This window comes from Angustibacter speluncae (assembly GCF_054777815.1).
On the sequence record NZ_BAAHAF010000027.1, the window covers coordinates 1 to 41,309 of the forward strand.

General features: G+C 74.9%; 41 protein-coding genes and 1 tRNA gene. 29 read left to right on the top strand and 13 right to left on the bottom strand.

The features are described from left to right. Window positions 1-201 precede the first annotated feature (201 nt). The 7 genes from galU to ACYVKY_RS02950 all read left to right on the top strand — a co-directional run bounded on the left by galU (window position 202) and on the right by ACYVKY_RS02950 (window position 5,120). The gene (gene galU, locus ACYVKY_RS02920; RefSeq protein ID WP_460433493.1) at window positions 202-1,128 is read left to right on the top strand and encodes a UTP--glucose-1-phosphate uridylyltransferase; all 927 of its coding nucleotides are present in this window, start codon (window positions 202-204) and stop codon (window positions 1,126-1,128) included. 10 nt (window positions 1,129-1,138) lie between these two features. Further along, complete coding sequence (gene glp / locus ACYVKY_RS02925; RefSeq protein ID WP_460433494.1) at window positions 1,139-2,383, top strand: molybdopterin molybdotransferase MoeA; 1,245 nt, start codon at window positions 1,139-1,141, stop codon at window positions 2,381-2,383. A 41-nt stretch (window positions 2,384-2,424) separates the two neighbouring features. After that, complete coding sequence (moaC, locus tag ACYVKY_RS02930; RefSeq protein ID WP_460433533.1) at window positions 2,425-2,853, top strand: cyclic pyranopterin monophosphate synthase MoaC; 429 nt, start codon at window positions 2,425-2,427, stop codon at window positions 2,851-2,853. Window position 2,854: 1 nt separating this feature from the next. Beyond that, window positions 2,855-3,343 (top strand): MogA/MoaB family molybdenum cofactor biosynthesis protein, encoded by a 489-nt coding sequence (locus ACYVKY_RS02935; RefSeq protein WP_460433495.1) that lies wholly within the window; start codon window positions 2,855-2,857, stop codon window positions 3,341-3,343. Window positions 3,344-3,357: 14 nt separating this feature from the next. Then, entirely contained in the window at window positions 3,358-3,948 is a 591-nt protein-coding gene (locus ACYVKY_RS02940; protein WP_460433496.1) for a GNAT family N-acetyltransferase, read from the top strand. A gap of 179 nt (window positions 3,949-4,127) precedes the next feature. Beyond that, window positions 4,128-4,979 (top strand): hypothetical protein, encoded by an 852-nt coding sequence (locus ACYVKY_RS02945; protein WP_460433497.1) that lies wholly within the window; start codon window positions 4,128-4,130, stop codon window positions 4,977-4,979. A gap of 68 nt (window positions 4,980-5,047) precedes the next feature. Then, a tRNA-Ala gene (locus tag ACYVKY_RS02950) sits at window positions 5,048-5,120 on the top strand. A 172-nt stretch (window positions 5,121-5,292) separates the two neighbouring features. Here ACYVKY_RS02950 and ACYVKY_RS02955 read toward each other — a convergent pair. Then, window positions 5,293-6,147, bottom strand: a complete 855-nt coding sequence (locus ACYVKY_RS02955; protein WP_460433498.1) for a Rossmann-fold NAD(P)-binding domain-containing protein — start codon at window positions 6,145-6,147, stop codon at window positions 5,293-5,295. 93 nt (window positions 6,148-6,240) lie between these two features. Here ACYVKY_RS02955 and ACYVKY_RS02960 point away from each other — a divergent pair, with 93 nt between their 5' ends. Then, window positions 6,241-6,951: a TetR/AcrR family transcriptional regulator gene (locus ACYVKY_RS02960; RefSeq protein WP_460433499.1), complete on the top strand. Its 711-nt coding sequence runs from the start codon at window positions 6,241-6,243 to the stop codon at window positions 6,949-6,951. 76 nt (window positions 6,952-7,027) lie between these two features. After that, window positions 7,028-8,092 (top strand): hypothetical protein, encoded by a 1,065-nt coding sequence (locus tag ACYVKY_RS02965; RefSeq protein WP_460433500.1) that lies wholly within the window; start codon window positions 7,028-7,030, stop codon window positions 8,090-8,092. A 26-nt stretch (window positions 8,093-8,118) separates the two neighbouring features. Here the strand turns inward: ACYVKY_RS02965 and ACYVKY_RS02970 are convergent, their stop codons facing one another. Genes ACYVKY_RS02970 through ACYVKY_RS02980 form a run of 3 tightly spaced genes read right to left on the bottom strand, consistent with a single transcriptional unit; the run spans window position 8,119 to window position 11,361 of the window. Next, window positions 8,119-8,835 carry a ZIP family metal transporter gene (locus tag ACYVKY_RS02970; protein ID WP_460433501.1) on the bottom strand — a complete coding sequence of 239 codons (717 nt, stop codon included), beginning with the start codon at window positions 8,833-8,835 and terminating at the stop codon, window positions 8,119-8,121. Then, complete coding sequence (locus ACYVKY_RS02975) at window positions 8,832-9,701, bottom strand: DUF72 domain-containing protein (RefSeq protein ID WP_460433502.1); 870 nt, start codon at window positions 9,699-9,701, stop codon at window positions 8,832-8,834. Before ACYVKY_RS02975 ends, ACYVKY_RS02970 begins: the two co-directional genes overlap by 4 nt. A gap of 37 nt (window positions 9,702-9,738) precedes the next feature. Continuing rightward, window positions 9,739-11,361, bottom strand: a complete 1,623-nt coding sequence (locus ACYVKY_RS02980) for a dolichyl-phosphate-mannose--protein mannosyltransferase (RefSeq protein ID WP_460433503.1) — start codon at window positions 11,359-11,361, stop codon at window positions 9,739-9,741. Between the two features lie 54 nt (window positions 11,362-11,415). Between ACYVKY_RS02980 and rsmI the strand changes: the two genes are divergently transcribed. From rsmI to ACYVKY_RS03005, 5 genes are all read left to right on the top strand, one after another. Then, window positions 11,416-12,270 (top strand): 16S rRNA (cytidine(1402)-2'-O)-methyltransferase, encoded by an 855-nt coding sequence (gene rsmI / locus ACYVKY_RS02985; RefSeq protein ID WP_460433504.1) that lies wholly within the window; start codon window positions 11,416-11,418, stop codon window positions 12,268-12,270. Window positions 12,271-12,274: 4 nt separating this feature from the next. Beyond that, window positions 12,275-13,468 (top strand): aminotransferase class I/II-fold pyridoxal phosphate-dependent enzyme, encoded by a 1,194-nt coding sequence (locus ACYVKY_RS02990; protein ID WP_460433505.1) that lies wholly within the window; start codon window positions 12,275-12,277, stop codon window positions 13,466-13,468. Between the two features lie 66 nt (window positions 13,469-13,534). Then, window positions 13,535-14,224, top strand: a complete 690-nt coding sequence (locus ACYVKY_RS02995; protein WP_460433506.1) for a hypothetical protein — start codon at window positions 13,535-13,537, stop codon at window positions 14,222-14,224. Next, the gene (locus ACYVKY_RS03000; RefSeq protein ID WP_460433507.1) at window positions 14,221-14,460 is read left to right on the top strand and encodes a helix-turn-helix domain-containing protein; all 240 of its coding nucleotides are present in this window, start codon (window positions 14,221-14,223) and stop codon (window positions 14,458-14,460) included. Before ACYVKY_RS02995 ends, ACYVKY_RS03000 begins: the two co-directional genes overlap by 4 nt. A 122-nt stretch (window positions 14,461-14,582) precedes the next feature. Further along, complete coding sequence (locus tag ACYVKY_RS03005) at window positions 14,583-15,704, top strand: GGDEF domain-containing protein (RefSeq protein ID WP_460433508.1); 1,122 nt, start codon at window positions 14,583-14,585, stop codon at window positions 15,702-15,704. A 28-nt stretch (window positions 15,705-15,732) separates the two neighbouring features. Here ACYVKY_RS03005 and ACYVKY_RS03010 read toward each other — a convergent pair whose 3' ends face one another. Beyond that, window positions 15,733-17,919: an alpha-galactosidase gene (locus ACYVKY_RS03010; RefSeq protein WP_460433509.1), complete on the bottom strand. Its 2,187-nt coding sequence runs from the start codon at window positions 17,917-17,919 to the stop codon at window positions 15,733-15,735. A gap of 24 nt (window positions 17,920-17,943) precedes the next feature. On the opposite strand from ACYVKY_RS03010, the gene metG reads away from it, so the two are divergent. Together metG and ACYVKY_RS03020 are read left to right on the top strand one after the other, a co-directional pair. Beyond that, entirely contained in the window at window positions 17,944-19,740 is a 1,797-nt protein-coding gene (metG, locus tag ACYVKY_RS03015; protein WP_460433510.1) for a methionine--tRNA ligase, read from the top strand. A 7-nt stretch (window positions 19,741-19,747) separates the two neighbouring features. Then, the gene (locus ACYVKY_RS03020; RefSeq protein WP_460433511.1) at window positions 19,748-20,614 is read left to right on the top strand and encodes a TatD family hydrolase; all 867 of its coding nucleotides are present in this window, start codon (window positions 19,748-19,750) and stop codon (window positions 20,612-20,614) included. A gap of 4 nt (window positions 20,615-20,618) precedes the next feature. Here the strand turns inward: ACYVKY_RS03020 and ACYVKY_RS03025 are convergent, their stop codons facing one another. Further along, window positions 20,619-21,821 carry a spore photoproduct lyase family protein gene (locus ACYVKY_RS03025; protein WP_460433512.1) on the bottom strand — a complete coding sequence of 401 codons (1,203 nt, stop codon included), beginning with the start codon at window positions 21,819-21,821 and terminating at the stop codon, window positions 20,619-20,621. Between the two features lie 265 nt (window positions 21,822-22,086). Here ACYVKY_RS03025 and ACYVKY_RS03030 point away from each other — a divergent pair, with 265 nt between their 5' ends. From ACYVKY_RS03030 to ACYVKY_RS03055, 6 genes are all read left to right on the top strand, one after another. Next, window positions 22,087-23,211: a transglycosylase family protein gene (locus tag ACYVKY_RS03030; RefSeq protein WP_460433513.1), complete on the top strand. Its 1,125-nt coding sequence runs from the start codon at window positions 22,087-22,089 to the stop codon at window positions 23,209-23,211. Further along, complete coding sequence (rsmA, locus tag ACYVKY_RS03035) at window positions 23,175-24,098, top strand: ribosomal RNA small subunit methyltransferase A (protein WP_460433514.1); 924 nt, start codon at window positions 23,175-23,177, stop codon at window positions 24,096-24,098. The genes ACYVKY_RS03030 and rsmA overlap by 37 nt, the downstream gene beginning before the upstream one ends. A 35-nt stretch (window positions 24,099-24,133) precedes the next feature. Then, window positions 24,134-25,060 (top strand): 4-(cytidine 5'-diphospho)-2-C-methyl-D-erythritol kinase, encoded by a 927-nt coding sequence (locus ACYVKY_RS03040; RefSeq protein WP_460433515.1) that lies wholly within the window; start codon window positions 24,134-24,136, stop codon window positions 25,058-25,060. 48 nt (window positions 25,061-25,108) lie between these two features. Further along, window positions 25,109-26,824 (top strand): RecQ family ATP-dependent DNA helicase, encoded by a 1,716-nt coding sequence (locus ACYVKY_RS03045; protein WP_460433516.1) that lies wholly within the window; start codon window positions 25,109-25,111, stop codon window positions 26,822-26,824. A gap of 64 nt (window positions 26,825-26,888) precedes the next feature. Beyond that, window positions 26,889-28,715 carry an ABC-F family ATP-binding cassette domain-containing protein gene (locus tag ACYVKY_RS03050; protein WP_460433517.1) on the top strand — a complete coding sequence of 609 codons (1,827 nt, stop codon included), beginning with the start codon at window positions 26,889-26,891 and terminating at the stop codon, window positions 28,713-28,715. A gap of 59 nt (window positions 28,716-28,774) precedes the next feature. Further along, a complete protein-coding gene (locus tag ACYVKY_RS03055) occupies window positions 28,775-29,212 on the top strand; it encodes a DUF6069 family protein (RefSeq protein ID WP_460433518.1) in 438 nt (145 codons plus the stop codon). Here ACYVKY_RS03055 and ACYVKY_RS03060 read toward each other — a convergent pair. From ACYVKY_RS03060 to ACYVKY_RS03090, 7 genes are all read right to left on the bottom strand, one after another. Beyond that, complete coding sequence (locus ACYVKY_RS03060) at window positions 29,204-30,979, bottom strand: GAF domain-containing SpoIIE family protein phosphatase (protein WP_460433519.1); 1,776 nt, start codon at window positions 30,977-30,979, stop codon at window positions 29,204-29,206. The two genes, ACYVKY_RS03055 and ACYVKY_RS03060, sit on opposite strands and share 9 nt — an antisense overlap. A gap of 103 nt (window positions 30,980-31,082) precedes the next feature. After that, window positions 31,083-31,574 carry a MarR family winged helix-turn-helix transcriptional regulator gene (locus ACYVKY_RS03065; RefSeq protein WP_460433520.1) on the bottom strand — a complete coding sequence of 164 codons (492 nt, stop codon included), beginning with the start codon at window positions 31,572-31,574 and terminating at the stop codon, window positions 31,083-31,085. Between the two features lie 57 nt (window positions 31,575-31,631). Beyond that, the gene (locus ACYVKY_RS03070; protein ID WP_460433521.1) at window positions 31,632-32,168 is read right to left on the bottom strand and encodes a hypothetical protein; all 537 of its coding nucleotides are present in this window, start codon (window positions 32,166-32,168) and stop codon (window positions 31,632-31,634) included. Window positions 32,169-32,288: 120 nt separating this feature from the next. Further along, complete coding sequence (locus ACYVKY_RS03075) at window positions 32,289-33,383, bottom strand: 2-oxoacid:ferredoxin oxidoreductase subunit beta (RefSeq protein ID WP_460433522.1); 1,095 nt, start codon at window positions 33,381-33,383, stop codon at window positions 32,289-32,291. Next, window positions 33,380-35,281, bottom strand: a complete 1,902-nt coding sequence (locus tag ACYVKY_RS03080; protein ID WP_460433523.1) for a 2-oxoacid:acceptor oxidoreductase subunit alpha — start codon at window positions 35,279-35,281, stop codon at window positions 33,380-33,382. Before ACYVKY_RS03080 ends, ACYVKY_RS03075 begins: the two co-directional genes overlap by 4 nt. 200 nt (window positions 35,282-35,481) lie before the next feature. After that, window positions 35,482-36,291, bottom strand: coding sequence for a polyphosphate kinase 2 family protein (ppk2, locus tag ACYVKY_RS03085; protein WP_460433524.1), 810 nt, complete (start codon window positions 36,289-36,291; stop codon window positions 35,482-35,484). A gap of 147 nt (window positions 36,292-36,438) precedes the next feature. Further along, window positions 36,439-37,275, bottom strand: coding sequence for an arylamine N-acetyltransferase family protein (locus ACYVKY_RS03090; protein WP_460433525.1), 837 nt, complete (start codon window positions 37,273-37,275; stop codon window positions 36,439-36,441). A 28-nt stretch (window positions 37,276-37,303) separates the two neighbouring features. On the opposite strand from ACYVKY_RS03090, the gene ACYVKY_RS03095 reads away from it, so the two are divergent. From ACYVKY_RS03095 to nuoK, 7 genes are read left to right on the top strand one after another with little or no spacing between them, the layout of a single operon-like run. After that, entirely contained in the window at window positions 37,304-37,708 is a 405-nt protein-coding gene (locus ACYVKY_RS03095; protein WP_460433526.1) for an NADH-quinone oxidoreductase subunit A, read from the top strand. Beyond that, the gene (locus ACYVKY_RS03100) at window positions 37,699-38,226 is read left to right on the top strand and encodes an NADH-quinone oxidoreductase subunit B (protein WP_460433527.1); all 528 of its coding nucleotides are present in this window, start codon (window positions 37,699-37,701) and stop codon (window positions 38,224-38,226) included. Before ACYVKY_RS03095 ends, ACYVKY_RS03100 begins: the two co-directional genes overlap by 10 nt. Further along, window positions 38,223-38,846, top strand: coding sequence for an NADH-quinone oxidoreductase subunit C (locus tag ACYVKY_RS03105; protein ID WP_460433528.1), 624 nt, complete (start codon window positions 38,223-38,225; stop codon window positions 38,844-38,846). Before ACYVKY_RS03100 ends, ACYVKY_RS03105 begins: the two co-directional genes overlap by 4 nt. Then, window positions 38,830-39,807 carry an NADH-quinone oxidoreductase subunit NuoH gene (gene nuoH, locus ACYVKY_RS03110; RefSeq protein WP_460433529.1) on the top strand — a complete coding sequence of 326 codons (978 nt, stop codon included), beginning with the start codon at window positions 38,830-38,832 and terminating at the stop codon, window positions 39,805-39,807. The genes ACYVKY_RS03105 and nuoH overlap by 17 nt, the downstream gene beginning before the upstream one ends. Beyond that, entirely contained in the window at window positions 39,804-40,370 is a 567-nt protein-coding gene (locus ACYVKY_RS03115) for a NuoI/complex I 23 kDa subunit family protein (RefSeq protein WP_460433530.1), read from the top strand. Before nuoH ends, ACYVKY_RS03115 begins: the two co-directional genes overlap by 4 nt. Continuing rightward, window positions 40,367-40,906, top strand: coding sequence for an NADH-quinone oxidoreductase subunit J family protein (locus ACYVKY_RS03120; protein ID WP_460433531.1), 540 nt, complete (start codon window positions 40,367-40,369; stop codon window positions 40,904-40,906). The genes ACYVKY_RS03115 and ACYVKY_RS03120 overlap by 4 nt, the downstream gene beginning before the upstream one ends. Next, window positions 40,903-41,253, top strand: a complete 351-nt coding sequence (gene nuoK / locus ACYVKY_RS03125) for an NADH-quinone oxidoreductase subunit NuoK (RefSeq protein ID WP_460433532.1) — start codon at window positions 40,903-40,905, stop codon at window positions 41,251-41,253. Before ACYVKY_RS03120 ends, nuoK begins: the two co-directional genes overlap by 4 nt. Window positions 41,254-41,309 lie beyond the last annotated feature (56 nt).

Genomic DNA, 41,309 nt, shown 5'->3' on the forward strand with positions numbered 1-41,309 from the left:
GGCCGTCCCGGGCGGCCGCGACCAGGGGTGGCGCCGCGAGCCCGGACCGCCGCAGGGCCTGCGCCGCGTCCGTCGCTCCCGCCGGGTCCCCCAGCCGGGCGGCGCGACGCGCGCGCACCTGCTGCCGCAGCCCGCGCTTCGCGTCGTCCTCGCCCACCCGGCCAGTCTGCCGTCGCGTGGACGGACGGCTAGCCTGCGGCCATGACCGACACCCCCTCGTCCTCGCCGGTCCGCGTGCGCAAGGCGGTGATCCCGGTGGCCGGGATGGGCACCCGCTTCCTGCCCGCGACGAAGGCGACCCCCAAGGAGATGCTGCCGGTCGTCGACAAGCCCGCGATCCAGTACGTGGTCGAGGAGGCCGTGGCGGCCGGCCTCGACGACGTCCTGATGATCACCGGCCGCAGCAAGCGCTCGCTCGAGGACCACTTCGACCACGCCGTCGAGCTCGAGCAGGCGCTCGAGGCCAAGGGCGACGACGACCGGCTGGCCCGGGTGCAGGCGTCCACGGCGCTCGGCGACATCCACTACGTGCGCCAGGGCAACCCGCGCGGCCTGGGCCACGCCGTGCTGTGCGCCCGGCGGCACGTCGGCAACGAGCCGTTCGCGGTGCTGCTCGGCGACGACCTGATCGACGAGCGCGACCCCCTGCTGCGGACCATGCTCGAGGTGCAGGCCGAGCGCGGTGGCTCGGTCGTCGCGCTGCTCGAGGTGCCGCACGAGCAGATCGGCATGTACGGCTGCGCCGCGGTCGACGAGGCCGCCTCCGACGGCGACGTCGTGCGCATCACCGACCTGGTCGAGAAGCCCGACCCGTCCGAGGCGCCGTCCGACCTGGCCGTCATCGGCCGGTACGTGCTGCACCCGGCGGTGTTCGACGTCCTCGAGCGCACCGAGCCCGGGCGAGGTGGCGAGATCCAGCTCACCGACGCCCTGCAGGTGCTGGCCGGTGCCGACCCGGCCGACGGCGGCGGCGTGCACGGCGTGGTGTTCCGCGGGCGCCGCTACGACACCGGCGACCGGCTCGACTACCTCAAGGCCGTCATCCGCATCGCGAGCGACCGCGACGACCTCGGCCCCGACCTGCGCGAGTGGCTGGAGGGCTACGTGGCACGGGGTTTCACCGGATGAGGCCGGTCGCATGAGGTCGGTCGACGACCACCTGTCCGACATCCTCGCGGCGGTGCACCCGCTGCCCGCGATCGACGTGGCGCTGCCCGAGGCGCTCGACTGCGTGCTGGCCGCGCCGGTCGACTCCGCCGTCGACCTGCCGCGGTTCGACAACTCCTCGATGGACGGCTACGCCGTGGTGGCGGCCGACGTCGCGTCCGCGTCGGAGTCGTCGCCGGTGGTGCTGCCCGTCGTCGGCGACCTCCCCGCCGGCGTGCGGCAGGTGCCCGCGATGGCTCAGGGCAGCGCGGTGCGCATCATGACCGGCGCCCCCGTCCCGCCGGGCGCCGACGCGGTCGTCCAGGTCGAGTGGACCGACGCGGGCACCGTGCGGGTCGCGATCACGCGCCCGGTCGAGTCCGGCCGCAACGTCCGCCGTGTCGGCGAGGACGTCGTGCAGGGCGAGCGCCTGGTCGAGCCCGGCACCCGGCTGACGCCTCGCCACCTCGGTCTGCTCGCGGCCACCGGCCACGACCGGGTGCGGGTGCACCCGCGCCCGCGCGTGGTGGTGATGTCGACCGGGTCCGAGCTGGTCGAGCCCGGACGACGCCTGCGCGACGGGCAGATCCACGAGTCGAACTCGTACGCGCTCGCCGCGGCGGTCGCCGACACCGGGGCGATCGCCTACCGGGCGCCGATGGTCACCGACGACGCCCGCTCGTTCGTCGACGCGCTCGAGGACCAGCTCGTCCGCGCCGACGCCGTGGTGACCACGGGCGGGGTCAGCGCCGGCGCGTACGACACCGTCAAGGAGGTGCTGTCGCGGCTCGGCACGGTGCGCTTCGACAAGGTGGCGATGCAGCCCGGCATGCCGCAGGGGTTCGGCACCGTCGGCGACCGCGCCCGGGACGACGGTGGCACCGGCACGCCGATCTTCACCCTGCCCGGCAACCCGGTGAGCTCCTACGTCTCGTTCGAGGTCTTCGTGCGCCCCGCGCTGCGGAAGATGCTGGGGGAGAGCGCGTTGCACCGCCCGCTCGTCGAGGCGACCGCGGCGCGGGGCTGGTCGTCGCCGGCGGGCAAGCGGCAGTTCGCGCGGGTGCGGGTGCAGCACACCGCGGACGGGCTGGTCGTCGAGCCGGTCGGCGGGCAGGGCTCGCACCTGGTGGCCGACCTGTCGGTGGCCGACGCCCTGGCGGTCGTGCCCGAGCACGTCACGCAGGTCGAGGCCGGCGACACCGTCAGCTGCCTGCTGCTGGAGCGGGGGCGACGGTGAGCGAGCGGCTGCCGCACGTCGACGCGCGCGGGCACGCGCGGATGGTCGACGTCAGCGGCAAGGAGGTGACCGCGCGCGAGGCGACGGCGCGCGGGCGGGTGCTGTGCAACGCCGCCGTCGTGGCCGCCCTGCGCGGCGACGGCGTGCCGAAGGGCGACGCGCTGGCCGTGGCGCGGCTGGCCGGCATCCAGGCCGCCAAGCGCACCCCCGAGCTCGTGCCGCTCGCGCACCCGGTGGCGGTGCACGCCGTCGAGGTCGAGGTCGAGGTCGTCGACGACGGCGTCGAGATCGAGGCCGTCGTGCGCACCGCCGACCGCACCGGCATCGAGATGGAGGCGCTCACCGCCGTCGCCGTGGCCGGGCTCGCCGTGGTCGACATGGTCAAGGCGCTCGACCGGCAGGCCCGCATCACCGACGTCCGCGTCGTGGCCAAGAGCGGAGGGCGGTCCGGTGACTGGCGCGCCGAGTGAGGTGGGACGGGCCCTGGTGCTCGTGGCGTCGACCCGCGCGGCCGGCGGGGTGTACGAGGACCGCTCGGGCCCCGTCCTGGTCGAGGGCCTGCGCGCGCTCGGCTTCGCGGTCGACGGCCCGGTCGTGGTCGTCGACGGCGACCCCGTGGGCGACGCCCTGCGCGAGGCCGTCGACGACGGCTACGACGTCGTGCTCACCAGCGGGGGCACCGGCCTGACGCCGACGGACCGCACCCCCGAGGTGACCCGCCCGGTGCTCGACCGCGAGGTCCCCGGCATCGCCGAGGCGCTGCGCGCGGCCGGCACCGCCAAGGGCGTCCCGACGGCGATGCTGTCGCGCGGGCTGGCCGGGATCGCCGCGTCGACGCTGGTGGTGAACCTGCCCGGCTCGTCCGGCGGCTGCCGCGACGCGCTCGAGGTGCTCGGCCCGGTGCTCGCGCACGCCGTCGCGCAGGTGCGGGGGTCCGACCACCCGCGGTCGCCCTCGTGAGGGGTGAGCACTAGGTGCCCGGACGGCACGAGTGGCCGCTGCGGCTCGAGGACGACGACGTCGTGCTGCGCCCGCTGCGCCACCGCGACGCCCGCGCCTGGCGGCGGCTGCGCTCGGACAACGCCGCCTGGCTCGGCCCGTGGGAGGCGACCAGCCCCGACCCCGACACCCCGCTGCGCGGCTACGGCTCGATGGTGCGCCAGGCCCACCGCGCCGCCCGCGAGGGCTCGGGCCTGCTGCTCGGCATCGAGGTCGACGGCCGGCTGGTCGGGATGGTCAGCCTCGGGCCCGTGACGTGGGGCTCGCTGCGCAGCGGCGCGATCGGCTACTGGGTCGACCGCGGCCACGCCGGTCGCGGCATCGTCCCGACGGCGGTGGCCCTGCTGGTCGACCACTGCCTGCTCGAGATGGGCCTGCACCGCATCGAGGTGAACATCCGCCCGGAGAACACGGCCAGCCTGCGGGTGGTGCACAAGCTCGGCTTCCGCGACGAGGGCCTGCGCGAGCGGTTCCTGCACATCGACGGCGACTGGCGCGACCACCGCACCTTCGCCCTCACCCGCGAGGACGTCCCGTCCGGCCTGCTGGCCCGGTGGAACCGCTGACCCCCCTGTTCGTCCACCACGTCCAGTTGGCGACCACCACCTGAACGTGGCGTGCGGGCCTCGCCAAGCAGCTGCTCGCCTCGCGGAGTTCGCTGCGGTTGCAGACAATCCGGTCGGGGGCCGCGACACACCGCGCGCGGTCCGGGGGCGGGCCGTCGAGGGCACCTAGCGTTCGGGACGTGGACAGCAGCGTCATCTTCCTGGTCGTCATCGGGTTGTGGGCTGCGATCCTCGTCCCGTACTGGCTGCGCCGGCGCGAGGACCTGTCGACCTCCCGCACGGCAGACCGGTTCTCGGCCGCGATGCGGGTGCTGACCCACCGCGCCGAGCGCGACGACGCCCCCCGTGAGCGCGCCGTCGTGCCGGTGCTGCGCTCGCCGCGGCTCGAGCAGCTGACCGCCGCCGAGGACGACGACGTCGAGCCGGTGCCCGTGCCGCTGGCGCCGTCGTCGCCGCGCCCGCGCCGGGTGCGCGCCGCCGCCGGGCTGCTCCTGCTCGCCGCCCTGGTCGCCGTGCCGGTGCTGACCGCGCTGTCCTTCGCCGGGGTGCTCGTCGTCTGGGCGCCGATGCCGGCCGCCGCGGTCGTCGTCGCCGTCGTGCTCGGACTGCGCGCCACCGCGCACCGGACCTCCCGGGTGCCGGAGCCGGTCGTCGAGGGCGTCGTGCACGAGCCCGCCGTCGCCGACGTCGTGGTCGACGACGTCGAGGACGACGCACCCGTCGACGTCCGCGACGAGCTCTTCGACGAGGACGCGCACCGCCGCCGCGAGGACGACGCCCGCATCCGCCGGCTCGCCGAGGAGGCCGCCCGCGCCGCGGACGTGCCCTACCGCGAGCCCGAGCCGGGCGAGTGGACGCCGGTGCAGGTGCCGCTGCCGTCGTACCTGCTGAAGCCGCACGCGCGACCCGCCTGGCAGGGACGGGCGCAGCCCGCGCTGCCCGTCGCCGCGTCCGCCCCCGTGCGGGCCGCCGACGTCGACGAGGACGACATCCCCACCTACGCCCCGCCCCGCCGCGCCGTCGGCGGCTGAGCGCCCAACCGATTTCGGACGGCCCGCGGCCCGGTGCTAGCCTGATCCAGCCCTCCGAGCGGGGGCATGGGGCTGTGGCGCAGCTGGTAGCGCACCTCGTTCGCATCGAGGGGGTCAGGGGTTCGAGTCCCCTCAGCTCCACGCACGTGAAGGGCCCGGCGGCAGCCGGGCCCTTTCGCGTGCGTGGCGCTCTCGGACTCGAACCCTCGGGTTCCGGGACCCACCGGTGAGCGCCAGCGAGCCGGAGGGCGTCCCCTCAGCTCCACCCACGTGAAGGGCCCGGCGGCAGCCGGGCCCTTTCGCGTGCCCGGCCTCACCCCGGTGTCGCGGCGAGCGCGTCGCGCGCGGTGCGTGGCGCTCGACCGAGCAGCTCGCCGAGACGTGGGTCGGTGCCCGCGAAGCCGCCGTCCCGGGCGGCCTCGTAGAAGCCGAGCACGAACCGGGCGCGCGGCTCGGGGTCACCGGCGGCGACCCGCGTCCGCAACCACTCCTGCGGGTCGACCGTCTCGACGACGACCTCCCGGCCGGTCAGGTCGGAGGCCTCGGCGGCGACGCCGGCGAAGGTCGGTGCCGCGGCGGCGGTCAGGGTGACGGGGCCGTCGGGGGCGCGCCCCGAGGCGAGCAGGGTGGCCGCCGCCTGCGCGAGGTCCTCGCGCGCGGTCCACGACACCGGTCCGTCGTGCGGCACGGTGATCCGCCCGGTCGTGCGCCACGGTCCGGCCAGCCAGTCCAGGCTGTGGGCGTAGAAGCCGTTCCGCAGCGAGGTCCAGGGCAGGCCGGACGCGGCGAGCAGGGTCTCGGTGGCGTGGTGGTCGCGGCACGGGCGGAAGGGCGAGTCCGCCGCCGCGCCCTGGTGGCTGGTGTAGAGCACGCGCCCGACGCCGGCCTCCGCGGCGGCCGCGACGGCCGCACCGTGGAGGGCCACGACGTCGGCGCCGGGGTCGCCGCTGGACACCAGCAGCAGCTGCTCGGCGTCCGCGAAGGCGCCGGGCAGTCCGGCCGGGTCGGCGTAGTCGCCGCGGCGGACCGTGACGCCGCGGTCGGCCAGGTGGCGCGCCCGGGCGGGGTCGCGGACGACGACCGCCACCCGGTCGGGCGCCACGCGCTGCAGGAGGTGGTCGACGGTGGCGCCGTTCAGGGCGCCGGTGGCTCCGGTGATGACGAGCACTGGATGATCCGCTCTCGAGGTGGTTATCAAGGGAAACAAGTAGAGCGTAACAGCGGAATCACAGCGATACCAGAGAAGCGGTATCGTCGTTCTGTGGAGGACGCAGGAACGCGACGGGACGAGACCCGCACCCGCATCGTCGAGGTCGCCGCGCGGTTGCTGCGCGAGCAGGGGGCGGCCGCCGTCACCACCCGCGGCGTCGCCGAGGCCGCCGGCGTGCAGGCGCCGGCGATCTACCGCCTGCTCGGTGACAAGGACGGTCTGCTCGAGGCGGTTGCCGAGCACGTCCTGGCCGCGCACGTCGTCGCCAAGGCGGACACCGTGGCCGCGGCGGCGGTCGAGGGTGTCGACCCGCTCGAGGACCTGCGCGCGGGGTGGGCCTCGCACATCGCGTTCGGTCTGGCGAACCCGGACCTGTTCCACCTGCTGCAGGACCCGGGCCGGGCGCCGCGGTCCCACGCGGCCGCTGCCGGCCGCGAGGTGCTGCGGACGCGGGTGCACCGGCTGGCGGTGGCCGGACGGCTGCGCGTCGGCGAGCGGCGTGCGGTCGACCTCGTGCACGCCGCCGGTGTCGGCACCGTGGCCACCCTGCTCGCGACCTCGCCGGAGGACCGCGATCCCGAGCTGGCCGACCAGATGCTCGAGGCGGTGCTGCGCCAGGTCCTGACCGACGTCGACGCGCCCACCGGCGACGCCTCGCTCGCGGTGGCGATGCGCGCCGCGGTGCCGGGTCTGGACGCGCTCAGCGCCGCCGAGCGCGCGTTGCTGGCCGAGTGGCTCGACCGGGTGGTCGCCTCGACGTGAGCCGTCGGTGGCGGTGGCCGCGTGCGTCCGCGAGGTCCCGCCCCGTCCGGTCGTACGACGTCGCTACCCTCCCGCCATGGCGCTGACCACCGTGGAGCTGCAGCTCGACTTCAACGAGGCCTCCGACCTCCTGCCCCTCACCGACCCGCGGCTGCTCGAGCGGGAGGGCGCCGACGCGGCGTACCTGATCTCGCTCGACGAGGGGCACGTCGAGCACAACCTGCGGCTGCTGACCCACGCGGCGGGCGCCGCGCTCGAGGACGGTTGGGCGGTGCGCCCGATCCCGACCGACGTCGGCGCGGAGGCCGGGAAGACCGACGACCCGGAGGCGTCCGCGGTCTGGGGGCCGCACGCCTACGTCATCGGGTCGCACTACGGCAAGAAGCGCGGTCCGCTGCACCCGAGCCGCTGCTGGATGGCGCGGTTCGCGGTCGACGACCTGCACGGCGACGACCCGGTCCCGCTGCACGTGGTGCGCGACAAGTTCCGCGTCAACCGGATCGTGAACGACGCCCTGGCCGCGTCGCCGATCGAGGTGATCGAGCCGGTGCACGCGTACGGCCACGCGTTCGTCGCCACCGGTCGCGCCAAGGGCGAGAAGAAGGGCAAGAAGTGGGCTGCCCGTCTCGTCGACGGCGACCACCCGATCAACATCGAGGCCGCGGCGTTCCGCGAGAACGGCAACCTGCTGCTCGGGCTGCGGTTCCCGACCACCGCCTCGGGGTCGCCGCTGCTGGTCGAGCTGGCCGGCGTCCCGCAGATGTTCGAGGACGGCACCTGGCCGACCGCCGTCGCCGCCTGGTCGCTCGAGGGCGCCGGCACGCTCGAGCGGATGGTCGGCTTCCGGGCGCTCACCGCGATGGGCGGCGACCGCTTCGACGCCGTGCTGGGCAACCTCGACGCCGTCGACAAGGACTCCGCGCTGCTCGACCACTACCCGGGTGGTCGCGACGCCACCAGCGAGCACTGGGCGTTCACCCTCCCCGCGGGGACGGGTGGCGGCGCCGTCGAGGCGACGATGCTGGAGCGGTTCGAGACCGAGACCCGGATCGAGGGCCTCGCGCCGGGCCCGGACGGCCACATGACCTACGTCGTCGACGAGGACCACCGCGTCGCGATGCACTTCCTGCGCGTCGACTGACCGCACTCGTCCGGGACGGGACCCGCTCAGGCCAGCAGCGACAGCCCCGCGGCCAGGGCGAACCCGACGACCGTGGCGAGGCCCGCGACGTCACGGGCCTTTCTCACCGCCTCGGGCACCATCGAGTCGACCAGCATCACCAGCAGCGCACCGGCGGCGAACCCGTCGACGGCCGCCCGTCCGCTGCCGCCCACGGCGTCGGCGGTGAGGTAGCCGGCGACGGTGGCGAGCGTGCACAGCGCGGCGACCCCGGTCCACAGCAGCAGCACCTGGCGCCGCGACCGGCCGGACGCCAGCAGGTCGGCCGACGAGCCCACCGCCTCGGGCAGGTTCGACACGAACACCGCGACCAGCAGCGCGATGCCGAGCCCCTCACCGGACGCGAGGCTGATGCCGACCACCGCCTGCTCCGGGATGCCGTCGAGCAGCGCTCCCACCGCCAGCGCCGCCCCGGCACCGCCCCCGGCCGACCGGCCTCCCATCCGCTCGACGGCGCGGTCGGCCGCCCAGTAGGTCAGCGCGCCGACCGCGAGCCCCGCGGCGACCGGCAGGGCCCCGCCGACGCGCAACCCCTCCTCGGCCAGCTCGAACGACACCGAGGACACCAACGCGCCCGCCCCGAAGCCCAGCACGATGCCGACGACCCGATCGGACCAGGTGCGCACCACCCCGAGCACCGCGCCGACGACCAGCGACGACGCCGCCACGGCACCCCAGACCAGCGCCGCCACCGTCCCGCTCACGCGAGCACCCCCCGTCCCGCCGTCAGCCCGAGCCGCCCCGACAGCTCCTCGGCGTCGCCCGGCGCGTGCACCTTGGCGTCGTTGTCGAAGTGGACGGTGACGAGCCGGACGCCGGGCGCCGCGGCCCACCCCCGCACCCGCTCGGCCCAGGTGTCGAGCTCCTGCGGCGAGTAGCCGCTCGCGTACAGCTCGGTCGACCCGTGCAGCCGCACGTAGACGTGGTCGGCCGTCACGACGTCGAGCTCGGGCCAGCGCCCCGCCCCGTCGGAGACGACCACGGCGACGTCGAGCTCGCGGCACAGGTCGGCGAACCCGTCGTCGCGGAACGACTCGTGCCGCACCTCGAGCGCGTGCCGCAGCGGGCGGTCGGCCCGCCCCGGCGCCGCCCGCCGCCACGGCGGCTCGTCGAACCGGTCGCGGACGAGCTCGTCGGCCTCGCGCGCCAGCCGGGCGGCCTCGCCCTCGGTGCGCGGCAGCCCCCGCAGGAACGGCTCGAGCAGGTCGCGGTCGTACCCGGTGCGGGCGGGCAGCTGCCACAGGAACGGGCCGAGGTGCTCGCCGAGCAGCAGCGGTCCGGACGACAGGAACCGGGCCGTCGCCGCACCGACGTCGCGCAGCCGCTTCATGTGCGTGACGAGCCGCGGCCCCTTCACCGGCAGCAGCACGCCGTCCGGCACCCGCGAGGCCCACGACCGGTACGAGCTCGGACGCTGCAGCGAGTAGAAGGTGCCGTTCAGCTCGATCGACCCGACCCGGGCGGCGGCGTGCTCGAGCTCGAGGCGCTGCGGCAGGCCGCGGGGGTAGTACGTCCCGCGCCAGCCGCGGTACGCCCAGCCCGACAGGCCGACGTGGACGGAGACAGCCACCTGCGCATCCTGCCCACGCTCCGCCGGGGTACGCGCGTCAGACCCAGCTCGGGAACCACATCCGCAGCTGCCACTGCTGGTACGGGATCGTCTCGGCCGTCCAGACCGGCCAGAAGAACGCGGAGACCAGGACGGCCACCGCGACGAACGCGCCGACGGCGATCGCACCGGTGCGCCGCCGCGACGGCGGTGCGTCCGGTGGGCCGAGGACGAGCCCCAGCACGTGGGTGAGGGCGAGCACCAGGAAGGACACGAACGCCACCGAGTAGAAGGCGTAGATCGTGCGCTCCGGGTAGAGGAACCACGGCAGCCAACCCGCCGCGAACGCGCCGAGGATCGCGCCGGCGCGCCAGTCGCGGCGCAGCACCCAGCAGGCGAGCAGCACCAGCAGCGACGCCGCCGCGGCCCACCAGATCAGCGGGTTGCCGATCGAGGTGATCGCCTCGGAGCACGAGTCGACCGGGCAGCCGTGCTCGCCGCGCTTCGGGGACTCGTAGAAGAACGACGTCGGGCGGCTCTGCAGCAGCCACGCCCACGGCTTGGACTCGTAGGGGTGGTCGGACGCCAGTCCGGTGTGGAACGCCAGCATGTCGGCGTGGTAGTGCCACAACGACCGCAGGACGTCGGGAACCCAGCTGTCCGAAGGGTTCTCGGCGCCCCAGTTGCGGAAGTACCCGTTGTCGGAACGCATCCACCCCGTCCACGACGCGAGGTAGGTCAGGCCCATGATCGGGAGCATGAGCAGCGCCGCCGGCACGCCGTCGCGGGCGACCATGCCCCACCAGGGCGAGCGGACGCCGGCCGCCCGGCGGGCACCCATGTCCCACAGCACGGTCATCAGGCAGAACGCCGCGGCGAAGTACAGGCCCGACCACTTCACGCCGATCGCGAGGCCCAGGCACACGGCCGCGAGCAGCCGCACCGGCCGCACCCCGATCCACGGCCCGAGCTCGCCGACGCCGCGCCCGGCCGCCCCGGCGCGCGCGACCGCGGCGGCCAGCCGCCGGCGTCCGACGTCGCGGTCGAGGACGAGCAGCGAGAACGCGCACAGCACCCAGAACGCGAGGAACACGTCGAGCAGGCCGGTGCGGCTCAGCACCAGGTGGTGGCCGTCGACCGCGAGCAGCAGCCCGGCCGTGCAGCCGAGCAGCGTCGAGCGGAACAGCCGCCGCGCCGTCCGCGCGAGCACCAGCACCATGAGCGTCCCGACGACGGCGGCGCTGATGCGCCAGCCGAACGAGGAGTCGATGCCGAACGCCATCTCGCCGAGCGCGATCATCCACTTCCCGACGGGCGGGTGGACGGCGCGGTCGCCGACCTCGAGGTAGATGTCCGGCGCCCCGGTGGTGAACCGCGAGTCCGACCCCTCGGGCCACTGGTTCTCGAACCCGTTCTGCCACAGCGTGTACGCCTGCTTGACGTAGTACGTCTCGTCGAAGACCAGCTTGTGCGGGTGCTGCAGGTGCCAGACCCGCATGACGAACGCCAGGGCCGTCACGAGCAGCGGCCCGACCCACCCCCAGAGCCCGTCGGACGGGACGCGGCCGAGCAGGTGCCGGCGCAGCCGCCCCTCGCCGGTGCCGAGCCGGGACGGGCCCGGCCCCTCGGTGGGGTCGTCGTCGCCGCGGCGCGCCTCGTCGAGCACCCCGGTCGCCGCCACCTGCGCATCGTAGGTGCAGCCCGGTCCGCGACGCGGCAGTGGCACCATCGGCCGGTGACCTCCCCGTCCGGACGCCTCGTGCTGGCCGCCACCCCCATCGGCGACCCCGACGACGCGCCGCCCCGGCTCGTGCGGCTGCTGGCCGAGGCCGACGTCGTCGCGGCGGAGGACACCCGCCGGCTGCGGCGGCTCACCTCGGCGCTCGGCGTCCGGGTCGGCGGGAAGGTGGTGAGCCACCACGAGCACAACGAGGCGTCGTCCACCCCCGAGCTGGTCGCCCTGGCGCTGGGCGGCGCGACGGTCGCCCTGGTGACCGACGCGGGGATGCCCGCCGTGAGCGACCCCGGGTACCGGCTGACCCGCGCGATGGTCGACGCCGGCGTCCCCGTCACCACCGTGCCGGGCCCGTCGGCCGCGCTGGCCGCGCTCGCGGTCAGCGGCCTGCCGACCGACCGGTTCGCGTTCGAGGGGTTCCTGCCGCGCAAGGCGGGTCCGCGCGCCCGGGCGCTCGCCGCGCTCGTCGACGACCCGCGGACGCTGCTGTTCTTCGAGGCCCCCCACCGCACCGCCGCCACCCTGCGCGCGCTGGCCGAGGCGTTCGGCGCGGACCGCCCGGCCGCGTTGTGCCGCGAGCTCACCAAGACCTACGAGGAGGTCCGGCGCGGCGGGCTCGGCGAGCTGGCCGACCACGCCGAGGCGCACGAGGTGCTCGGCGAGGTGACGCTCGTGGTCGCCGGCGCCGCCCCGGGCGACGTCGACCCCGAGGACCTGGTGGCCGAGGTGCTCGAGCGGGCCGCCGGCGGCGAGCGGCTCAAGGACGCGGCCAAGGCGGTGGCGGCCGCGCGCGGCGTCCCGGTGCGCGGTCTCTACGACGCCGCGCTCGCCGCCCGGCGCCGACGACTAGCCTGAGGCGATGGAGTTCCGTCGCATCCCGGGCCTGCCGCCGTACGTCTTCACGATCATCGACGGGCTGAAGACCGAGGCGCGGCGGGCCGGGCGCGACGTCATCGACCTCGGGTTCGGCAACCCCGACATCCCCTCTCCCGCACTGACGGTCGAGAAGCTGGCCGAGGCCGCGCACAACACCCGCAACCACCGCTACTCGTCCTCGCGCGGGCTGCCGAAGCTGCGCAAGGCGGTCGCGGGCCTCTACGAGCGGCGGTTCGGCGTCGAGCTCGACCCCGACACCGAGATCATCTCGACGATCGGCGCCAAGGAGGGCTTCAGCCACCTGATGTGGGTGCTGCTGCAGCCGGGCGACGCCGCCCTCGTCCCGTCGCCGTCGTACCCCATCCACATCTGGGGGCCGTACTTCGCGGGCGCCGACGCCCGCCAGGTCGCGATCGGCCCGAAGCCCGACGGCAGCGGCGACGAGGACTACGTCAGCAACGTGATGGAGGCCTGGGAGTACGGCTGGCCGAAGCCGCGGGTGGTCGTGCTGTCGTTCCCGCACAACCCGACGACGGCGACGGTCGAGCTCGCCGACCTGCAGCGGCTGGTCGACTGGGCGCGCGAGCGCGACGTGGTGCTGGTGCACGACTTCGCCTACGCCGAGACGGCGTTCGACGGCTGGATGCCCCCGTCGATCCTGCAGTGCGAGGGTGCCAAGGAGGTCGCCGTCGAGCTGTACTCGATGACGAAGTCGTTCTCGATGGCCGGCTGGCGGGTCGCGTTCCTCGTCGGCAACAGCGAGGTCGTGCAGGCCCTCGCGAAGCTGAAGAGCTACCTCGACTACGGCACGTTCCAGCCGATCCAGATCGCCGCGACGGTCACCCTCGACGAGGCGGTCGACTACCCGCTCGAGGTGAACGAGATCTACCAGCGCCGCCGCGATGCCCTCTGGGACGGGTTGCAGCGCATCGGCTGGAGCATCCCGAAGCCCCGCGGGACGATGTTCGCCTGGGCGCCGATCCCCGAGCCGTACCGGCACCTCGGGTCGATCGAGTTCGCCACCCAGCTCGTCCGCGACTGCGACGTCGCGGTCTCGCCCGGCGTCGGGTTCGGTCCGCAGGGCGACGGCTTCGTGCGGTTCGCGCTGATCGAGAACGAGCACCGCATCGCCCAGGCGGCGCGCCAGCTCCGGCGCGGGCTGCCCGAGCTGCACTGACACCGTCGTTGACACATCGATGATCGATGCGTCACCCTCCCGTCAGGCATATCGACAAGCGATGGGGTGGGTGCCGTGCAGCAGGTGGGTGCCGGGAACCGGCGGACGTACGTCAGCGGGCGCGGGCTCGGGGGGCTGGCCACGGTGCTGGCGGTGGTCGGCATCGCCGCCGCCGTGCTGGGTCCGGCCTACGCGGTGAACGCGGCCACCCGCGCCCCGGCGGCCGTGGTGGTTCCGCTGCAGCTGCTGCCCTACGGCCCCGAGGCCAACTCCGAGCGGGTGCTCTACCCGGCGCCGCCCGTGCCGGTGGTCGACACCGACGGCTGGCCCGAGGGCGTGCTGGTGCGGGTGGTCGACGACCGGCTGGTCCTCAGTGCAACGGGGTCGACCGTGGCCGAGCAGCTGCTCTCCCGGGGCGACGTCGCGCTGCTGGGCCTCACCGTCGGCGCGTGCGCGCTCCTGCTGCTGCCCGTCCTGCGAGCGCTCGCCGACGGCGCGCCGTTCCGCGACCGCGGCTCGCGCCGGCTGGCCCTCGCCGCCGCGGTCGTGTGGGCCTACGCGGCGCTCGCACCGCTGCTGCCGGCCTGGGCGGCCGCCGCCGTCGTCGCCCGCACCGGCATCGCCCACCCGGCCGCGTGGCAGGTGGTCGTCGACTGGTCCTTCGCCCCGTTCGTCGTCGGCGCGGCCCTGCTCGTGCTGGCCGAGACCTTCCGGCGGGGGGAGCGGCTCGCGCACGACGTCGAGGGCCTGGTGTGAGCCCGGACGACGTCGACGACCTGCACCGGGTGCGCTCGCACCTGGACCGCTTGCTCGAGGAGCGCGGCATGACCCTGGTCGAGCTGGCAGCGCGCGCGGGCGTCACGGTCGCCAACCTGTCGGTGCTGAAGAACAACCGTGCGCGGGCGGTGCGCTTCTCCACCCTGACCGCCGTGTGCGACGTGCTGGGCTGCCAACCGGGTGACGTCCTGAGCGTCGACCCGCCGCGCGGCTGACCGGCAGGGGGCGAAGTCGCACGAACGTGCGGACACTTCCCGGTCCGCCGGGTTAGCGTGGGCGCGGACCTCGGCAGCGAGGTGGCGTCGCCGGACGGGGCCGGCCGAGCGGCAGGAGCGGCATGGGCGGGGTGGTGGACGAACCGGGACGCTCCGCCGCGCCCCCGGGTCCCAGCCCGCTGTCCGGCGAGGTGCTCCTCCCGCACCGCGGGTTCACCAAGGCCCCCCAGATGATCGGGTGGTTCGCGCTGCTCGGCGGGCTGCTCGGCTCGGTCAACCTGTTCGTCGCCGGCGTGCTGCGCCCCGGCGTCTGGACCCTGCTCTACGGCGCCGTCATGGTCGGCCTGTTCGTGCTCGGCGCCTTCCTGATCACCTCGCGCCGGATGGCGTCGCGGCTGCTGCCGCTCGTGGTGCTGAACGGGCACGTCATCTACGTGGTCGTGGTGTGGTGCGTGACCGACGCCGGCAGGTACGCGACCCCGGTGATGCTGCTGTTCTCGGTCGTCACCGGTGCGCTGGTGCTGCAGCGCGCGGCGTTCGTCGTCAGCTGCCTCGTGCTGGTGCCGGTCCTCGCGTTCGCCCTCTACCCCCGGTACCCGGACGACCGCGCCGGCCTGGTCGTGCAGGTCGTGGTGCACAGTGCGGTCCTGGTCATCACCGCCGTCAGCCTCTACCTGCTGCGCCGCCGCGCCGAGCAGCTGCTCGAGCGCACCTGGCGGTTGTCGCGCACCGACGAGCTCACCGGCCTGCCGAACCGTCGCCAGGTCACCGAGCGCGCCCCCGACCTGGTCGCCCGGGTGCAGCGCGAGCACGCGATGCTCTCGGTGCTGGTGCTCGACGTCGACCGGTTCAAGCAGGTCAACGACGAGCACGGCCACGCCGTCGGCGACGCCGTGCTCGCCGCGGTGGGGGCCGCCCTGGCCCAGCAGGTGCGCGCCGACGAGCTCGCCGCGCGCACCGGCGGCGAGGAGATGGTGGTGCTGGCCTGCGTCCCGGACGCCGGCGAGGCGACCCGGCTCGCGCAGCGGCTGCAGGCCGCCGTCCGGTCGGCCGACAGCCCGGTGCCCGTCACCTGCTCGCTCGGCCTGGCGGTCGAGCGCCCGCCGGCGGGCGCCGACCCGGCAGCCTGGGTGTGGCACCAGGTGAGCGTGGCCGACGGCGCGATGTACCGCGCCAAGCGCGAGGGGCGCGACCGGCTCGTCGTCGAGGACCGGCTGCCGGTCCGCACCGACCCCCAGCGCTGACACCGGCGCCGCCACCGGCGCCGGGAGGTCAGTCCGCCTCGACCGCCTCGAGGTGCAGCACCACCGACTGCTCGGGGTGCACGGCCGGCACCTGCAGGCCCACCCGCTCCAGCACCGCACCGGGGACGACGGCGCCCTCGGCCGACCACCACGGCGGTGTGCGCAGCCCGGACGGCGCGGCGCCGGGCTGCACCGGTGTCACCCGGTAGCGGCGCTGCGGGTCGAGCCCGCGCAGCCGGGCGCGCGGCGGCCGCTCCGGCAGGCTCCAGGCCAGCGAGGCGATCTCGACCAGGGCCTGCGAGCCGTCCGGCGCCACGACCCCGTGCACCCAGGTGGTGCCGGACGGGTCGGGCCCGCGGACGAGCCGCCCGGTGGCCAGCAGGTCGCGGTGCCGCTTCCACTCCGCGATCCAGGCCGCCAGCTCGGCCCGCTCGTCGTCGGAGGCCGTGGTGACGTCCCACTCGACGCCGTAGTGGCCGAACAGCGCGGTCGCGGCGCGGAACGACAGGTCGTGCCGGCGGCCGGTGGTGTGGCTGCGCGGTGAGCCGACGTGCGAGCCCATCAGCTCCGGCGGGAGCAGCTGGGAGGTCCAGCGCAGCAGCCGCTGCCGCTCGAGCGGGTCGATGCAGTCCGACACCCACACCCGGTCGGTGAGCTCGAGCACGCCGAGGTCGATCCGGCCGCCGCCGGCCGAGCACGACTCGATCTCGAGGTCGGGGTGGGCCGCCTTGACGGCAGCCAGCATCCGGTAGAGCGCGAGGGTCTGCTCGTGCTCGACGGGGCGGCCCCCGCGTCCCCGGTGGCCCGCCTCGACGTGGTCGCGGTTGTGGTCCCACTTCACGTACTGCACGTCGTACTCGTCCAGCACCGCCAGCAGCCGGCCGAGCACGGCGTCGTAGCAGGCCGGGTCGGCGAGGTTGAGCACGTGCTGGTGCCGCTGCTCGACGGGCAGGTCCGACCGCGCGGCCATCACCCACTCCGGGTGCGCCCGGGCCAGGTCGGAGTCGAGGTTGACCATCTCCGGCTCGAACCACAGGCCGAACTGCATGCCGTGGGCGTGCACGGCGTCGACCAGCGGGTGCAGGCCGTCGGGCCAGGCGTCCGGCGACACCGTCCAGTCGCCGAGGCCGGCGCGGTCGTGCCGCCGGGCGCCGAACCAGCCGTCGTCCAGCACGAACCGCTCGATCCCGATCTCGGACGCGACCCTCGCGAGCTCGAGCAGCCGGTCGGCGTCGTGGTCGAAGTAGACCGCCTCCCAGACGTTCAGCGTGACCGGGCGGTGTGCGTCGACGTGCTGCGGACGCGAGCGCAGGTGGTCGTGGAACCGGTGGGCCACGGCGTCGAGCCCGTCGCCGAACGCGCCGTGCAGCCAGGGGGTCCGGTACTCCTCACCGGTCGCGAGCTGCACCTCGTCGGGCAGCAGCAGCTCGCCGCCGCCGAGCAGCCGGTCGCCGGACGCGTGGTGCTCGGCGACGTACCGGGTGTTGCCGCTCCACCCGACGTGCACGGCCCAGGTGCGGCCGCGCTCGAACCCGGCGCCGGCCTCGCTCGCGTGCAGCACGTACGGCGAGTCGAGCCCGGTGCGCCCGCGCCGGCCCTCGCGGACGTGGCTGCCGACGACGAACGGGTGGCGCTGGGCCGACCGCTCCATGCCCCAGCGCCCGGTGAGGTCGAGCAGCTCCTCGGCGGCGTCGGCGACCGGCAGGTAGAGCGACAGCTCGTGCACGGCCAGCGGGTCGCCGTCGTTGCGCAGCGTGGCGCGGGCGCGCAGCAGACCGCCGGTCAGCAGCTCGAGCTCGAGCCGCAGCCGCAGCGCGTGCTCGTCGTCGACGGCGTCGACGACGAGCAGCCCGGTCCCCTGCTCGTGGTGCGCGCGGACGTCGGCGCCGTCGACGGTCACGGCGTCGGTGCGGAACCGGGTCGACCACGCCTGGCCGCCGCGCGAGGCGACCAGGCCGGGACGCCCGAACCACCCCGTCCACGGCTCCGGGACGAGGGCGGGCGGACCCGCGTCGATCCCGTTCTCGTACGCGTCCTCGGCGCGGACGACGAGCGCCGCCGCCGCGGCCCCGGCGGCGTCGAGCGGGCCGAGGTCCTCGCCCCAGTGCAGGACGGCCGGGAGGCGGTCGGGGGCGCAGCGGACGAGCACGGAGACGCCGGCCTCGCGCAGGTGCACGAGCCGGTCGGGGGCCTCGATCCGGGAGGAGGTCGTCACCCCGCCAACACTAGGCTGGGAGGCATGACCCACGTCCTGTCCGCCGTCGCCTGGCCGTACGCCAACGGCCCGCGCCACATCGGCCACGTCGCCGGTTTCGGCGTGCCGTCCGACGTGTTCAGCCGGTACATGCGGATGGCGGGTCACGAGGTGCTGATGGTCTCGGGCACCGACGAGCACGGCACGCCGATCCTGGTGCAGGCCGACAAGGAGGGCGTCACCGCGCGCGAGCTCGCCGACGCGAACAACGCGGTCATCGTCGGCGACCTCGTCGGCCTCGGGCTGTCGTACGACCTGTTCACCCGCACCACGACCGGCAACCACTACGAGGTCGTGCAGGAGATGTTCCGCACGGTGCGCGACAACGGGTACATGGTCGAGCAGACCACCCAGGGCGCGATCAGCCCGTCGACCGGCCGCACCCTGCCCGACCGCTACATCGAGGGCACCTGCCCGATCTGCGGCTACACCGAGGCCCGTGGCGACCAGTGCGACAACTGCGGCAACCAGCTCGACCCCACCGACCTGATCGACCCGCGCAGCAAGATCAACGGCGAGACGCCGGAGTTCATCGAGACCCAGCACTACCTGCTCGACCTGCCCGCGCTCGCCGACGCGCTGCACGAGTGGCTCGACGGTCGCGAGGCCGCCGGCACCTGGCGACCCAACGTGATCCGGTTCTCGAAGAACATCCTCGAGGAGATCCGGCCGCGCGCGATGACGCGCGACATCGACTGGGGCATCCCGGTGCCGGGCTGGGAGGACCAGCCGACGAAGAAGCTGTACGTCTGGTTCGACGCCGTCGTCGGGTACCTGTCGGCGACGGTCGAGTGGGCCCGTCGGCAGGGGACGCCGGAGCGCTGGCGCGAGTGGTGGAACGACCCGCAGTCCCTGGCCTACTACTTCATGGGCAAGGACAACATCGTCTTCCACTCCCAGATCTGGCCGGCCGAGCTGCTCGCGTACAACGGGCAGGGGTCCCGCGGCGGCGAGCCGGGGACGTTCGGCGTCCTCAACCTCCCCACCGAGGTCGTGTCCTCGGAGTTCCTCACGATGGGCGACCAGCAGTTCTCCTCGAGCCGCGGCCACGTGCTCTACGTGGGCGACTTCCTCGACAAGTACGGCCCCGACGCGCTGCGGTACTACATCTGCGCCGCCGGGCCCGAGACCTCCGACGCCGCCTTCACCTGGGCCGAGTTCGTCACCCGCAACAACTCCGAGCTGGTGGCGGGCTGGGGCAACCTGGTCAACCGGACGGCGACGATGGTCGCGAAGAGCTTCGGCGAGATCCCGGCCGCCGGCGCCCTGGAGCAGGTCGACGAGGACGTGCTCGCCTCCGTCCGAGGCGGTTTCACCACCGTCGGCGAGCTGATCGGGCGGCACCGGCTGCGCGCGGGCGTCGCCGAGGCGATGCGCGTCGTGGGCGAGGTGAACAAGTACCTCACCGCCACCGAGCCCTACAAGATGAAGGACGAGAGCCAGCGCGAGCGGCTCGCGACCGTCCTGCACGTGGCCGTGCAGTGCGTCAGCGACTGCAACCTGCTGCTCGCGCCGTTCCTGCCGCACGCGGCCAACGCCGTGCACCGCACCCTCGGAGGCGAGGGCGACCTGGTGCCGATGCCGGTCGTCGAGCAGGTCGACGAGCTCGACACCGGGTCGGGTGCCGGCCTCACCCGCTACCCCGTCATCACCGGCGAGTACTCCTCGACGCCCCGGTGGGAGCCGCGGGCCGTCGTCGTCGGCACGCCGGTCGCCAAGCCGGTGCCGGTGTTCCGCAAGCTCGACCCCGCGGTCACCGACGACCGCGGCTGGCCGGGCTGACACCGGGGTGGCCGAGCGCCAGCGCCGGGCCGACGCGCAGGTCCGCCCGCCGCTGCCCGAGGCGCTGCCCGTCGTGGGCGGCGGGGTGGTCGACGACCACACCCACCTCGACCACGAGGCGTCCGACGAGGTCGTGGCGTCGCTGCTGCTCGCGGCGGAGCGGGCCGGGGTGCCGCGCTCGGTGCAGATCGGCTGCGAGCTCGAGTCGGCCCGGTGGACCGTCGGCGCGGTCGAGCGCTTCCCGCAGCTGCTCGGCGGCGTCGCGATCCACCCGAACGAGGCGCCGCGACTGGCCGCGGCCGGCACCCTCGACGACGCGCTGACCGAGATCGAGCGGCTGGCGCGGCACCCGCGGGTGCGGGTGGTGGGGGAGACCGGGCTCGACGCCTTCCGCACCGACCACGACGACGCCGTCGCGGCCCGGGCGCAGGAGGAGTCGTTCCGGGCGCACGTCGAGATGGCGAAGCGGCTCGGGAAGGTGCTGCAGATCCACGACCGCGACACCCACGACGACGTGCTGCGCGTGCTCGCCGACGGGGGGGCGCCCGACCGCACCGTCTTCCACTGCTTCTCCGGCGACGCCGCGATGGCCCGGTTCTGCGCCGAGCAGGGCTGGTACCTCTCGTTCGCCGGCGTCCTCACCTTCAAGAACGCGCACGAGCTGCGGGAGGCGCTGCGGGCGGTCCCGCTGGAGCAGGTGCAGGTCGAGACCGACGCCCCGTACCTGACCCCGGCGCCCTACCGCGGCCGGCCCAACGCCGGGTACCTCGTCCCCCTCACCGTCCGGGCGGTGGCCGAGGTGCTCGACCGGCCGGTCGAGCAGGTCTGCGAGGTGCTGGCCGCCACGAGCGAGCAGCTGTACGGCCCGTGGTGAGCCGCTAGGTCCAGTAGAGGACGCGGCACCCTGGTAGCCGCTCGGCCAGCCGGCCGGAGAACCACGTGCGCAGCTCGCGCATCACGTCGGCGGGGTAGACGTACTTCACCGCGCCGTACCTGCCGTGCTTGCGCGAACGGCTCGCCTCGTCCATCTCGAGGCGGGTCCGCGGGTACCAGCCGGTCAGGACGTCCTTGCTGCCCGGCGTGAACCGGTGCGTGATGAGCTCGGCGGTGAGGTCGAGGTCGGCGACGCCGTCCACGGCGGCCGCGACCAGGTCGAGCAGGTGGTCGTACGCGTCCTGCCAGCCGGGCACGGGCATGATCGGCGCCACCGTGAGCCCCACCGGGTAGCCGTCGAGCGCGAGGCGCCGCAGGGCGGCGACACGGTGCTCGAGCGGGCTGGTGCCGCCCTCGAACCGCGTGGTGACCGGTAGCGCGTTCACCGACAGGCGCACCCGGGTGCGCCCGGCGTGCGGCAGGCCGACGAACCGGTCGACGTCGTCGTACTTGGTGGTCCAGCGCAGCTGCACGTCGTCGTCCCAGGCCCCGAAGTGCCGCACCGCCCGCTCCCAGGAGCCCGTGAGGTGGTCCAGGGCCAGCGGGTCGGTGTAGCAGGAGGCCTCGAAGGTCGTCCCCTCGTGCGCGCGGTCGGCCCTGCGGCTGGTCACCGTGCCGCGGTGCGCGTAGTCGGCGAGCCCGTCCAGGATCAGGTCCAGGTCGGCGTACACGCGGGTGACCGGTGGGCCGCTCAGCGACCCGGCGAGGTAGCAGTACTGGCAGTGCGCGGGGCAGCCCTCGGCGAGGTCGACCCGCCAGTCGGCGCTCGGGGCGATGGGCTGCAGCCGCCGGCGCGACGGCGGGCTCACCACGACGGCGAGCGTCGACTTGGCGCGGGCGTAGGTCTCGCGGTCGGTGGCGCCCCGGACGCCGGTCAGGCGGTTGGCGCGGAGCCGCTCCACCTCGATCCCGAGCCGCTCGACCCGCTCGACGACCTGCCGGCCGTGCTCGTGCTCGAGCGCCGCGGGGGTCACCACCACCCGGCGGGGCAGCCACCGCCGGGCCGCCCGTGCCGGCGGCGCCGTGCCCGCGAGGTCGTGCAGGTCGGCCTGCTCGCCGCTGGCGTCGTGGGGCGCGTCGAGGTCCGGTGCGAGCGGGACCGAGAGGTCGATCGCGTCGTCGGTCCTCCGGTGCGCCCCGGTGCCCATGCTCGACCGTCGCACGGGTGCCGGGATCGCGCGATCTGTCCGGATCGATTTCGCGCAAGGTCTCGAACAGGTTACGGTGGATCGTCAGCCGGGGTCGGGGAAGGCCTCGGGCGACGGCATCGGCGTGACGTCGGAGCGGCCCCCACGGGGACCGTGACGGGGTCACGTCCTTCGCGCGCGAGCACACCGGGGACCGCTCGGGCGCGTCGCCCCGTGCCGTGCCCGAACGCCTCCGATGCCCGGGCAGATCGACGTCAGGATCCCTGTGTTCTCGTTCCCCTCCGGACGCGCGACCCGCATCGCGGGCCAGGCCGCCGTCCTCGCCGTCCTCGTGGGTGGCACCGCCGCGTACGCCGCCAACGACACGACCGTCGAGCTCACCGTCGACGGCAAGACCTCCGAGGTCAGCGCCTTCGGCCGCACCTCGGTCGAGGACGTGCTCGAGAAGGCCGGCGTCGAGGTCGGCCAGCGCGACCTGGTCGCCCCCTCGCTCGACACCCGCGTCTCCGACGGCGACGAGGTGCTCGTGCAGTTCGCCCGGCAGCTGACCGTCACGGTCGACGGCCAGGAGCAGACCTACTGGACGACGGCGCTGACCGTCGACCAGGCCCTGGAGGACCTCGACATCCGCGCCGAGGGCGCGTGGCTCTCGTCCTCCCGCTCGTCCCGGCTGGCCCGCTCGGGCGCCGAGCTCGAGCTGTTCACCCCCAAGGACGTGCAGGTGCTCGTCGACGGCCGCACCGTCGACGCCACCTCGACCTCGCGCGACGTCGCCGCCCTGCTCGAGGAGCTCGGCGTCGTCCTCGACGCCGACGACACCACCAAGGTGCCGCTCGAGACGCCGCTGTCGGACGGGCTCGTGGTCGACGTCGACCGCATCGTGACCCAGGAGCACACCTACGTCGCCGCCGAGGCCGCCCCGGTCGAGGAGCGCGAGAGCGCCGACCTGTTCCAGGGCCAGACCAAGGTCCTCGAGGCCGGTCGCGACGGGCAGCGCACGATCGTGCTGTCGATCACCACCTCGGACGGCTCGGAGGTCTCGCGCACCGAGGTGTCGAGCACGCTGACCCAGGCGCCCGCCGCCAAGGTCGTCCTGAAGGGCACCAAGCCGAAGCCGACCGTGCCGAGCGCCCCGCCGAACTACGCCCCCGGCAGCTCGGTCTGGGACCGTCTGGCGCAGTGCGAGTCCGGCGGCAACTGGTCGATCAACACCGGCAACGGCTACTACGGCGGCCTGCAGTTCAACCTGAGCACCTGGCAGTCGAACGGCGGCAGCGGCTACCCGCACCAGAACACGCGGGAGCAGCAGATCGCGGTCGCCGAGCGGCTGCACGCCGCCCGCGGGTTCAACCCGTGGCCGGCCTGCGCCGACAAGCTCGGTCTGCGCTGAGCGAGCACACCACCCCTGACGGCCTGCTCGGTCCCGGCGACATCCGGGACCTGGCAGGCCGTCTCGGCGTCCGGCCGACGAAGACCCTCGGCCAGAACTTCGTGGTGGACGCCAACACCGTCCGCTCGATCGTGCGCCGCTCCGGCGTCGGCGGCGACGACGTGGTCGTCGAGGTGGGGCCGGGTCTCGGCTCGTTGACGCTGGGTCTGCTCGACGTCGTCGCCGCCGTCGTGGCCGTCGAGGTCGACCCGGTGCTCGCCGGACAGCTGACCGCCACGGTCGCCGACCGCCGGCCCGACCGCGCGACCGCGCTCACCGTGGTCGCGGCCGACGCCCTCGAGGTCACCGCGCTGCCGGGCCCGCCGCCCACGGCGCTCGTGGCCAACCTGCCGTACAACGTGGCGGTGCCGGTCCTGCTCTCCTTCCTCGAACGGTTCCCGTCGCTGCGCACCGCGCTGGTGATGGTGCAGTCGGAGGTGGCCGACCGGCTCGCCGCCGGGCCGGGCAGCCGCACCTACGGCGTCCCGTCGGTGAAGGCGGCCTGGTGGGCCGAGACCACCCGCGCGGGGTCGGTCGGGCGCTCGGTGTTCTGGCCGGTGCCCAACGTCGAGTCGGCGCTGGTGCGCCTGGTGCGACGCGACCCCCCGGAGACCTCCGCCTCCCGCGAGGAGGTCTTCGCCGTCGTCGACGCCGCGTTCGCGCAGCGCCGCAAGACCCTGCGCGCCGCGCTGGCGGGCTGGGCGGGTGGTGCCGACCGCGCCGAGGCCGCGCTGGTGGCGGCCGGGATCGACCCGCGCACCCGCGGCGAGCGGCTCACCGTCGAGCAGTTCGCGGCCGTCGCCGCGGCGGCCCGTCCCGACGCGCCGGGGCGCGCCGCAGCCGACTAGGGTCGGTGCTCACCGGGCGACGGGAGGCGGCTCGCATGACGGTCACGGCCGACGGCGTCCGCGTCCGCGTGCCCGCGAAGATCAACCTCGGGCTGGCGGTCGGTCCGCCCCGGCCCGACGGCTTCCACGAGCTCGCCACCGTCTACCAGGCGGTCTCGCTCTACGACGACCTGCACGCCACGCCGGCCGACGACGTCACCGTCGAGGTCGAGGGCGAGGGCGCCGACGCCGTCCCGGCGGACGGGTCGAACCTCGCGGTGCGCGCGGCCCGGCTGCTGGCCGAGCGCGCGGGCGTGGCGGAGGGGGCGCACCTGCGCGTCACCAAGCGCATCCCGGTCGCGGGCGGCATGGCCGGCGGGTCGGCCGACGCCGCCGCCGCGCTCGTCGCCTGCGACGTCCTGTGGCGCACCGGCCTGGCCCGCGACGAGCTGGCCGACCTCGCCGCGCAGCTCGGGTCCGACGTCCCCTTCTCGCTCGTCGGCGGGACCGCCGTCGGAACTGGTCGCGGAGAACGGGTCTCGCCGGCGCTGGCGCGCGGCGAGTACCACTGGGTGCTCGCCCTCGCCGACGGCGGCCTGTCGACGCCCGCGGTCTACGCCGAGTGCGACCGGCTGCGCGACGGCCGCGACGTCCCCGACCCCGTCGTCCCCGCGTCGCTCATGCAGGCGCTGCGCACCGGTGACCCCGCGGCCCTCGGCGCCGCGCTCCACAACGACCTGCAGCCGGCCGCGCTCAGCCTCGCCCCCGACCTGCAGCGCACCCTCGAGGTCGGCGAGGGCGAGCGCGCGCTCGGCGCGCTGGTCTCCGGGTCCGGTCCGACGGTCGCGTTCCTCGTGCCCGACAACGACGCCGCGCTCGACCTGTCGGTCGCGCTGTCGGCGTCCGGGACGTGCCGCGACGTGCTGCGCGTCACCGCGCCGGTCGGCGGCGCGCGCGTGGTCGAGCAGGTCGTCCACCGCTGACCCCCGGCTCGGCGCGCGCGACCGCGAACCGGACCGCAGGGTGGAGGGGTGAGCGCCGAACCCCTCGACCCCAGCGTCCCCGCGCCGCCCGCCGACGCGGCTCCGGCCGACGTCCCCGCCGACGTCGCCGCGACCCTGCGCGAGATCGCGGCCGACCGGTTCGGGTGGACGACCTTGCGGCCCGGACAGGCCGAGGCGGCCGGGGCCCTGGCCGCGGGTCGCGACGCGCTCGTGGTGATGCCGACGGGGCACGGCAAGTCGGCGGTGTACCAGCTCGCCGGGCTCGCGCTCCCGCGCGCGACCGTGGTGGTCTCGCCGCTGATCGCGCTCCAGCACGACCAGGTCGTCTCGCTCGCCGGCACCGGCGTCGACGACGCGGTCGCGGTGAACTCGCGGCTGTCGGTGGCCGAGCGCGACGACGCCTGGGCCCGGGCCGCCGACGGCTCCGCGCGGTTCGTCTTCCTCTCGCCCGAGCAGCTCGCCCGCGACGACGTGCTCGAGCGGCTCCAGTTCCTCCAGCCCTCCCTCCTCGTGGTCGACGAGGCCCACTGCGTCTCGCAGTGGGGCCACGACTTCCGTCCGGACTACCTGCGGGTGGGCGAGGCCGTCGAGGCGCTCGGCCGCCCGACCGTGGCGGCGCTCACCGCGACCGCGTCGCCCCCCGTGCGCGACGACGTCGTCGCGCGGCTGCGGATGCGCGACCCGCTCGTGCTGGTCGAGGGGTTCGACCGGCCGAACCTGTGGCTCGAGGTGACCCGCACGACGTCCGACGACGACAAGCGCGAGCAGGTGCTGCTGCGCGCGGCCACCTCGGCCAAGCCGGGCCTGGTGTACACCGCGACCCGGCGGGACGCCGAGCGGTACGCGGGGGAGCTGAGCGGGCTCGGGCTGTCGGCGGCGGCCTACCACGCCGGTCTGCGCGAAGCCGAGCGCACGCGGGTGCACGAGGAGTTCCTGGCCGGCGACCTCGACGTCGTCGTCGCGACGTCGGCCTTCGGCATGGGCATCGACAAGGCCGACGTGCGGTTCGTCGTGCACGCCTCGGTGACCGACTCGCTCGACTCGTACTACCAGGAGGCCGGTCGCGCGGGCCGCGACGGCGAGCCGGCCCTGGCGGCGCTCTGGTACCGGCCGGAGGACCTCGGGCTGCAGCGGTTCCTCGGCGGCGGCGCGGCCGACGAGGACGTGGTGCGCGCCGTGGCGAACCGCGTGCACCGCGCTGCCCCCGACCGGCTGACGAGAAGCGCGCTGCACGAGCAGGTCCCGGGCAGCCGGGCCAAGGTGACGGCCGCGGTGAACCTGCTCGAGCAGGTCGGGGCGGTGCTCTGCTCGCCGAAGGGGCTCGTCTGGGTCGAGGGCGTCGCCAAGGGCGGCGCGGTCACCGCCGCGCTCGACGCCGACGAGACGCGGCGGCGGGTCGCGCGCACCCGCCTCGACATGGTGCGCGCGTACGCGGAGACGACGGGCTGCCGGCGGCAGGTGCTGCTCGGCTACTTCGGCGAGACCCCGGACGGCCCGTGCGGCGGCTGCGACACCTGCCGCGACGGCTCGGCGCGCGAGCAGGCCGAGCGCGCCGCCGAGGTCGACCTCGGCGACGTGCCGGCGCTGCAGCCGGGGCAACGGGTCGAGCACCGCGAGTGGGGCCGCGGCACCGTGGTGCAGCTCGAGGCCGACCGGGTCACCGTCCTGCTCGAGGACGAGGGGTACCGCACGCTCGCGCTCGGGGCGCTGGCCGGCACCGACCTGCTGCGCGTGGTCGGCTGACCACTCCCGGCGGGCGACCCGCACGTCCGGACGCGCCCGCGGCGGGTGCGAGGATGGACGCGCCATGGCCCACCTGCTGAACGCCGAGTCGGCGACCGTCGTGCTGGCCGCCCGCACCGTGCTCGACCGCGTCAGCCTCGGCCTCGACGACGGCGACCGGGTGGGCGTCGTCGGCCGCAACGGCGACGGCAAGAGCACCCTGCTGCGCACCCTGACCCGACGCCAGGACCTCGACGGCGGCCGCGTCACCCACACCCGCGACCTGCGCGTCGGGTACCTCGAGCAGGCCGACCTCACCTCGTCCGGCACCGTGCTCGAGACCGTGCTCGGACCCGACCGGCTCGCCGCCGGCACGCACGCCTGGGCCGGCGACGCCGCGGTGCGCGGCGTGCTGGCGGGCCTGCTGTCCGACATCGAGGCGGCTGTCCCCGGCGGGTACGACGCGCCGGTGTCGGCGCTGTCGGGCGGGCAGCGCCGACGCGTCGCGCTGGCCGCCGTGCTGCTCGGCGACCACGACCTGCTGGTGCTCGACGAGCCGACGAACCACCTCGACGTCGAGGGCGTCGCGTGGCTGGCCGAGCACCTGCGCACCCGCTGGCCGGCCGGCCGCGGCGCCCTGCTCGTCGTCACCCACGACCGGTGGTTCCTCGACGCCGTCTGCACCACCACCTGGGAGGTGCACGACGGCGTCGTCGACGCGTACGAGGGCGGGTACGCCGCCTACGTGCTCGCGCGGGCCGAGCGCGCCCGGGTGCAGGCCGTCACCGACGAACGGCGCGCCAACCTGCTGCGCAGGGAGCTCGCCTGGCTGCGCCGGGGTGCCCCCGCGCGCACGTCCAAGCCGAAGTTCCGCATCGACGCGGCGTCGGCGCTGGTGGCGCACGAGCCGCCGCCGCGCGACTCGGTCGAGCTGGTCGCCACCGCCTCGGCCCGGCTCGGCAAGGACGTTCTCGACCTCGAGGACGTCACCTACGCGGTCGAGCAGGACGGCGTGCGCCGGACGCTGCTCGACGGCGTGACCTGGCGGCTGGCCCCGGGCGACCGGGTGGGCGTGGTCGGCGTGAACGGCTCCGGGAAGACCACGGTGCTGCGGCTGCTAGCCGGCGAGCTCGTCCCGGACGCGGGACGGGTGAAGCGGGGCTCGACCGTCCGGCTCGGCGCCCTGACCCAGCACCTGCGCGAGCTCGACGAGGTCGCCGGCTACCGGGTCGTCGAGGCGGTGCAGCGCGAGAAGGGTGCGGTGCAGGTCGGCGGCAAGGAGGTCAGCGCGACGCAGCTCGTCGAGCGCCTGGGCTTCACCGGCGAGCGCGCGTGGACGCCCGTCGCCGACCTCTCGGGAGGGGAGCGACGACGGCTCGCGCTCGTGCGCCTGCTCGTCCACGAGCCCAACGTACTGCTGCTCGACGAGCCGACGAACGACCTCGACACCGACACGCTGGCCGCGCTCGAGGACCTGCTCGACTCCTACGCCGGCACCCTCGTCGTCGTCTCCCACGACCGGTACCTGCTCGAGCGGGTCTGCGACCGGCAGGTCGCGCTGCTCGGCGACGGCCGCGTCCGCGACCTGCCGGGTGGGGTCGAGGAGTACCTGCGCCTGCGCGAGACCGTGCCCGTGGCCGGCGGGGCCCCGTCGCCCGCGGCCGCCCCCTCCGCGGCGGCACCCGCCGGGCCGTCGAGCGCGCAGGTGCGCGCGGCGCGCAAGGAGGTCGCCCGGCTCGAGCGCGCGGTCGACCGGCTCACCCGGCGCGAGGGCGAGCTGCACGCGCAGATGGCCGAGGCCGCCACCGACCACACCCGCGTCCTGGCCCTCGACGCCGAGCTGCGCTCGGTCGTCGCCGAGCGGGAGGCCGCCGAGGAGGCCTGGCTCGAGGCCGCCGAGGTCGCGGGCTGACCCCACCCGTCCGAGATCCCCACCGTCCGATCTCCCCACCGCCCCAGCGAGGAGCACCCGTGAGCGACGCCGCCGACCCCGCCGCCCCGATCCGTCCCGGCGCCGCCGTGCGCCCCGGGGTGGTCGCCCTGGTCACCGCGCTGGTCGTGAACATCGCGGTGGTGCTGGTCGGCCGGTCCACCGGCGCCGACCTCGAGGTCACCCAGGGCGGCACCACGACGACCGTCGGCGTGCCCCAGGTCGCCGCGATGACGGTCGGCCCGCTCGCCGCGGCGACCGTCGTGCTGGCGCTGGTGGGCCGCTTCGGCGCCCACGCCTGGAACCTGCTCGCCTGGGCGGGCCTCGGCATCGGGGTGCTCACCGCGGCGCTGCCGCTGCTGGCCGACGCCTCGACCGAGACCCGGCTGACGCTCGCCGTCCTGCACGTGTGCGTCGGCTTCTCCTGGTTCCTCGCGGTGCGCCGCGCGCTGCCGCAGGGGGCGCTCGCCTCAGCCTGAGGCGTCGCGCCGCACCAGCACGACGGCCACGTCGTCGTCGCGGCGGGGGTCGCGCACGGCCGCGACGACGCGGTCGAGCCAGCCGTCGAGGTCGTCCCCCCGCAGGTCGCGCAGGGCCGAGACCAGCCGCGCCGTGCTGACGTCGGCGTCCTCGCCGGGGCGCTCGGTCAGGCCGTCGGTGTGCAGCACCAGCACCTCGCCGGGCGCCACCACCGTCTCGAGCACCGACCGCTCGCCCCCGCCCGCACCGAGCAGGAAGGTGGCCTGCGGGCGCAGCAGCTCGACCGAGGAGTCGGCGCGCACGACCAGGGCGGGTGGGTGCCCCGCGCTCACCACCTCGGTGCGCCCGTCGTCGCCCACCACGGCGTAGACGGCGGTCACGAGCTGCTCGACCTGCAGGACGTCGAAGACCCGGTCGAGGTGGGCCATCACGGCGTCCGGCCGGTCGTCGAGCGCCACGAGCGCGCGCAGCGTCGACCGCATCTGCGCCATCACGGCGGCCGCCGCCACCCCGCGCCCCATCACGTCGCCGACGAACAGCGCGAAGCGGTCCCCGAGCGGCACCAGGCCGTAGAAGTCGCCGCCGGCGTCCGTCCGCCCGGCGGGCAGGTAGCGCACCGCGACGCCCCACCCGGGCGGCTGGGGGAGCGCGGCCGGCAGCACCGCCTCCTGCAGCTCGAGCGCGACGTCGCGCACCTGGCTGTGCAGCTGGGCGTTGTCGATGGCCACGGCGGCGCGGCGGGCGATCTCCTCGCCGACGCCGAGGTCGGCGGGACCGAACCGGCGTCCGTGCTCGCCCGCGACCCAGGTGACGACGCCGAGGACCCGTTCGTGCACCGTCAGCGGGCACGACATCGCGCTGCGCGCCTCGAGCAGCCGGATCAGCCGCAGGTGCTCCTCGTCCTTCGCGCCGTGGGCGAGCATCTCGTCGGTGACGTCCGGGACCAGGACGCTGCGTCCGGTGCGGAGCACCGCGTACGGGCCGCCGGTGTCCTCGGGTGAGGCGGGGTAGCGCTCCTGCAGCAGGCGCACCGTGTCGTCGAGCTCGGGTCGGTTGTGCGCGACGGCGATGGTCCGCAGGCGCCCGTCCTCGGCGAGCGAGATCGCGCACCAGTCGGCGAACGACGGGACAGCCGCCTGGGCGACGGCCCGCAGCGTGCTCTCCAGGTCGAGGTCGCCGGCCAGGCTGGACGCGGCGTCGGCGAGCAGCGACAGCTCGGTCTGCCGGTCGGCGACGGCGCGCTGGGCGTCGACCCGGTCGATCGCCGCCGCGCAGGTGTCGGCGAGCAGGCGCAGGAAGATCCGCTCGGTCTCGTCGAGGTCGCGCCGGCCGGCGAACGACAGGTTGAGCACGCCCACGCAGCGGTCGCCGCCGACGAGCAGGGGCAGGGCCAGCAGCGTCCGCTCGCCCTCGCTGGCCATCTCCAGGTCCGGGTAGCGCCGCCGGATCTCGTCCAGCCCGCTGACGAGCACCCGGCGGCGGGTGCGGAACGCCTCGGCGGCGGGGTTGGTGCCGCTGACCGGGAAGGTGGCCCACCGCCGGCGGACCGAGTCCTGCACGCCGGTGATGCCGACCATCGTCAGGGTCGTGTCGTCGAGGGCCAGCGAGAGCGACCCGATCGCCGCGCCGGCCGCCTCGGTGAGGTGGTCGGTGACCACCTTCGCCACGGCCTCGTGCGAGTCGGCGACGAGGAGCTCGGCGGTCGCCGCAGCGAGGCGGCGCAGCCGCTGCGGGTCGCTCGTCCGAGCGGCGACGTCGTCCGACATGCCCTGGATCGTAGGGGCTCTCGCACCACGACCCGGCGCCGACGACGCGCCGCGTGGCGGACGGGCGCGCACCGCGCGGGTGGTGCCGCCGTCCGGGTGCCGCTCAGCCGTCGAACGGGCGGACGAGCGCGCGCAGGGTAGCGACGAGCGCGTCGCGGTCGGGCTCGGCGAGCGCGGCGAGCAGGCCGTGCTCGCGCCGGACGAGGTCCTCGACCGCGGCGTCGACCCGCTCGCGGCCGGTGTCGGTGAGCCGCACGAGGACGCCTCGGCGGTCGCTGGGGTCCGGCAGCCGGGTGACCAGGCCCTGCGCCGCCAGCCGGTCGACGCGGTTGGTCATCGTCCCGCTCGTCACGAGGGTCTGGGTGACCAGCTGCCCGGGCGAGAGCTGGTACGGGTGTCCCGCCCGGCGCAGGGCGGCGAGCACGTCGAACGCCCAGGCCTCCAGGCCGTGCGCCGCGAAGGCGGCCCGGCGCGCGCGGTCGAGGTGGCGCGAGAGCCGGTCGACGCGGGAGAGGACCTCGAGCGGCGAGACGTCGAGGTCCGGCCGCTCGCGGCGCCAGGCGGCGACGATGCGGTCGACCTCGTCCTGGGGCACCGGCCCAGGATAGGCCCGCCGTCGAGATTCTCGACGCCGAGACTCTTGACGGCCTCGTCAGCAGGTCTCGAGCGCCGCCTCCTGCTGCGCCTGGATCGGCAGCACGGCGTCGTTCGCCGCGTCGATCTCGGCGAGCGGGTAGGTCTCGTTGCTCGTGCCGGTGGCGAACAGCCGCTCCTGCTCGACGTACTGGTTCAGCACCTGCACCTGCAGCCGGGCGACCTCCTGCAGGCAGGGCGCGCCGCCCTCGGCGGCGGCCGCCTCGAGCAGCGGGCCGTGGGTGCGGGCGACGTCGGCCGCCGTCGAGGTGGCGGCGATCATGCAGGTGAGGTCGTCGCCGGGAGGGCAGGCCTGCCGCTCGTCGAGGGCCGCCTGGGTCGCGTCGAACGCGGCCTTCAGCGCGGCCTGTAACGCGGCGTGGGCCGCGTCGGACTCCGCCTGCGGGTCGGCCGTCGGCTCGCTCGTCGTCGGCTCGCTCGTGGCCGGCGTCGTCGGGCCGGCCGTCGTCGGGTCGGCCACCGGCCCGGGCTCGGGCGAGCACGCGGTCAGCAGCAGGGCGCCGAGGCCGAGGGCGGTCAGGAGCCGGGTGCGCACGGGGTGGTCCTCTCGTCGGGCGGCCGCCGTCCGGCCGTCACCCCCATGGGACCACGTCGGGCGCTGGTCGGTTCCCGGCTGTCCCCAGGCGTTCTCGCGGGTCGCTGGCGACCGGGACGGTCAGGCGACCGTCCAGGTGTCGGAACCGAGCAGCAGCGCGTCGAGGTCGTCGTCGCCGGTGCGCGGGGCGTCGCCGCCCTCGTAGCCGGCGCCGTGCACCTGGCTGCGCACGACGTCGTCGTAGGTCGGCCGCTCGAACTGGCGGAACACCCCGACCGGCACCGCGGCCATCGTCGGGTCGTCGAGGCGGGAGATCGCGAACGCCTGCGTCGGGTCGTCGGCGGTGGCGTCGTGCACCAGCGGCTCGCGGCCGCCGAGCTCGGAGACCGCCACGACCTCGGCGCCACCGGACGCGCTGCGCACGACCGCCTTGCGGTCGGCCTCACCGCCGAACAGGATCGGCTGCCCCTGGTCGAGGTGCACCAGGCGGGCCTCGGCCTGCTCGCGGTCCTTGAGCACGTCGAACGCGCCGTCGTTGAAGATCGGGCAGTTCTGGTAGATCTCGACGAGCGCAGCACCCCTGTGCGCCACCGCGTTCCGCAGCACCTGCTGCAGGTGCTTGCGGTCGGAGTCCATCGTCCGGGCGACGAAGGTGGCCTCGGCACCGAGCGCGAGCGACACCGGGTTGAACGGGTGGTCGGCCGAGCCCGCCGGCGTCGACTTGGTGACCTTGCCGACCTCGGACGTCGGCGAGTACTGGCCCTTGGTCAGCCCGTAGATCCGGTTGTTGAACAGCAGCACGGTGAGGTTCACGTTGCGCCGCATGGCGTGGATCAGGTGGTTGCCGCCGATCGACAGCGCGTCGCCGTCGCCGGTGACGACCCAGACGTTCAGGTCGGGGCGGCTGACCGCGAGGCCGGTGGCGATCGCGGGCGCGCGGCCGTGGATCGAGTGCAGGCCGTAGGTGTCGAGGTAGTACGGGAAGCGCGAGGAGCAGCCGATGCCGCTGACGCACACCACGTTCTCGCGCTTGATGCCGAGCTCGGGCATGAACGCCTGGACGGCCGCGAGGATCGCGTAGTCGCCGCAGCCGGGGCACCACCGCACCTCGCTGCCGGACGTGAAGTCCTTCTTGGAGAGGGCTTCTCCCTCGCCGAGGGTCGGGACGCCCTCGAGCCCGGTGCGGACGCCGGGGAGGCCGAGCTGGATCGTCACGAGATCTCCTTCGCGTGCAGCTGGATCTGCTCCACCAGCTCGGCGGACGAGAACGGCAGGCCGCGCACCCGCGAGTACCCCTGCACGTCGACGAGGTACCGGGCGCGCAGCAGCAGCGCGAGCTGGCCGGAGTTCATCTCCGGGACGAGCACCCGGTCGTAGCGGCGCAGCACCTCGCCGAGGTTCGCCGGGAACGGGTTGAGGTGGCGCAGGTGGGCGCGGGCCACGGGCGTCCCGGCCTGGCGCGCGGCACGGGTCGCGGACGCGACCGGGCCGTAGGTGGACCCCCAGCCGAGCACCAGCAGCCGGGCGGGACCGGCGCCGTTCGCGGCGCCCGGGTCGTCGACCTCGACGTCGGGCACGTCGACGCCGTCGACCTTCGACTGGCGCAGCCGCGTCATCAGCTCGTGGTTGTCGGGGTCGTAGGAGATCTCGCCGGTGAGGTTCGCCTTCTCGATGCCGCCGATGCGGTGCTCGAGCCCCGGGACGCCGGGGGGCGCCCACGGGCGGGCGAGGGTCTGCGGGTCGCGGACGTACGGGTGGAACACCGGTGCGCCCTTGGCGTCCTCGGCGTTGGTCTCGGACGCGAACGGCACCCGCAGGTCGGGGAGCGAGGCGACCGACGGCACCTGCCACGGCTCGGACCCGTTCGCCAGGTAGCCGTCCGACAGCAGGACCACCGGGGTGCGGTAGGTGGTGGCGATGCGGACGGCCTCGACGGCGGCGTCGAAGCAGTCGACCGGCGACTGCGCGGCGACCACGGGCAGCGGGGCCTCGCCGTTGCGGCCGTGCAGCGCCTGCAGCAGGTCGGCCTGCTCGGTCTTGGTCGGCATGCCCGTCGACGGCCCGCCGCGCTGCACGTCGACCACGACGAGCGGCAGCTCGAGCGAGACGGCCAGGCCGATCGTCTCGGCCTTGAGCGCCAGACCCGGCCCGGACGTGGACGTCACGCCGATGGCACCGCCGTACGAGGCGCCGAGCGCCATGCCGACGGCGGCGATCTCGTCCTCGGCCTGCAGCGTCGTGACGCCCAGGTGCTTCAGGCCCGAGAGCGTGTGCAGGATGTCGGACGCCGGCGTGATCGGGTACGACCCGAGCACCAGCCGCAGGCCGGCGCGGTGCGCCGCGGCGACGAGGCCGTAGGCGAGCGCGGTGTTGCCGGTGACGTTGCGGTACGTGCCGGTCGGCGCCGGCGCGGGGGCCACGGTGTAGCGGACGGCGAAGCCCTCGATCGTCTCGCCGTAGGCCCAGCCCGCCTTGAGCGCGGTGAGGTTGGCCTCGAGGATCACCGGCTTCTTCGCGAACTTCTGCACCAGGAACGCCTCGGTGCCCGTGGTGGGGCGGTCGTAGAGCCACGACAGCAGCCCGAGGCTGAACATGTTCTTGCTGCGCTCGGCGTCCTTGCGGGTGAGGTCGAGGCCCTCGAGCGCCTTCACCGTCATCGAGGTGAGCGGCAGCGCGTGCACCCGGTACGACTCGAGCGAGCCGTCCTCGAGCGGGTTCGCCGAGTAGCCGACCTTGCTGAGCGCGCGCGTCGTGAACTCGTCGGAGTCGACGATGACCGTGCCGCCGCGCGGCAGGTCGCCGAGGTTCGCCCTGAGCGCCGCCGGGTTCATCGCGACGAGCACGTCGGGGGCGTCGCCGGGGGTGAGCACGTCGTGGTCGGCGAAGTGCAGCTGGAAGCTCGAGACGCCCGGGAGCGTGCCGGCAGGTGCCCGGATCTCGGCCGGGAAGTTCGGCAGCGTCGCCAGGTCGTTGCCCAGCGCGGCGGTCTCGGCGGTGAACCGGTCGCCGGTCAGCTGCATGCCGTCGCCGGAGTCGCCGGCGAAGCGGATCACGACGCGTTCGAGCGTCTCGACCGGACGATCGGTCGTCGCGTCGGTCTCCTGCGTCGTCATCTGCGCCCTTACCGTCCCTCGGTCAGGATGTCCAGTACTTCCTACGCCATCGTAGGCTCCCCTTACCGGCGCTGCCGAGCGGCCCAGCAGGTGGGACGTGCCACACCCCGGCCCCTGTTCGTTCACCACGTTCAGTTGGCGATCACCTACCGGACGTGGCGTGCGGGCCTCGTCAAGTGGGTGCCCGCCTCGCCGAGGAGTCAGGCGTCCAGGACGTCGGCGGCGTGGTCGGGGACCTGGCGGTACCGCTCGCGCGGGGGCCGGACGTAGTCCTCGGCCGGGGGCCGCGGCGGCAGCTCGACCGGCTCGAGCGGGGTGGGGACGTACGGCACCGAGCCGAGCAGGTGGGCGATCATGTTCATCCGCGCCGCGCGCTTGTCGTCGGCCTCGACGACGTACCAGGGCGCGACGTCGGTGTCGGTGCGCTCGAACATCTCGTCCTTGGCGCGCGAGAAGTCGACCCACCGGTCGCGGGTGGCGAGGTCGTTGGCCGAGAACTTCCACCGCCGCAGCGGGTCCTCGACGCGCGAGCGGAAGCGCTGCTCCTGCTCCTCGTCGCTCACCGAGAACCAGTACTTGCGCAGGAGCACGCCGTCGTCGACGAGCATCTGCTCGAACCCCGGGCACTGCCGGAAGAACAGGTCGACCTGCTCGGGCGTGCAGTACCCCATCACCCGCTCGACGCCGGCGCGGTTGTACCAGGACCGGTCGAACAGCACGATCTCCCCGGCCGCCGGCAGGTGCTCGACGTAGCGCTGGAAGTACCACTGCGTGCGCTCGCGCTCGGTGGGCGTCGGCAGCGCGACGACCCGCACCTGCCGCGGGTTGAGGTACTCGGTGATGCGGGTGATCGCCCCGCCCTTGCCCGCAGCGTCGCGGCCCTCGAACAGCACCACGACCCGCTGCCCGGTGTCGCGCACCCACGTCTGCAGCTGCACCAGCTCGGTCTGCAGCCGCAGCAGCTCCGCCTCGTACCGCCGCCTGCGCTCCTGCTTGCGCTGCTTCCCCATCGACCGAGGCTAGGACGTCGCGTTCACGCCGTCCTGCGCAGAACCCGCCCCGTCAGGGTCGGTCGAAGGGGCGTGAGGTGCGCATCCGGGCCGGCGGGCGTCAGTGTCCAGGTCCCGATCGCCCTACTCGAGGCCCCGTCGGAGCCGTCAGCCGCCGGTGCGCAGGCGGTCGGCGACCTCGAGCAGCCGGGTGGTCTCGTCGTCGGTGAGGGGGACCCCGAGCTCGCGCAGCCAGTGGCCCAGCTCGCCGGGCTCGAGCGGACGGTGCTCGGTCGGCTCGCCGGGACGCCGGACGGTGAGCGCCTGGTGCGTCACGGTCGTGTGCCCGCCGTCGCCGAACCGCGTGACCATCAGCCCGTGCCGGAAGTGCGTCGTCGGGTGCGTGCTCGTCCAGTGGTGGCCGAGCGCGAGGTCGACCGGGCGGACGGGCAGGTCGTCGGTGGTGTGCATCAGCTCCCACGCGCCGTCGCGGTGGCGGTGCAGCTCCCACGCCGGACCGCTCTGCGGCGTCTCGACGCGGGTCAGCCGGTACGCCCACCCTCCGTGGTCCTCGACCGCGCCGTCGGCCAGCGTGATCGGGCGCAGCACGCTCATGCCGAAGCCGGGGTCGGCGAGCACGCGCTCGCCGTCGACGTCGACCAGCACCACCGCGTGCGTGCGCGGCGCGACGTCGACGTCGCCGACCCGGGCAAGCCGGCGCTCCACCGCGTACCCGAGCCGCTCGAGGGCGGCCGCCAGCAGGGTCGCGTGCTCGAAGCAGTAGCCGCCGCGCCCGCGTCCGACGAACTTGGCCTGGACGGCGTCGAGGTCGACGCCGGGGTGCGTCTCGAGCAGCACGTCGAGGTTGTCGAAGGTGAACCGCCGCACGTGCGCCTCGTACAGCTCGTCCAGCGCCGCGCGGCCCGGTGGCCGCGCGGCCACGCCGACGCGCTCCAGGTACCCGTCCAGGTCGAGGCGGTCCACGCGCCACACGTCGGTGCCCACCCGGGCAGCATCCCACTAGGCTCGCCGGGTGCTCGCGTCCGCAGCGCTGCCGGCCTCGGTGGGCGTGCCGACCCAGGACCCCGGCGGCTACGTCGTGGTCGGGGCGGTGGCGCTCGCGGGCGTGCTGGTCGTCGTCGCGGGCATGACCGTCAACCGGTTGCTGCGCCCGAGCGCGCCGAGCCGCGGCAAGGCCACCACCTACGAGTCCGGCGTCGACCCGGTCGGCACCGGCTGGGCGCAGACGAACGTCCGCTACTACCTGTACGCGTTCCTCTACGTCGTGTTCGCGGTCGACGCGGTCTACCTGTTCCCCTGGGCCACGGTCGTCGAGCTCTACGGCTGGGCCACGGTGGTGACGATGGGCGTCTTCCTCGGCATCCTCGCGGTCGGCCTCGTGCACGTGTGGCGGGCGGGGGTGCTGACGTGGCGGTGAACGAGGGGCCCGTGCACCTGCCCGTGCCGACGGTCGGTCGGGCGCAGCAGCTCGTCCCCGACCCGGTGCGGTACGTCCTGAACTGGGGACGCAGGTACAGCCTGTGGGTCTTCAACTTCGGGCTGGCCTGCTGCGCGATCGAGTTCATCGCGGCCTCGATGTCGCGCAACGACTTCATCCGGCTCGGCGTCATCCCGTTCGCGAACGGCCCCCGCCAGGCCGACCTGATGGTCGTCAGCGGCACCGTCACCGACAAGATGGCGCCGGCGGTGCGGCGGCTCTACGACCAGATGCCCGACCCGAAGTACGTCATCTCCTTCGGTGCCTGCTCCAACAGCGGTGGGCCGTACTGGGACTCGTACTGCGTCACCAAGGGCGTCGACCAGATCGTGCCCGTCGACGTCTACGTCCCGGGGTGCCCGCCGCGGCCGGAGGCGCTGCTGCACGGCATCGTCACGCTGCAGAACAAGATCGCCGGCGAGGACCTCTCGGAGCGCTATCCGGGCGCGGACGGATGAGCGTCGCCTGGCCCGAGGGCCTCGTCGTCGACGAGTCGGACGCCGCAGGGACGCCCTGCGTCGACGTCCCCGCCGACCGCTGGGTGGAGGCCGTGACCGCCTGCCACGACGCGGGTTTCACGTACTTCGACTGGCTGTCGGCCGTCGACGAGCCCGAGGCGGTCGGCGACCGCCCGGTCGGCGCCGACGTCGTCGTGCACCTCGTCGGGTTCTCGCCCCTGCGGCGGGTGCTGCTGCGGGCACGCGTCGGCACCGAGGCGCCCGAGATCGACAGCCTCACGAGCGTCTTCGCCGGAGCGGCCTGGCACGAGCGCGAGACGCACGAGATGTTCGGCATCGGCTTCGCCGGTTTCGACGACGGCTCCGGCCAGGGCCTGCGCCCCCTGCTGCTGCCGGACGGCTTCGAGGGCACCCCGCTGCGCAAGTCGTTCCAGCTCGCGGCGCGCGCCGCGAAGCCGTGGCCGGGCGCCAAGGAGCCGGGGGAGAGCGGTGACGGCCAGGCCGCGTCGCCGTCGCGGCGCAAGCTGCTGCCGCCGGGCGTCCCCGACGCCGCCACCTGGGGGCCGCGCGACGCGCACGAGCCCGTCGGTCCGGTCGACACGGGTGACGACCGTGCCTGAGCTGCTCGGCGACGTCCTCGAGGTCGTGCTGCGCGCGGTCTGCGTCCTCGCCGCGTTCCTCGTGCTGCCGCTGGTCGTCGGCCAGACCGAGCACAAGGTGATGGCGCACATGCAGGGCCGGCTCGGCCCGATGTACGCCGGGGCGTTCCACGGCTGGGCCCAGCTCGTCGCCGACGGCGTGAAGTTCGTGCAGAAGGAGGACCCGGTGCCGGCGGCCGCCGACCGCACCGTCTTCCGCCTGGCACCCGGCGTCGCGCTGGTGCCGTACCTCGTGGCCCTGGCCGCCATCCCGCTCGCGCCGGGCGTGGTCGGGGCCGACGTCGACGCCGGGCTGCTCTTCGTCCTCGCGGTCTCGGCGATCGGCGTGCTCGGCACCCTGATGGGCGGCTGGTCGAGCGGCAACAAGTACAGCCTGCTCGGTGGGATGCGTTCGGCCGCACAGCTGCTCGCGTACGAGCTGCCGCTGGTGCTGGCTGCCACGTCGGTCGCGATGGCGGCCGGGACGCTGAACCTGAGCGGCATCGCCGACGCGTGGCAGTGGTGGTGGCTCGTGTGGCAGGCGCCGGCCGCGCTGGTGTTCCTCGTCGCCGCCGTGGCCGAGCTGCAGCGGCCACCGTTCGACATGCCGATCGCCGACTCCGAGCTCGTCATGGGCCCGTACACCGAGTACGCCGGGCTGCGGTTCGCCTTCTTCCTGCTCGCCGAGTACGCGGGCATCGTCGTGATGTCGGCGCTGTTCGCGGTGCTGTTCCTGGGCGGTTGGGCGGGTCCGTTCCCCGAGGTGCTCGGCTGGCTCTGGACGCTGCTCAAGGTCGGCCTGGTGTCGTTCGTCGTCATCTGGATCCGGGTGTCGTGGCCGCGGCTGCGCGAGGACCAGCTGCAGCGGCTCGCGTGGGTCGTGCTCGTCCCGGTGGCACTGGCCCAGCTGGCGCTCACGGCCGTCGTGGTGGTGGCGCTGTGACCGGGCCCCTGCGCGGTCTGGCCCGGGGCCTCGCCGTCACGCTGCGGACGCTCGGCCGTCCGACCGTCACCGCCGAGTACCCCGAGGTGGCGCCCGAGCTGCCGCCGCGCAGCCGCGGCGTGATCGCGCTGCTCGAGGAGAACTGCACCGTCTGCATGCTGTGCGCGCGCGAGTGCCCCGACTGGTGCATCTACATCGACTCGCACAAGGAGACGGTCACCGTCGAGGGCGCCGCCCGCGACCGGCAGCGCAACGTCCTCGACCGCTTCGCCATCGACTTCTCGCTGTGCATGTACTGCGGCATCTGCATCGAGGTCTGCCCGTTCGACGCGCTGTTCTGGTCGCCGCAGTTCGAGTACTCGCACACCGACATCGGCGACCTCACGCACGAGAAGGAGCGGCTGCGCGAGTGGATGTGGACGGTGCCCCCGCCGCCCGCCCTCGACCCCGCCGCGCCGGAGCCGAAGGAGACGACGGCCTCCACCCGCCCGGCCCGCCCCGCCCGGGCGGAGCGCCCCGCCCGCCCCGAGCGCCCCGCCCGGCCCCCGCGGGAGGAGGCGTGAGCGGGCTCGACGTCGCGATGGCCGCGGTCGCGCTGCTCACCGCCGCGGCGGGGCTGCTGGCCGTCACCAGCCGCAGCGTCGTGCACGCCGCGCTGTGGCTCGTCGTCGCGCTCGGGGGCGTGGCCGGGGTGTACCTGCTGCTCGGCGCCGAGGTGGTCGCGCTGGTGCAGCTGCTCGTCTACGTCGGCGCGGTCGTCGTCCTGGTGCTGTTCGCGCTGATGCTCACCCGCGCCCCGACGGGCCCGCGGCCCGAGCCCGGCGGTCCCGACGACCTCGACTCGCCCCGCCCCGTGCGGGTGCTCGCGGGGGTCGCGGGCCTGGCCACCGCCGTCCTCGTCGCCGGCTCGCTCGTCGCGGCCGCGGACGGGGACCGGGTCGTCGTCCGCGACGCCGCCCGCGGCGCCGCCCGCCCGCTCGGCGAGGCGCTGTTCGGCAGCTGGGTGCTGCCGTTCGAGCTGGTGTCGGTGCTGCTGCTGGCCGCGCTCGTCGCGGCGGTGGCCGTCAGCCGCGGCCGCTCCGGCGGGGGGACGCCGTGATCGACCTGCTCGTCCCGTGGCTGCTCGTCGGCGTGCTGGCCGGCCTGGGCGTGCACGGCGTGCTGGCCCGCCGCAACGCCGTCATGGTGCTGGTCGGCGCCGAGCTGCTGCTGAACGCCGGTGTGCTGCTGCTCGTCACCACCGACCTCGCGGCCCGCGACGGCGGCGACCCGCTGCTGTCCGGCCAGGTCGGCGCGCTGTTCGTGGTCACGATCGCCGCCGCCGAGATCGGGCTCGCGCTCGCCGTCGTGCTCCTGCTGTTCCGCACCCGCGGCACCTCCGACGTGCGCGGCGCGCGCTCGCTCGGCGAGGCGGCGCGCCCGTCCGGCGAGCGGGGGGCCGCGTGAACGCGTCCGACGCCGCCGTCCTGCTGGTGCTCGCGCCGGCGCTCGCCGCCGTCGTC

Bases quoted from the DNA above. Each gene is read 5' to 3' on its own strand.
- ACYVKY_RS03105 (WP_460433528.1), top strand. From the start codon at position 38,223: ATGAGCGTCGCCTGGCCCGAGGGCCTCGTCGTCGACGAGTCGGACGCC.
- ACYVKY_RS03080 (WP_460433523.1), bottom strand. From the start codon at position 35,281: ATGACGACGCAGGAGACCGACGCGACGACCGATCGTCCGGTCGAGACG.
- ACYVKY_RS03040 (WP_460433515.1), top strand. From the start codon at position 24,134: ATGACGGTCACGGCCGACGGCGTCCGCGTCCGCGTGCCCGCGAAGATC.
- galU (WP_460433493.1), top strand. From the start codon at position 202: ATGACCGACACCCCCTCGTCCTCGCCGGTCCGCGTGCGCAAGGCGGTG.
- ppk2 (WP_460433524.1), bottom strand. From the start codon at position 36,291: ATGGGGAAGCAGCGCAAGCAGGAGCGCAGGCGGCGGTACGAGGCGGAG.
- ACYVKY_RS02965 (WP_460433500.1), top strand. From the start codon at position 7,028: ATGGCGCTGACCACCGTGGAGCTGCAGCTCGACTTCAACGAGGCCTCC.
- glp (WP_460433494.1), top strand. From the start codon at position 1,139: ATGAGGTCGGTCGACGACCACCTGTCCGACATCCTCGCGGCGGTGCAC.
- metG (WP_460433510.1), top strand. From the start codon at position 17,944: ATGACCCACGTCCTGTCCGCCGTCGCCTGGCCGTACGCCAACGGCCCG.
- ACYVKY_RS03005 (WP_460433508.1), top strand. From the start codon at position 14,583: ATGGGCGGGGTGGTGGACGAACCGGGACGCTCCGCCGCGCCCCCGGGT.
- moaC (WP_460433533.1), top strand. From the start codon at position 2,425: ATGGTCGACGTCAGCGGCAAGGAGGTGACCGCGCGCGAGGCGACGGCG.
- ACYVKY_RS03025 (WP_460433512.1), bottom strand. From the start codon at position 21,821: ATGGGCACCGGGGCGCACCGGAGGACCGACGACGCGATCGACCTCTCG.
- ACYVKY_RS03050 (WP_460433517.1), top strand. From the start codon at position 26,889: ATGGCCCACCTGCTGAACGCCGAGTCGGCGACCGTCGTGCTGGCCGCC.
- ACYVKY_RS02990 (WP_460433505.1), top strand. From the start codon at position 12,275: ATGGAGTTCCGTCGCATCCCGGGCCTGCCGCCGTACGTCTTCACGATC.
- ACYVKY_RS03060 (WP_460433519.1), bottom strand. From the start codon at position 30,979: ATGTCGGACGACGTCGCCGCTCGGACGAGCGACCCGCAGCGGCTGCGC.